The following is a 55958-nucleotide window of genomic DNA, read 5'->3' as shown; positions in this document are numbered from 1 at the left end:
GGGCCACCCTGGACGAGGCGTACGACCGCACCGCCCAGCTGGAGTGGCTCTGCCGGCTCTGGCTCGCCGCGAGCTCCGTGCCCGGCCGCACCCCGAGCCTGCTCTCCCCGGCCCAGCTGAGCGACGTCCAGGAGGCGCTCAAGGGATACGGACAGCCGGGCTGACCCGCCGGGCCCGGCCCGCCCGCCGTACCCGCCGGGCCCGTATCCGTTGGTCCGTCCGGCCCCGGAATCCGTTGCTCCGTCCGGACCCGGACGGCCCTGCCCGCTGGCACGGTGCCGCGCCCCCCACGACACTGAAGCGGTGCGCCCGGCAACAGTTACGGCAGCAGCCGTCACCACCCTCCTCGGCATCGGTGCGGCAGCGGTCGCGGCCGGCCGGTACGCCAGCGACGCCGCCCTCAAGGCGCCGCCCGGACGGCCACTGCCCGCCGACCGCAGACTCACCGTGCACGCCACGGCGGCCGGACAGGTCACCCTGACCCGTTCCTTCGCCGCGCTGCGCCCCGGCACGTACGGCCTGGCGGGCAAGGACGTCCACGCCGTCGTCGGCCCGGTGATCGAGAACGCCCACCACGCCCCCGACACCGTCGTCCGCAGACTGGAACGCGTCGGCCGGGGCAGCCTGGAACCCGGCGCCAAGGTCCGGATCACCCCGCAGCTGCACAGCGGCGACCCCCGCTCCGCCCTCGGCCTCGGCCACGAGGAGGTCGAGATCCCCGGCGAACTCGGCGCCCTGCCCGCCTGGTTCCTGCCCGGCCCCCGCGACACCTGGGTCATCACCGTGCACGGCCTCGGCACCACCAGGGAACACCCCATGAACCTCATGAGGTTCCTGCACGGCCTGCGCCTGCCCGTCCTCGACCTGGCCTACCGGGGCGACGCCGGAGCCCCGCGGTCTCCCGACGGCCTCGCCCATCTCGGCGAATCCGAGTGGCGCGACCTGGACGCCGCGATCCGCTTCGCCGTGCGGTACGGAGCCGAGAAGGTCGTCCTGCACGGCTGGTCCACCGGCGCCTCCATGGCGCTGCACGCGGCCGTCAACTCCGCGCTCCGCGACCGGATCTGCGGCCTCGTCCTCGACTCCCCGGTCCTGGACTGGGCCACCACGCTGCGCGCCCTCGCCGTCGCCCGCGGGATCCCCGCCGCGCTGCTGCCGCTCGCCGTCCGCGCCGCCCAGGGGCAGACCGGACTGCACGGCGCCCGGCTCCTCGACGGCTCCCTCGCCGAGGCCCTGCGCGCCCCGACCGTGATCTTCCACGGACCGGACGACCGGCTGGCCCCCTGGCAGCCGTCCCGCGACCTCGCCGCCCGCCGCCCGGACCTGATCTCCCTGCACACCGTGGAGCAGGCTCCGCACGCGGCGATGTGGAACGCCGGCCCGGCCCGCTACGAGGAGACGCTGCGCCGTTTCCTGACGCCCCTGATGTGACCCGATGGGAGGGAACGGGTGTTTGGTTCCCGATCCGGCCCGTCACCTCTCCACCGGTAATCCGGACTCCGTTTGGGCTTTCGGGCGGTCAGGAGCAAGACTGCTCCCCGTGACGTCCCGTACCCCGCGCGACTCCAGGCTGCGACTTGTCCGCCCGCGACCCCTTGCCACCGCTCGCAAGGCCGTGACCACCCGGCGCACCAGGCCGGCCCCCCGACCACCGGAGGGCACCCCGCCCCGGTCCGAACTGGCCCACCAGGCCAGGACGGTTCTCGCCGATGCCGTACGGATCGCCCGCTGGGCGGCCGACGGCGCGATTCCCGGCGCGCCCCCGCTCGCCGCCCAGGCTCTCGAACGGGCCGCCACGGCCCTGGAGTTGTCCCCGGCCCAGATCCGCTCCGGCTGGGACCGGGCCAGGCTCGCCGGTCTCGTCGAACTGCACGGCGACACCGCGCGCCCCGGCTGGCGGCTGCGCGCCTGGGACCGCGACGACTCCGCGGTCCTGCGCGGCTGGGTGGCGCTCTTCGACGCCTGGTCGCTCGTCCACCCGGCGCCCCAGGACATCGAGTCCACCGCCGTCGCCGAGGCCGTCGAGGCCGTGCCGCAGGTGCTCTCCCTCCTCCAGCTCTCGGCGGGCCCGGTCACCGTGCCCGCCCTGCTGGACCTGCTCGGCCAGCGCGTCGCGGAACTCCGCGAGGAACGCTGCGAGGTGCCGTACGGGCCGCAGCCGCTGCCCGCGCCGGCCGAGTCCGCCCCTCCTGCCGACCCCGCCGCCCTGCTGGACTGGGCCCTGGAGGGACTGGCCGCCGTCGGCGCCCTCACCCTCGGCGCCGGGCACGCCACCCTCACCCCGCTCGGCAACTGGGCGGTCTGGGTCAAGCTGGAGCAGATCTGCGTCGCGGCCCAGAGCCCGGCCGGGAACATCGAGCAGTCCGCCGCCGACATGCTGCTCGGCTGCGCCCGGCTCACCCCGGGCCCGGCCCGCGACGAGTACCGGGCCTGGCTGGCGGCCCGCCCCGTCGGCAGCGCCGTCGCCGAACTCCTCGCCGTCGCCCGCGGCGAGGACGCGCTGCTGCGGGGACTCGCCTTCGAGGCGCTCCGGGTCGTCGGCGCCCCCGCCGAGCCCGAGGTGCGCGCCGTCGCGGACGACCCCTCGCTGCGCCCCTACGCGCTGCTCTGGCTGGCCGAGTACGACGGGGCCGACCCCGAGGACGCCCAGGACGTCCTCAGCCGGGAGGAGGCCACCTGGCTCTGGGTCGACACCGCGGCCGCCGTCGCCGACCACGGCGAGACCGGGCTGCTGGTCCGGCACCTCGACTCGGCCGTCCAGGGCACGGTCCCGGCCCTGCTGGACGAGGTACGGGCCGTCGGCCACCCGCGCACCGTGCAGGTGCTGGTGGCGCTGGCCGCCGCGCACCCGGACCCCGCACTGGCCAAGGCGGTGCGCCGGGCCGCGTTCCAGGTGCACACCGGGGGCGCGTGACCCCGGCGCGTGCCGCGCCCGGCCCGTGCTCCACGGGCCGGGCCGGGCAGCGGCCCCGCCCCGGACGCCCGTCCGGCGCTCAGTCCGCCGACCCCGGCGCGTACGTCCCGAAGGTCCACACGTTGCCCTCGGCGTCCCGCGCCGTGTAGTCGCGCGAGCCGTAGTCCTGGTCGGTGGGCGGCATCAGGATCTCCACCCCGTGCTCCACGGCCCGCGCGTGGTGCGCGTCGACCTCGTCCACCACGACGTAGACCCCGACCGGGCCCGAATCCCGCATCGCCTCGGCGAAGACGCCCGCCCGGCCCTTGGACCCCAGCATCACCCTGCCGTTCCCGCAGGACAGCTCCGCGTGCAGGACCTGACCGCCCGCGCCCTCGTACACCGCCTCCTCGGTGAATCCGAGCCCCTCCGTCAGCGTTCTGATCGCGGCTCTCGCGTCGTCGTACAGAATCGCCGGATAGATCGTCGGAACGCCGGCCGGTGCGCCTGCCATGACGTTCACCCCTTTCCGTGCCACCTGCCCCGATTCATGTGATCTGCGTCTCAGTCTTCCATCGGTCACCGACAACGGCCCGGCCACCGACAACGGCCCGGCCACCGGCGACGGCCCGGCCGGGGCTCAGCGGAAGGTGTTGCAGTCGGCCATGTCGCCGCTGCGGAAACCGGTGGTGAACCACTGCTGCCGCTGCGCCGCCGAGCCGTGCGTCCAGGACTCCGGCGTGACCCGGCCCTGGAACTTCTCCTGGATCCGGTCGTCGCCGACCGCGGCCGCCGCATCCAGCCCGTCCCGGATGTCCGTCTGCGTCAGCGAGGTGATCAGCGGCCGCCCGGTCGCCCCGTCCGGGGTGGTCGTCGCGTGGTGCGCCCAGACCCCGGCGTAGCAGTCCGCCTGCAGCTCGACCCTGACCGCGTTGCTGTCCGCGCCGGTCCGCCCGTCCTGCGACCGCTCCAGCGTCCCCATCAGGTCCTGCACGTGGTGCCCGTACTCGTGGGCCACGACGTACGCCTGGGCGAACGGTCCGCCGCCGGCGCCGAACTTCGTCCGCAGCTCGTCGAAGAACCCCAGGTCCAGGTAGACCTTCCGGTCGCCGGGGCAGTAGAACGGCCCGACCGCCGAGGTCGCGGAGCCGCAGGCGGTGCCGATCCGGTCGGAGAACAGGATCGTCCGCGAGGGCGTGTACGTTCCCTGCCGCCGCCGGAACTCCTGCTCCCAGTAGTCCTGCACGCTGTTGACCACGGCGACCGTCCGGCAGTCGTCCCGGTTGTTCGCGTCCTGCCCGGTCCGGCAGTCCTGTTCCACCTGTGCGGCCGACGAGGCGGTCGGCGTCGCGTCCGGGTCGCCGGACGACAGGCCGAGCTGCTCGGGGCCCACGCCGAAGAACAGCCCCAGGATCAGCGCGATGATGCCGACGATGCCGCCGCCCACGGTGGCCCGGCCGCCCGGGATGCGGCTGCCGCGCACGTCCTGGACCTCGGACGTGTCCAGATCGGCGTCGTCGTCGAACTGCATGGGCACCACCCTCCGCTCCGGCCGCGACCGCCTCGCCGCCTCCGTCGAGTATCGGGCGGTTCATTCGGTGATGCCCTTTTTTGTCGCGCGGTGGAGCGGTGCGGTGACGCCGCGCGAGATGCGGGGGAGGGGGACGGGTGCGGGCGGAAAAGCAGTTGCACGCCCCCAGTAGAATGGCCCCCATGGCAATTCTCCTTGTGCATTGAGCGGCGTCGAGACACCTCCGCCCTCGTCCCGTCCGCCGTCCAACCGCCCTGGAGTTTTACCGTGATCACCGCTTCCGGCATCGAGCTGCGCGCCGGCGCCCGAGTCCTCATCGAGTCCGCCTCCTTCCGCATCGCCAAGGGCGACCGCATCGGCCTCGTCGGCCGCAACGGAGCGGGCAAGACCACGCTCACCAAGTGCCTCGCGGGCGAGGGGAACCCGGCCGGCGGCACCATCACCCGCTCCGGCGAGGTGGGCTACCTCCCGCAGGACCCCCGCACCGGCGACCTCGACGTGCTCGCCCGCGACCGCATCCTCTCCGCCCGCGGCCTCGACGAGATCCTGCGCAAGATGCGGGAGAACGAGGACCGGATGGCGAACGGCAAGGGCGCCACCCGCGAGAAGGCGATGAAGAAGTACGAGCGCCTGGAGACGGAGTTCCTCACCAAGGGCGGATACGCCGCCGAGGCCGAGGCCGCCACCATCGCCGCCGCGCTCAGCCTGCCCGACCGGGTGCTCGGACAGCCGCTCCACACGCTCTCCGGCGGTCAGCGCCGCCGCGTCGAGCTGGCCCGCATCCTGTTCTCGGACGCCGACATCCTGCTGCTCGACGAGCCGACGAACCACCTCGACGCCGACTCGATCGTCTGGCTGCGCGAGTACCTCAAGACCTACCGCGGCGGCTTCATCGTGATCTCCCACGACGTCGAGCTGGTCGAGACGGTCGTCAACAAGGTCTTCTACCTCGACGCCAACCGCTCGCAGATCGACGTCTACAACATGGGCTGGAAGCTCTACCAGCAGCAGCGCGAGGCCGACGAGAAGCGCCGCAAGCGCGAGCGGCAGAACGCCGAGAAGAAGGCCGCGGCCCTCAACTCGCAGGCCGACAAGATGCGCGCCAAGGCCACCAAGACCGTCGCCGCGCAGAACATGGCCAAGCGCGCCGACCGGCTGCTGGCCGGGCTGGAGGCCGTCCGGGTCTCCGACAAGGTCGCCAAGCTGCGCTTCCCCGAGCCCGCACCGTGCGGGAAGACCCCCCTGATGGCGGAGGGCCTGTCCAAGTCCTACGGCTCGCTGGAGATCTTCACCGACGTCGACCTCGCCATCGACAAGGGCTCCCGGGTCGTCATCCTCGGCCTCAACGGCGCGGGCAAGACCACCCTGCTCCGGCTCCTCGGCGGCGCGGAGAAGCCCGACACCGGCCAGGTGATCGAGGGTCACGGACTCAAGCTCGGCTACTACGCCCAGGAGCACGAGACCCTGGACCCGGACCGCACGGTCCTGGAGAACATGCGCTCCGCGGCGCCCGACCTCGACCTCGTCGAGGTCCGCAAGACCCTGGGCTCCTTCCTCTTCTCCGGCGACGACGTCGACAAGCCCGCCGGGGTCCTCTCCGGCGGCGAGAAGACCCGTCTCGCGCTGGCCACCCTGGTGGTCTCCTCCGCCAACGTGCTGCTCCTGGACGAGCCGACGAACAACCTCGACCCGGCCAGCCGCGAGGAGATCCTCGGCGCGCTGCGCACGTACAAGGGCGCCGTCGTCCTCGTGACGCACGACGAGGGAGCGGTCGAGGCGCTCCAGCCGGAGCGCATCATCCTGCTGCCGGACGGCGTCGAGGACCTGTGGGGCGCGGACTACCAGGACCTGGTCGCGCTGGCCTGAACCGGCCCGGCGCAGGTTTGATCCACTCCGTCTGGATCATTCGGCCCATGCGTGATCCGTCATCTGTGTGATGACGTCTCGTACCCCGGTGCGGTGCCCGGCAGATGCCTGCCGGGCACACCCATTCGGACCCGGGAAAACCCGTGCGGCCCTGACCTGCTGATTCGCCCCGCACCTCGCCCCACCCGCCCCCGCAGCCCCACGGAACAAAGGATTCCGGTCGCCCGATCCCGTTTCCCGGACGGCAATCCGGTTGCACGGACCTTGCCGAATGGGTGGCCAGGAAGCTGCCGAGGGGTGATCATGAGAGTCCAGAGCGCACTTCCCATGAGGAGGCACGGGTGGCCGAGACTCTGAAGAAGGGCAGCCGGGTGACCGGCGCCGCGCGCGACAAGCTCGCGGCAGACCTGAAGAAGAAGTACGACTCCGGTGCGAGCATCCGGGCGCTGGCCGAGGAAACCGGCCGCTCCTACGGATTCGTCCACCGGATGCTCAGTGAGTCCGGAGTCACGCTGCGGGGACGCGGCGGAGCGACGCGGGGCAAGAAGGCCGCCACGGCCTGACGGCCACCGGCGGTCGGGACGGGTCGTGCGGCCGTCCCGGAGTTCACCGTTCCTGACGGTGGCCACCCGGTCGATCGTACGGTCGACCGGGTGGTTACTGTTCAGTCACTTAGCTTCGTGTGCTGACTGAACGGATCCGGAGGCGCCCCATGACCTCGCTCGACCCCGTGCTCGACAAGGACGGCGTACGACTCACCGTCGACGACGCGGTCGCCACGGTGACCCTCACCAACCCGGCCAGGCGCAACGCCCAGTCTCCCGCTCTGTGGCGGGCGTTGACGGAAGCCGGGCGGGCGCTGCCCGGCAGCGTGCGGGTCGTCGTGCTCCGCGGCGAGGGCAAGTCGTTCTCCGCCGGGCTCGACCGGCAGGCGTTCACCCCCGAGGGATTCGACGGCGAGCCGTCCTTCCTCGACATGGCGCGCGGTTCGCAGGACGAGCTCGACGCGACCATCGCCGAGTACCAGGAGGCGTTCACCTGGTGGCGTCGCAACGACATCGTGTCGATCGCGGCCGTCCAGGGACACGCGATCGGTGCCGGTTTCCAGCTGGCCCTCGCCTGCGATCTTCGGATCGTGGCCGAGGACGTGCAGTTCGCCATGCGGGAGACCAGTCTCGGACTGGTTCCCGACCTCACCGGCACGCACCCCCTGGTGCACCTGGTGGGGTACGCCCGCGCGCTCGAAATCTGCGCCACGGGCCGCTTCGTCCACGCCGAGGAGGCCGAACGCACCGGTCTGGCCAACCTCGTGGTCCCCGCCGACGAGCTGGACGGCGCGGCCCGTGACCTGGCCGGCGCGCTGCTGGCCGCCCCGCGCGACGCGGTCGTGGAGACCAAGGCGCTGCTGGGCGGTGCGGTCTCGCGCGGCTACGAGGAACAGCGCGTCGCCGAACGTGCCGCGCAGGGCCGCCGACTGCGCGACCTGGCGGGCATCACCGACTGACCCCGCGGGCCCGTGGACCCGCAGACCCGTGGGCGGAGCCGGCCGGACCGGTTCCGCCCACGGGTTCCGTGCGCCCGGGCGGCCGTCGGCGAGGGGTGCGCCGGCTCCGCCCGTTTACCGCTCAGTCGAGTCCCGTCACCCGGTCGCGTTCCACCACCGCGGTGACCAGTACCGCGACCGAGGGACGCCCCTCCACCGCGGCCGCCACCGCGCCCCGCACGGCGCGTGCCACGTCGAGCGCCCGGTGCGCGGGGTCCGTCGCCAGTTCGACCCGCACCCGCCCCGGGTCCGTGTGCACCGGGTGTCCCAGTGTCCGGGTCAGCGTCACCACTCCCGGAACCCCGGCGGCGGCCCGCCCCGCGTCCTCCGTCGCCCGTGCCCCGCGCACTTCGACCGGTGTGGGGGACGTCCGTTCGGGCGGTGTGTCCAGCAGCTCCGTCACCCGTACGTCCACCTCCGCCACCACCAGGCCCAGCCGGTCCCGGGCCGCCGTGAACAGGGCCGAACGCAGTGCGTCGGCGGCGGCCGGAAGCGGCCGGCCGGGCAGGGCCGACATGGTCGCCCCGATCCGCAACGGCCCCGGCGGCAGGGCGCTCGGCGGTGGTTCCACCTCCGGCTCCGGGGCCTGATCAGGGGCGGCCACCGCGATCCTGAGCCGCCCGAGCACCCCGTCCCGCTCCTGCTCCGCCATCGCGCCGCGCAGCACCGCGACCGCCGCCCGCTCGGCGATCCAGGCCCCGTCGGCCGGACCACCCAGCGGGAGCAGCCGTCCGAGGCCGAGCCGCTGCCCGACCGCCGCCGCCCATCCGCCCGCCCGCTGCGGGCCCTCACCCGTCGTCATGCCCCCAGCCTGCCGCATCCATGGCGCAAGACGTCGCAACCCCACCTAATGTGGGCAAAGAGGGGCTAATCATCCCGAAGGGAAGAGTGGCGATGACCGACACCACACAGCGCAACCGGTCCGATGGCCCGGACCGGGAATCGAGTCCGCTCGTCAAGCGTGGCGGGGGAGCCCCCGCCACCCGCGGCCGGACCACCATCGCCGACGGCGTGGTCGAGAAGATCGCGGGAATGGCGGCCCGTGACGTGGTCGGCGTCCACGCGATGGGCAGCGGCCTGTCGCGCACGTTCGGCGCGGTGCGCGACCGGGTGCCCGGCGGGGGCGGCGGCAAGGCCGTCACCCGCGGGGTGAAGGCGGAGGTCGGCGAGTCCCAGACCGCCCTCGACCTGGAGATCGTCGTCGACTACGGCGTCTCGATCTCCGACGTCGCCCGTGACGTGCGGGAGAACGTGGTCGCGGCGGTGGAGCGGATGACCGGTCTGGAGGTCGTCGAGGTCAACATCGCGGTGAGCGACGTGAAACTGCCCGACGAGGACGAGGACGAACAGCCCGAGCCGCGACTTCAGTAGGTCCCGGGCACGAGGCAGTCGAGGAGCGCACGATGAGCATGGCTGTGGTCGGCATGGTGGCGGGCATGGCGCTCGGATTCGCCGGGTATTTCGGCGGGTTCGGGGCCTTCCTGCTGGTGGCCGCATTGGGGGCGGTCGGTTTCGTGGTCGGCCGCTTCGTGGAGGGCGACCTGGAACCCGGCGACTTCTTCCGGAGTCGCGAGCGCGGCGACCGGCGCCGGTGACGGCGGTGCCGGGGGTGAGCCGCAAGATTGCCGCAGGTGAACGCGGGGAGACCCGGATCGCCGACCGGGTGGTCGCGAAGATCGCCGCACAGGCGGCGAAGGAGGCGATCGAGGAACCGCCGCAGCGGGGCGCCGCACCGCGCGCCACGGTCACGGTGCACCGGGACACCGCCCGGGTGCGGGTCAGCCTGGAACTCCGCTACCCCTCCGACATCGGCCGCCAGTGCGGCGGGGTGCGCCGCCGGGTCGCCGAGCGGGTCGGGGAACTGGCGGGAATGGACGTGCCCGAGGTGGCCGTACAGGTCGAGCGGCTGCATCCGGTGGGAGCGGGCGCCGGGGCACCGGGGAGGGTCCGATGAGCGAGCCCCTGGAACCGGAGCACGAGGCGCGGCCACTGCCCGCCACCGGCCCCACCGGGGACGTGCTCGCACCCGACCGGTCCTCGTCGTCCGCCGCGCCCGCCCCCGTGCCCGCACGGCGGAACGGCCGCGCGGGCCGCTTCTGGTCCGCGCGCCGCGTCCCCGCGGCGGTCCTCGCCCTGCTGGTCCTCGGCGGCACCGCCCTGCTGCTCTACGACGTGGCGGCGGTACGGGCCGACCGCCCGGCGATGCGGTGGCGCCGGGTGCTGGCCGATGAACTGGCCGAACGCCCGCTGGAGAACACCTGGGTCCTCGCCGCCGCGGCCCTCGCCGTGCTGATCGGGCTCTGGCTGCTCGTGCTGGCCCTCACCCCCGGACTGCGCGCCCTGCTGCCGATGCGCCGCGACCGCCCCGGCGTCCGGGCCGCCCTCGACCGGTCCGCGGCCGCCCTGGTCCTGCGCGACCGCGCCGTCGAGGTGGCCGGTGTGCAGTCGGTACGGGTCCGGGCGGGCCGCGGCCGGGCGGTGGTGCGCGCCGTGTCGCACTTCCGGGAACTCGACGACGTACGGGCCGACCTGGACACCGTGCTCGGGGCCGCCGTGGGGGAGCTGGGACTGGCCCGGCCGCCGAGGCTGTCCGTGCACGTCCGCCGACCCGCGAAGAAGGGGTGAGTCCGTTGCTCGGTACCGTCAACCGGCTGCTGCTCGGCCTGGCCGGACTGGTGCTGCTCTGCGGTGGCGGCGCGGTGCTCGCCGCCGGGCTCGGCCTCGCCGTGCCGTCCTGGTGGCCCTGGCACGGCAGGACCGACGTGCTGCTCGACGCGGCCGACCGGCACCGCTGGCGCGACCAGGGCTGGTGGTGGCCGACGGTCATCGCGGCCCTGGCCGTCGTGGTCGTCCTGGCCCTGTGGTGGTTCCTGGCCCAGCTGCGCCGTGCCCGGCTCGCCGAGGTGCTGGTGGACAGCGGCGACGGCGAGGGGGCCCGGCTGCGGGGCCGGGCCCTGGAGGAAGTGCTCGCCGACGAGGCGGGGAACCTGGACGGGGTGGCCCGCGCCCGGGTCGCGCTGACCGGCCGGCGCTCCGCGCCGCGCGTCCGGATCCGGCTGCGGATGGAGCCGCACGCGGCACCCGACGAGACGCTCGGCCGCCTCACCGACGAGGCGCTGGCCCACGCCCGGGAATCGGCGGGCCTGGCCGAACTGCCGGCCGAGGTACGGCTGCGGGAGGTCGGGCACCGGGCGGAACGGGTGAGCTGACGGCCCCGGCCCGGGAACCCCCGCCGGACGCCCGGCAACGGCACGGTTCCCGGGCCCGGGAACCGCTCAGAAACCGTGCCGGGAGCCGCCGTCGACCGGCACCATGATGCCCGTCAGGTACGACGCCGCAGGCGACAGCAGGAACGCCGCGGTCCGCCCGAACTCCTCCGGCGTGCCGTAGCGCCGCAGCGGGATGCGCGCCTCGTTGGCGGCGCGGGCGGCCTCCGCGTCGCCCGAGAGCGCGTCCAGCTCGCGGACCCGGTCCGTGTCGATCCGGGCCGGCAGCACCCCCACCACCCGGATGCCCCGGGGCCCCAGCTCGTCGGCCAGGGACTTGGCGAAGCCCGCCAGACCGGGGCGCAGCCCGTTGGAGATGGTCAGCCCGGCGATCGGCTCGTGCACGGAACCGGAGAGCACGAAGCCGATGACCCCGCCCTCGCCGAGCGCGGCCGCCGCGGTCCTGGCCAGCCGCACCGCGCCCAGGAACACCGACTCGAAGGCCGACTGCCACTGCTCGTCGGTGTTGTCGGCGACGAAACCGGGCGCGGGCCCGCCGACGCTGATGAGGATGCCGTCGAGCCGCCCGAACCGCTCGTGCGCCGCGTCCACCAGACGCCGGGCGGAGGCGGGGTCGGCGTTGTCGGCGACGAGGCCGACCGCGTCCGGGCCCAGTTCGGCGGCGGCCTTCCCGACGCCCCGCTCGTCCCGCCCGGTGATGATCACCCGTGCGCCGTCGGCGGCCAGTGCCGCGGCGGTGGCGTTGCCCAGCCCGCGGGTCGCCCCGGTGACGATGTACACACGGTCCTTCAGTCCAAGATCCATGGCCCTATCCTGCCGTGTCGGTCTCCAGGGTGTCCTGCCCGGCCAGTGCCATGGCGGTGCCCACCAGGCCGATGTGGCTGAACGCCTGCGGGAAGTTGCCGAGTTGCCGCCGTTTGCCGGTGTCGTACTCCTCGGCGAGCAGCCCCACGTCGTTGCGCAGCTCCAGCAGCTGCCGGAACAGTTCCTCCGCCTCCTTGGCGCGCCCGGTCAGGCGCAGGGCGTCGGCCATCCAGAACGAGCAGGCCAGGAAGGCCCCTTCGGTGCCGGGCAGCCCGTCGACCGAGACGCCGTCCGTGCTGTAGCGGCGGACCAGGCAGCCGCTGCCCAGCTCGGCCCGGACCGCGTCGACCGTCCCGATCACCCGGGGATCGTCCGGCGGCAGGAACCCGGTGCGGGCGATCAGCAGCGTCGCGGCGTCCAGCTCCTGGGAGCCGTAGGACTGGGTGAAGGTGTTCCGCACCGGGTCGAACCCCTTCTCGCACACCTCCCGGTGCACGGCGTCCCGCATGGCCCGCCACCGGTCGGCGTCCCCGGCCAGCGAGGGGTTCTGCTCCAGGGTGAGCACGGCCCGGTCCGCGGCGACCCAGGCCATGACCTTGGAGTGCACGAAGTGGCGGCGCCGGCCGCGGATCTCCCAGAGCCCCTCGTCCGGCTCGCGCCAGGTGGACTCCAGGAAGCCGAGCAGGCTCAACTGGAGGTTCCAGGCGTGCGGCTTGTCGTCCAGGCCCGCCTCGCGCGCGAGCCGCAGGGAGTCGATGACCTCGCCGTAGACGTCGAGCTGGCGCTGGCGGACCGCCGCGTTGCCGATCCGGACCGGGGTGGAGTTCTCGTACCCGCGCAGCCACGACAGCTCCGCCTCGGGCAGCCGCCGCTCGCCCGCGAGGCCGTACATGATCTGGAGGTCGGCGGGGTCGCCGGCGACCGCCCGCAGCAGCCAGTCCCGCCAGGCCGCGGCCTCCTCCAGGTAACCGGCCGAGACCAGGGCGTCCAGGGTCAGCGTGGAGTCCCGCAGCCAGCAGAAGCGGTAGTCCCAGTTCCGTACGCCGCCGATCTCCTCCGGCAGCGAGGTGGTGGGGGCCGCGACGATGCCGCCGGTCGGCGCGAAGGTGAGCGCCTTCAGCGTGATCAGCGAACGGATCACCGCCTCCCGGTACGGGCCCCGGTACCTGCACCGCGAGGACCACTCGGCCCAGTCGGCCAGGGTGGTCTCCAGGGCCACGTGCGGGTCGACGAGGTCGGGGCGGGGCGAGTGCGAGGGGTGCCAGGTCAGGACGAACGCCACCTTCTCGCCCGCCGCGACGGTGAACGACGAGCAGGTGGAGAACTGCTGCCCCCAGGTTTTGACCGGCGGTTCGCTGCGCAGCCAGGCCGAGTCCGGCCCCGCGACCGCCACCCGGTGCCCCTGCGAGCGGCGCACCCACGGCACGACGGAGCCGAAGTCGAAGCGCAGCCGGAGCACCGAACTCATGTCGACGTTGCCGCTGACGCCCTCGACGATCCGCATGACATCGGGTTCCCGGTCGCGCTGCGGCATGAAGTCGATGACCTTGACCGTGCCGGTACGGGTCTCCCAGACCGTCTCCAGGACGAGGGAGTCGCCCACGTAGCCGCGCCGGGTGCAGTTCTCCGCACCCTTCGGGGCGATCCGCCAGTGGCCGTTCTCCTCGTCGCCGAGCAGGGCGGCGAAGCAGGCACCCGAGTCGAAGCGGGGCAGACAGAGCCAGTCGACGGAACCGTTCCTGCCGACCAGGGCGGCCGTCTGGAGATCGCCGATGAGGGCGTAGTCCTCGATGAGTGGGGTCACGTTCTGGCGTGTTCCCGGACCGGGGCCCCATTAAGCAACACAGACACCCGGGTCGCCCGGTAGCAGTCCGTACCCGCCCCGCCCCCGCCCGCGGACACGGCGTCAGGCCGTCGCGGGCTCCGGCTTCCCGGGCCTGCCGGGCTCCTCCGGGTCGGAATCGGACGCCTCCGCCGCCGCCCGGGCCCGGTCGCGCTTCTCCCGGCGGGCGAGCACCACGTAGCCGACCGGTACACCGGCGGCGAACAGCCACCACTGCACGGCGTACGCCATGTGCGGGCCGATCGAACCGGAGTCGGGGGACTCGATCAGCTCCGGGGAGCCGTCGACCGGCTCGGGCGCGGTCTGCTCGATGTAGCCGCCGAGCACCGGACGGGAGAGCCGCTCGGCCTCCTGGGCGCTGCTGATCAGCATCACCTGGCGGTCCGGCAGGTCCGAGATGTTCTTGATGCCGCTGGCGTCCGTCGTCTCGTCGGCCTTGAGCCGCCCGGTGACGGTCACCTCGCCCCGGGGCACGGGCGGCACCTCGGGGAAGTCGCGCTGGCTCGCGGCGGGGGGCACCCAGCCGCGGTTGACCAGGACCGTGCCGCCGCCCTTGAGGTCGAGCGGGATCAGCACGTGGAAGCCGACCCGGTCGTCGGAGGAGGTCCTGCGGCGCACGACCACCTGGTGCGCGGGGTCGTACGTGCCGGTGGCCGTCACCGTACGCCAGTAGTCGGCCCGCGGGACCGTGTGACCCGGGGAGGTGAGCGAGGCGACCGGGACCGGCTTCGCCTTGAGGTTGCGGGAGATCAGGGCGTTCTGCGCGACCTTGTGCTCATGCCGGTGGAACTGCCAGAAACCCAGCTCGACCATCGTGGGAATCAGGACGAGGGCGAGGAGGGCGAGGAGAAGCCACTGCCGGGTCAACAGGAAGCGGTACACCCCACGACGGTACAACCGGGGTCGTGGGGTGCATCGCGCAGGGGTGGGGGAAGGAAGCGGGGCGGCCGGTGGTCAGACCTTGTCGATGATGCCCACCTTCCCCTCGGCGCGGGCGCAGTGCCCGCCGCAGAACCAGTGCCCCTCGACCTCGACGCCCTGGCCGATGATCTGGACCCGGCAGTGCTCGCAGATGGGTGCCATGCGGTGGATGGCGCAGGAGAAACAGTCGAAGACGTGCACCGCGCCCTGCGCGTGCACCTCGAAGGACATGCCGTAGTCGTTTCCGCAAACCTCGCAACGTGCCATGCGCCACAGGGTCGGACGCGAGGGCGGCGGCGGGCGAGCGGTGGGCGGGCGAGTCGCCGCCGGTTCACTCCGATGACGGCGTGGCAGGCCGCGCCGTCGAGGGTGCCACGTCGCGCAGCAGATGAGTGAACGCGCTCTCGTCCAGGATCGGGGTGCCGAACGACTTGGCCTTCACCGTCTTCGACGTCGCCGAGTCCGGGTCGTTGGTCACCAGCAGGCTGGTGAGCCGGGACACACTGGTCGCCACGTGCAGCCCGGCCTCCACCGCCCGGTCCTCCAGCAACTCGCGGTCGATGGAGGTGTCACCGGAGAACGCCACCCGCATCCCCTGCTTGAGCGGCTTGTCCTTCTCGTACCGCCCGGGGTTCGGATACGGGCACGCCGGGCGCTTGCGCGGGGCGCGCCAGGAGCTCTGACCGTACGAGGACCGGGAGCCGGTCCGCGGGGTGACCGGGGAGTCCGACCACTCGGTCAGCGGCCGGCACTCCAGCAGCGGCAGCCGCACCCCGTCCCGCGCCGCCGCGTGCAGGCTCGGCCGGAACGCCTCGGCCAGCACCCGGGCGTCGTCCAGCGCGTGGTGGGCGCGCTGCTGCACGACCCCGAAGTGCGCGGCCAGCGACTCCAGCTTGTGGTTGGGCAGCGGGAGCCGCAGCTCCTTGGAGAGCGCGATGGTGCACAGCCGCTGCTGTACGGGGGCGAGGACGGAGGCCCGCGCGTACTCCCGGGCCAGCATCGACCAGTCGAAGGCCGCGTTGTGCGCGACCAGGACCCGGCCCGTGAGCCGCTCGGACAGCTGGGCGGCGATCTCCGGGAAGAGCGGAGCGCCTTCGAGCACGTCGCTGGTCAGGCCGTGGATCCAGACCGGACCGGGATCACGCTCCGGGTTGACGAGGGTGTACCAGTGGTCCTCGACGTCGCCCCGGGCGTCCAGACGGTAGACGGCGGCGGACACTATCCGGTCGTCCCGGGCGAGCCCGGTGGTCTCCACGTCGACGACCGCGTACCCCTGCGGGTAGGAGGTCGGCCATGGTCCTGCGGTCTGGCGGTCGTCGAGCATGGTCACAGAGAATACGGGCCGCGACTGACAGTCTCCTATTCCGGCCGCTCCCGGCTTCCCCCGTTCCGGCCGCCCCCGGTTTCCCGTACACGCCGGTGTCTCCGCGGGTCCGCGAGGGGGTGGGGTGAGACCATCCCCGGGTGACGGATTCCCGGACGCATCACGAACCGCACGGCAACGGGCTCGGCACCCGGCTCAACTGGCTGCGTGCCGCCGTCCTCGGCGCCAACGACGGGGTGGTCTCCACCGCGGGCCTGGTCGTCGGCGTGGCCGGTGCCACCGCGGACCGCGGCACCCTGCTCACGGCCGGCCTGGCGGGGCTGCTGGCCGGGTCCATGTCGATGGCGGCGGGCGAGTACGTGTCGGTCTCCACCCAGCGCGATTCGGAGATGGCCGCGCTGGCGACGGAGAAGCAGGAACTGATGGAGGCCCCGGAGGCGGAGCTGGAGGAGCTGACCGGCCTGCTGGAGGGCAAGGGGCTGAGCCGCGAGGTCGCCCGCGAGGCCGCCGTCCAGCTCACCGAACGCGACGCTCTGCGCGCCCACGCGGCGGTCGAACTGGGCATCGATCCGGACGAGCTGACGAACCCGTGGCACGCGGCGGGCGCCAGCTTCCTGGCGTTCACGGTCGGCGCGCTGCTGCCGCTGCTGGCGATCGTGCTCCCGCCGTCCGACGTGCGGCTCCCGGTGACCGTGCTGTCGGTGCTCGCCGCCCTCGCCCTGACGGGCTGGTGGAGCGCTCGCCTGGGCGAGGCGGCGGCGGGGCCCGCGGTGCTGCGGAACATGGGCGGCGGAGCGCTGGCGATGGCGGTCACGTACGGGGCGGGGGAGTTGCTGGGGGCGGTGGGGGTGTGAGGGGGCAGGTCTCTCAGGCGGGCCGTACGAGGCGCTCGGGAGGAAAGAGTTCGGTGCCGGTGGCCACCGTCTCGCTGCCGAGGTGGATCGTGAGGTCGTCGAGACCGGCCAGGGGGGTCAGGTCGACCGGCCCGTCGTCCCACGTGTTGTACACGTACAGCCGGGTCAGCGCGGGCAGCTCCCGGAGGGACCCCAGGCCCTCGGTGAACAGGCAGTGGGAGAGGGTGAGCGTCCGCAGGGAACCGAGGCAGGTGAGTACGCCCAGGTCGGGAAGGGCCAGTCGGCTGAGGTCGAGCCGGGTGAGGCGCCGGAGGGACGGGATGCTGCCCAGGAGCCGGACGTGCCGCAGATCCCACAGCCCGAGCTCCTCCAGCTCGGTGCACCGTTCGATGCCTTCCAGGCTCATGTTCCCGACCTGGGGGCCGAAGGACAGCGACCTGAGACGGGGACTCAGCGCCAGCCCGGAGAGGCCGTCGACGGGGAAACGATGGTTCAGGAAGAGCCCGCGGATCTCCGTGAGCGGCTCCAGATGCTCCTTGGGCAGGCCGGGATCCAGTTGGCTCAGGGAGAGCCAGGTCAGCGGAAGGCCCGCCAGCGGGCGGAGATCACGGACCCGGGGGCACAGGCTGAGCCCCACCCCGGTGAGCGAGGCCATCCGGGCCAGGGGGCCGACATCGCTCAGCGCCGCGTTGTCGTAGACGAAGATTCGCTCCAGCTCGCGCCGGGGGATCAGACAGGTGAGGTCCTCGTGGTCGCCCTCCAGGCGGACTCGCCGTGCCACCGGGATGTGCCGGAGCGCGGCCAGTTGCCGGACGTCCGTCACGGACAGGCTGACCTTGTCCCACGTCTGCGCCGCGAGTATTTCCCGGGCGTAGACCTCGGTGTCGAACTTGTCCCAGGCATAGGTCAGCTGGGCGGCCGACCACTCCCGCTCGTCCTCCCGGTAGCGGTTGACCACCTCGTACGCCGCCTCGCCGCCGACGAGGGCCGCCGTCAGCACCACGTACCCCGCCGCGTACTCGCCCTCCACCTCCTCCGGCCCCGGCAGCAGTTCCAGCACCAGTTCGCCGACCTCGGCCAGCGCCTCCGCCTCCGCCTGGGTGCGCGGCGGCAGCAGCTCCGCCGTCCGCTCCTGGACCTCGGTGCGCACCGCCGGGTCCAGTTCCGGTGCGTGTTCCAGGCTTGCCGCCGCGAGCAGGACGAGCCGATGCCGGTGCTTCTGGGTCTGGTCCGCGCGCTTGAGCAACCGCCGCAGCAGCCGGGCCCGTTCGTCGGGGCGGGCGTGGCCCACCGCCATCTGGACCACGTCGTGCCACTGGTCGTCGTGCGCGTGCTTGACCAGGACGCCGAAGTCGCGGGCCTCCACCGCCGCTTTGGCGCCCAGGTAGTCCTGGAACGTCCGGTGCACGAACCCCACCGCGCCCGGGGCGGGTTCGCGGAGCAGGCCGCTGCGGATCAGCAGGTGCGCGAACACCTGCTCCGGCGTCCCCCGCACCTGGGGCATCGCCGTCAGCCACTCGGCGACCATCGCCCCGGCCTCGTCGCGGTCCGCCTCCACCTGGCCGTTGCGGATCAGCCAGTACGCCAGCCGCTGGAGCAGCGCCGTCTGCTCCTCGCGGGTCAGGTCCACGCCCTCGACCCCGGTGATCTCCCGCTCGGTGTCCCGGCGCACCAGCAGCATGTCCAGCGCCGCGTCGTACAACTCCTTGCGGGCGCGCGGGAGTTGCATTCTGCGGTCCCGGTTCAGTGCGCACAGCAGGGCGCACATCAGCGGGTTTGTCGCGAGCCGCGCCAGGTCGCGGCGCATGCCCACCGCGCGCCGCAACGAGGTCTCGTACACGTCCAGTCGATCGCGTTCCTCGGGGCCGTCGCACTCGGAGCGGGCCGCCGCGTGCCAGTGGTCGACGAACGAGCGGATGTCCTTCTGGTTCATCGGCAGCAGGGAGTGCGCCTCGAATCCGGAGCCGGACAGCCAGCTCTCCGGCACCGCGGACGGCCGGGTCGTGACGACGTACCGGGCCCGCGGGTAGGCCGTGATCAAGTCCTTGAGCCAGCGCTCGGTCCGGCTGCGCAGCCGCGTCGGGACCTCGTCCACCCCGTCGACCAGGACCAGCGCCCGGCCCTCGGTCAGCAGCCGGTCCGCCCAGCCGGCGGGCGCCGCGCCGTGCAGCGGCACCCCGGCCGCGCGCAGGAACTCCTCGGGCGTGGGCAGGGTTCCGTGCACGGTGAACGCGCGCAGCCGCAGGACGAAGGGCACACAGCGGTTCCAGTCCGCCAGGGCGGGGCCGAACGTGCGGCGGGCGGCGTTCACCGCGAGCCACTGCACCAGCGTGCTCTTGCCCGAACCGGCCGGGCCCCGCAGCAGCAGCCGGTCCGTCCCGGACAGCGCCTGCTCGACGGAGACCGTCACCGAGGCCGGGTGGTCCAGCATGCTCTGCCGGGCACCGTTGCCGCTCACGGACAGGCTGATGTAGGCCGTCTCCAGCGGCCACTCGGCCGCCGACCGCCCGAGCGTCAGCCCGAACAGGCCCATCCGGCTGTGTGCCGCGGCCATGAAATCCGCGTACCGGTGCTCGAAGTCCAGGGCGGCGGCATCCGGGCGCGGGCCGACCCGTTCGCGGACGTCCGCCACCAGCTCCCGCGTCCGCTCCGTCGCGCGGGCCTGCTCCACGGCCGCCCGCGCCATGAACGACGGCTGGGCGGACAGCTGCTCCATGGCGTGCGCGCAGCACCGGCCGAGCAGCTCCTCGTACAGCTCGACCGCCCGCCCCGAGAGGCCCGCGGCGGGCGCCGACAGCTCGGCGCGCAGCCGCTCGGGCTCCAGGCCGACGGCGAACAGCCGGTCCGCCGTCAGCTCGCCCGCCGCCGCGAAGGTGTCCCGCACCGCCTCCACGGCGGCCAGCCGCTCGTGCTCGGCCAGCCCGGCGTACGACTGCGTCAGCCGTTCGCCGAGCACCCCCGCCAGCCGGTCCGGTTTCGCCGGGCGGGGGAGCGGGCGCACCGGATCCGGGACCAGGCCCGCCCCCGGCCGCGGCGCGACCAGTGACCTGGTCACCGTGCCGATGACCGTCGTCGCCAGCCGGACCAGCGCAACTTCCAGACCCTGCACGGCATTTCCTCCCCGGGGCGGCTCAGGTCACAGGGATCGTACGACGGGCGCGTTGGCAGAAGTCACCAAAGGCTGTTGACAACGCGTCTCGCATACTTGTTGGTAACAACGTCTGGTCCTTGGCCCACCTGCGGCTCTACGGTGCTGGCATGCCGACGAACCTGCCCGATGTAGTGCTCTGGTCCATACCGGCCTTCGTCCTGCTCACCGTCCTGGAAATGGCCCTCCACCACTTCCACCCCGACGAGGAGGCCGCCGGGTACGAGACGAAGGACACCGTCACCAGCATCAGCATGGGGCTGGGCAGCCTGGCCTTCGACCTGTTGTGGAAAGTGCCCGTCGTCGCGATCTACACCGCCGTCCACGAACTGACCCCGCTGCGCGTCCCCGTGCTGTGGTGGACCGTTCTGCTGATGCTGCTCGCGCAGGACTTCTTCTACTACTGGTCGCACCGCGGCCACCACGTCATCCGGATCCTCTGGGCCTGCCACGTGGTCCACCACTCCAGCCGGAAGTTCAACCTCTCCACCGCGCTGCGCCAGCCCTGGACCTCGCTGACCGTCTGGCCGTTCTACCTGCCGATGATCGCCTGCGGGGTCCACCCGGCCGCGCTCGCCTTCTGCTCCTCGGCCAACCTCGTCTACCAGTTCTGGGTGCACACCGAACGTGTCGACAAGCTGCCCAGGCCCTTCGAGTACGTGCTGAACACGCCCTCCCACCACCGGGTGCACCACGCGTCGCAGGGCGGCTACCTGGACCGGAACTTCGGCGGCATCCTGATCGTCTGGGACCGGCTCTTCGGGTCCTTCACGGCCGAGACGGAGCGTCCCGTGTTCGGCCTCACCAAGAACATCGACACGTTCAACCCGCTGCGGGTCGCCACCCACGAGTACGCCGCCATCGCCCGCGACGTACGGGCGGCGGGCAGCTGGAGCGAGCGCGCCGGGCGGATCTTCCGCGGACCGGGCTGGCAGCCGGCGGCGGCCTCCGCGACCACGACCATCACCCTTCCCACCGAGGAGCGCGCCGGATGAGCGCCGAAGCCGACCGGCACCGCCGGACGAACACCGGTACCGACACCGACCGGGGCCCCCGCGGCGCTGACCGGACAGGAGCCGGCGCCGGCCCGGGCCGCCGGGACCGCCTCGTGCGCCCGCTGCTCGTCGCGTTCCTCGTGGCCTGCGCCGTCGACCTCGTCGGCGTGCTCGCCGGGATCGAGCTCGCCCACCAGATCGCGAAACCCCTGCTGATGCCGCTGCTGGCGGGGTACGCCCTCGCCCGGCGCGGCCCCCGGCTGCTCGTCGCGGCGCTGCTGTTCGGCTGGGGCGGCGACACCTTCCTGCTGCTCGGCTCCGACCCGGCCTTCCTGGTCGGGATGGGCTCCTTCGCCGTCGGCCACGTCTGCTACCTGTGGCTCTTCGGACGGGCCCACAGCTCACCGGCGGCCGCGCTCGGGTACGCGGTGGCCCTGACCGTCTTCGTCGCGCTGCTCTGGAACGGGCTGCCCGCGGACCTGCGGGTGCCGATGGCCGGCTACAGCCTGCTGCTCACGGCGATGGCGTGCCGGGCCGGTGTCCTCGGCGTGCGCGCGGCCGTCGGCGGAGGGCTGTTCCTGCTCTCCGACGGGCTGATCGCCACCGGGATCGCCGACTGGCCGCAACTGCCCGCCCCCGACTTCTGGGTCATGCTCACCTACCTCGCGGCGCAGTACCTGCTGACCACCGGGGCGCTCGACCCCGCCCCGGCGCGGGCGGGGCGCACCGCGACGGACGGGCCCCGGGACTGAGGACGTTCACCGGGCCGCGAGCCAGCCGGGCCGGTCCGCCCCCAGCGGGCCGGGCGGGCGCGGCCAGTTCGCGGGGGAGCCGTCGAAGGCGACCGCCGGCAGCGCGTGCCGCAGCCGGCCCAGCGGGCTGTCCGTCTCCGTGAGCCACTTCTCCGGGTCGTACGACGCGTACGCCCCGTCGGCGCCGGGGCCGTCCGGGGCCGGGGCGGGCAGCTCGTCCAGCAGCCAGGCGGCGGTACGGGCCAGCGAGAGCGTGACCAGCCGGGAGCCGCCCCCGTCGTGCTGCTCGGTCAGGGCCCGCAGCACGGCGGCGGCCAGCAGATAGCCGGTGCCGTGGTCCAGCGCCTGCGCGGGCAGCGCACCCGGCGGGCCCCCGGGCCCGGCCTGGACCGAGGCGATGCCCGTGGCCACCTGCACCAGACTGTCGAAGCCGCGCCGCTCCGCCCACGGGCCCGAGAGCCCCCAGGCCGACAACCGCCCGACGACCAGCCCCGGCCTGCGCGCGGCCAGGGCCCGGGGCGTCAGCCCGAACCGGTCCAGCGCCCCCGGCCGGTACCCGACGACGACCACGTCCACGTCGTCCAGCAACGCGTCGAGAGCGGCCCTGCCGGAAGGGCGGTCGAGATCCAGGTCCGCCGACCGCTTCCCGAAACCGGTGTCGGCGTGCGCGTCCGGGCTCTCCGGCAGCCGCGGCGAGTCGATCCGCAGCACGTCCGCGCCGAGCAGCGCCAGGGCCCGGGTGGCGACGGGCCCGGCGATCACCCGGGTGAGGTCCAGCACGCGCAGCCCGGCGGCGGGCAGCCCGGGCTCACCACCGGACGTCGCCGCCCGGCGCACCGGCGCGTCGTCGAGCCGTTCCCCGGCCACCAGCGGCGTGCCCGCCAGGGCGGCGCCCCGCGGATCGGCCGCCCACTGCGCCGGGGTGCGGGCGGCCACGGCCAGGCCGCCCGCCGCGTACACCGTCCGCTCGATCTCCTCGCCCCGGCGCCCGGCGAACGAGGCGGCCACCGCCGCCACCGCGACCTCGTCCGGGGTGTCCGCGGGCAGCCCAAGCACGGCGAGCAACCGGGCCCGGTGGTGCGGGTAGTTGGCGTGCGTACGGACCCAGCCGTCCGCCGAGCGCCAGAACCTGGACAACGGGGCGAAGGTGGCCGCCGCCCGCCCGTCGATCCGCAGATGGCGCTCGCCGGTGAACGCCGTCGCCACCGCGCCGTCGTCGATCCGCACCCGTGGCACCGGGCCGCCGGTCCGGCGGGCGGCCAGCTCGGCGGCGGCCAGCGAGCAGACCGCCACGGTGGACCGGGCCAGCTCCATGACGGGCAGCCGCGCGGGGAGCGCCCCGCCGCGGCCGGCCGTCCCGATGCGGGCGAGCAGCGCGGGATCGCCGCCCAGCGCCGCCCACGCCTGTTCGATGCCGGATGCACGTACCTGGTTCATCCTCGCACTATGGCACCGGGTGCCACCCCGGAGGAAGAGCCCCCGAGCCCCCGGGCCCCCGGGCCCCCGGGCCCCCGGAGCCTCGGAGTCACGGAGCCCCGGAGTCACGGCGCCCCGGTGAACGGCGGGAGGGCCCGGTCGAAGACCCCGGACCCTCCCTTCGTGCCGCTTCCCGATCCGCTACCAGCGGACCGCGTTCAGCGCGTTCACCACACCGGCGCCGTAGAAGCCGTTGCGGTTCTTGCCGCCCTCGCAGACGGCGTCGATCGTGCCGTCGCCGTCGATGTCGTACGGCGCGCCGCACTCGGTGGCGTCGGCCTCCGCGAGCAGCAGCGCCTTCACCGCGGCCGCGGACGCGTACGGGTGCTTCGACTTGATCAGGGCCGCGACACCCGCGACGTGCGGGGAGGCCATCGACGTACCGGCCTTGTAGCCGTACTTGCCGTCCGGCAGCGTGGACAGGATCAGGCCGCTCGTGGCCGGCGGGGCGGGCGTCTGGTAGACCGTGGAGTCACCGCCCGGGGCCGCCACGTCGATGACGCCGTTCCCGTAGTTCGAGTACGAGGCCTTCAGGCCCTTGGCACCGGTCGCGGAGACCGTCACCACGCCCGGCAGCTGCGCGGGGATGTCCAGGCACTGGGACGGGTCGATGGTCCGGGAGCCGGGCGTGGTGTCGTTCGGGCTGGTGGTGTCCTCGATCGCGCCGGAGGCCAGGTCGAAGTCGCTGTTGCCGGCCGAGGCGACGTTGACCGCACCCTTGCGCTCCGCGTACCGCGTGGCACGGGCGACGGCCTCGACCAGGGCGCCCTGGTCCTCGTCCTCCTTGCAGTTGAACATCCACGGGTCGGTGTAATAGCTGTTGTTGGTGACGTCGACCCCGTGCTCGGCGGCCCAGACGAAGCTGCAGACGATCGACTCGGTGTAGAAGAAGCCGTCCGGGTTCGCCACCTTGATACCGGCGACCTTCACGCCCGGCGCGACGCCCGTTATGCCGATGCCGTTCTTCGCGGCGGCGATGGTGCCCGCCACGTGCGTGCCGTGGTTGCTCTCGCCGGCCTTCGGGCGCCAGGCGCCGTCGGTCGTGTCCGGCGCCCCGGAGACACAGCTCGCCGAGGACCCGCGGTCGAAGTTCGGCGCCAGGTCCGGGTGGGTGTCGTCGACGCCCGTGTCGATGACCGCGACCGTGACCTTGCTGCTGCCCAGCGTCTTCTTGTGCGCCTGGTCCGCCTTGATGGCGGGCAGGTCCCACTGCAGGGGCTCCATCGGGTCCTGGTCCGCCGTCGCCCGCGCCGCCGCGCTCTTCGTCTGGGCGGCGGTGAGCGGCTGCTCGTCCCCGGTGTCCGTGGTGGCCTGCGGGACGATGGGGTTGGTACGGGTGGCCCCTGCCGAATCCACGCCCTTGACCCGGCGGATCGTCTTCGCGAAGTCCGGGTTCTGCGAGTGGGCGACGATGACGCCGATCTGCTCGTAGGCGACCACCACCGTGCCACCGGCCGCGGCGATCGCCTTCTTCACCTGCTTGACCGTGCCGTGGTTTCCGCGCGTGTTGACCACGTAGGAGAGCTTCGGGCCGTCCGTCGACACCGTCGCCGCGGGCTGCGCGTCCACCGGTGCGGCGGAGGCGGCACCCGCGGGGAGGAAGCCGAGCGAGGCGGTGAGGGCCAGCCCGACGGGCAATGTCAGTGCGCGCGTCCGTCTGGATCCCAGCTGAGCCATGGGGTCTCCACATCATCCGTGCCGAGCGACCGGCACGGATGTGGCCGGTCGCGTACATGACGTGTGAAGTTATCGCTGATCATCCCCGATCATCAATGAGTTCGTGGTAACGGATTCGACCGGACAGCGGCGGGAGACGGCCGGAGAAGTACGTATCCGCGGTGAACCGCCCCGCGGAACCCTCCGTGCCCATGACGGGGAGAGCGCTCCCCGCCCCCGCCGGGAAGGGGTTTCGCACCCGGCCTTCCCGATGAGACCGACCGTCCCCCACCACCGCACCCGCGTCGCGAGGAGATTCCGTGGCTACCGATGCACCGCCGCCGCCCGAGGGCAGTACGGACACCCGCCCCACCCGGCCCACGACCGAGGCGTTCCTCGACGTGCAGGAGAGCAAGGAGTTCGGCGAACTGCGCCGCGCGCACCGTTCGTTCGCCTTCCCGCTGACCATTGCCTTCGTCCTCTGGTACCTGCTGTACGTGCTGCTGTCCAACTACGCGGGCGGCTTCATGGGCACCAAGGTGTACGGCAACATCAACGTGGCCTTCGTGTTCGGTCTCGCCCAGTTCGCCACCACCTTCCTCATCGCCTGGTTCTACTCGCGCCACGCCGCGGCGAAGCTCGACCCGAAGGCCGAGGCGATCAAGTCCCGCATGGAGGCCGACGCATGAGCACCGCGTACCACTCCCACACCGCCGTGACGCTGGCCGCCTCGTCCACCGGCGAACACCGGCCGCTGATCATCACCCTGTTCGCGGTCTTCGTCGCCGCCACCCTCGGCATCACCGTCTGGGCCGGCCGCCAGACCAAGAGCGCCGCCGACTTCTACGCGGGCGGCCGCCAGTTCACCGCCTTCCAGAACGGACTCGCGGTCTCCGGCGACTACATGTCCGCCGCCTCCTTCCTCGGCATCGCCGGCGCCATCGCCCTCTTCGGCTACGACGGCTTCCTGTACTCCATCGGCTTCCTCGTCGCCTGGCTGGTGGCCCTGCTCCTGGTCGCCGAACCGCTGCGCAACTCCGGCCGCTACACGATGGGCGACGTCCTCGCCTACCGGATGCGCCAGCGCCCGGTCCGCACCGCCGCCGGCGTCTCCACCATCGTCGTCTCGATCTTCTACCTGCTGGCGCAGATGGCGGGCGCGGGCGTCCTGGTCGCCCTCCTCCTCGGCATCACCAGCGACGCCGGCAAGATCCTCATCGTCTCCCTCGTCGGCGTCCTGATGATCGTGTACGTCACCATCGGCGGCATGAAGGGCACCACCTGGGTGCAGATGGTCAAGGCCGTCCTGCTGATCGCGGGCGCCCTGCTGATGACCTTCCTGGTGCTGCTGAAGTTCGACTTCAACATCTCCGACCTGCTGGGCACGGCCGCCACGAAGAGCGGCCACGGAGCGGCGTTCCTGGAACCCGGCCTCAAGTACGGCGTCACCGGCACCTCGAAGCTGGACTTCCTCTCCCTCGGCATCGCCCTCGTCCTCGGCACCGCCGGCCTGCCGCACATCCTGATCCGCTTCTACACGGTGCCGACCGCCAAGGCCGCCCGGAAGTCCGTCAACTGGGCCATCGGCATCATCGGCGCGTTCTACCTGATGACGATCGCGCTCGGCTTCGGCGCCGCGGCCCTGATCGGCCCGGCCGAGATCAAGGCCAAGAACCCGGCCGGGAACGCCGCCGCCCCGCAACTCGCCGAATACCTCGGCGGAGTCGGCTCCACCGGCGGCGCCGTGCTGCTCGCGGTGATCTCCGCCGTCGCCTTCGCCACCATCCTCGCCGTCGTCGCGGGGCTCACCCTCGCCTCCTCGTCCTCCTTCGCGCACGACATCTACGCCAACGTCATCCGCAGGGGCAAGGCCACCGAGAAGGAGGAGATGCGGGCGGCGCGCTGGGCCACCGTTCTCATCGGCGCGGTCGCGATCGTCCTGGGCGCCTTCGCCCGCGACATGAACGTCGCCGGGCTCGTGGCACTCGCCTTCGCCGTCGCCGCGTCCGCCAATCTGCCGACCATCCTCTACAGCCTCTTCTGGAAGCGGTTCACCACCCAGGGCGCGCTGTGGTCGATCTACGGCGGCCTGGCCAGCTCGGTGATCCTGGTGCTGTTCTCGCCGGTCGTCTCCGGCAACCCGAAGACGTCGATGTTCAAGGGCGTCGACTTCGCCTGGTTCCCGCTGGAGAACCCCGGCCTGATCTCCATCCCGCTGGGCTTCCTGCTCGGCTGGATCGGCTCCCTCCTCTCGAAGGAGGAGCCGGACAAGGGCAAGTACGCCGAGCTGGAGGTCAAGTCCCTCACCGGCGTCGGAGCGCACTGAACGAACACCGCACACGGCCGTGTCGTAGGACCCTACGACACGGCCGTGCCGCTCCTCGTGGCTTACGGGCCCCCCGCGATGTCACCGCTCTCGCGTAGTCTCGAAGGAGCCAGCCGGAACCGCCGCCCGGACACTCGGGGCCGGCACCGGAAAGCCACCGGGGGAGGGGGCCACATGCTCATCGACACCTACGGCAGGGTCGCCACCGACCTGCGCGTCTCACTGACCGACCGGTGCAACCTCCGGTGCACGTACTGCATGCCCGAGGAGGGCCTGCAGTGGCTGGCCAAGCCCGACCTGCTCAGCGACGACGAGATCGTCCGGCTGATCCGCATCGCCGTCACCCGGCTGGGCATCACCGAGGTCCGGTTCACCGGCGGCGAGCCGCTGCTGCGCCCCGGCCTGGTCTCCGTCGTCGAGCGGTGCGCGGCCCTGGACCCGCGCCCCAGGATGTCGCTCACCACCAACGGCATCGGACTGAAGCGCACCGCCGCCGCGCTCAGGGCGGCGGGGCTCGACCGGGTCAACGTCTCGCTGGACACCCTGCGCCCCGAGACCTTCAAGGCACTCACCCGCCGCGACCGCCTCCACGACGTGCTGGCCGGCCTCGAAGCCGCCCGCGACGCCGGACTCACCCCGGTCAAGGTCAACACCGTCCTCATGCCGGGACTCAACGACGACGAGGCCCCCGAACTGCTCGCCTGGGCCGTCGAGCACGACTACGAGCTCCGCTTCATCGAGCAGATGCCGCTCGACGCCCAGCACGGCTGGAAGCGCGACGGCATGATCACGGCGGGCGACATCCTCCAGTCGCTGCGCACCCGCTTCACCCTCACCGAGGAGGGCGAGACGGAACGCGGCTCCGCCCCCGCGGAGCGCTGGATCGTCGACGGCGGACCGCACCGGGTCGGGGTCATCGCCTCGGTCACCCGCCCCTTCTGCCGGGCCTGCGACCGGACCAGACTCACCGCCGACGGCCAGGTCCGCACCTGCCTCTTCGCCCGCGAGGAGACGGACCTGCGCGCCGCCCTGCGCTCGGACGCGCCCGACGAGGAGATCGCCCGGATCTGGACGGAGGCGATGTGGGGCAAGAAGGCCGGATCGGGACTGGACGACCCCTCCTTCCTCCAGCCGGACCGGCCCATGTCGGCGATCGGCGGCTAGGGTCTTTCGTTCGGATCGGGCCGGATCAGTGAGCGGGGTCCGGTCCGGCGGACTCCCACTCCGCCAGCGTCACCACATCCTTGAGGAAGCCGCGGACGCCGAGGAACGAGGAGAGGTGTTCCCGGTGCTCCTCGCAGGCCAGCCAGGTCTTGCGGCGCTCCGGGGTGTGCAGCTTCGGATTGTTCCAGGCGAGCACCCACACGGCGTCGGCCCGGCAGCCCTTGGCGGAACAGATGGGCGCGGCGGCGTCATCGGCCGCGGTATCAGGGGAGTTCACGGACTCAACCCTAGGCGGTGCCGCCGAGCCGGGGTTCCCCGGCCGTCCACGTCACCCCGTGCCGGAGAAAAGCGACGCCGAGCAGCCACGGGGGGAGCTGCCCGGCGTCGGTCTGTCGCTCCGACGGGGGATGCGGAGCGCCTACGCAGTATGTCACGCACACCGGGGTGCGGTGCACCGGAACTTCATGATTGATCTGAGGTTCTCTTGAGGATTCGGTGAGGGTCGCCCCCGGCCGGGCTCACGCCGACCCGGCACCCCGGGGTGTTTCGCCATTTTTCGGGCCGGGGTCCGTGCCGCCGGACACCGGCGCCGCGTCGAGGACCGGCCGCATCGGCGCCGGTACGAAGGTCGAGGGGAGCGAAGGGGTGTTCTCCCGGCCCGCGTTGGCGATGACCACCGCCACGTAGGGGAGCAGGACCCCGAGCACCAGGGCCACGATCGCGACGTACCGCTCCACGTTCCACAGCACGGCGGCCAGGATCACCGAAACCGTCCGCACGGACATCGAGATCACATAGCGCCGCTGTCTGCCGCGCACATCGTCCGCGAGTCCCTGCCGGGCCCCCGTGATCCGGAAGACCTCGTCGCCGCTCCGCTTCAGCATCACGTCTCCACCCTTCCCCCGACACCGGCGGACCGGGGCACCGCACTTCCCGCGCCGGACGCTCCCGGACCGGACCGCATCCACGGTACGCCCGGCCCGCGACGGCTACGAGACCGGGGCACGCCCGGTTCGTACACACCGGTACCCGTGTCGCACGTCCGGGCTCCCCCGACGTGCGGGCCGCGCCCCGTGGGCCGACACTGGGCGGGACATACGCGACATCGCGTCGCACGAGGAGGCGACATGGGCTGGCTGTGGGCAATCATCGTGGGGCTGGTGCTCGGCCTGATCGCGAAGGCGATCCTGCCGGGCAAACAGAACATCCCCCTCTGGCTGACAACCGTCTTCGGCATCATCGGCAGCGTCCTCGGCAACGCGGTCGCCACCTGGATCGGGGTGAACGACACCAAGGGCATCGACTGGACGCGCCATCTGCTCCAGCTGATCGGCGCGGTGGCCGTCGTCGGGGTCGGCGACATGCTGTGGGCCTCGATCCGCGGCACCAGACAGAGGACCTGAACCACCGGTACGACGCACTGCGGCCGGACACGCTCGTACGAGCGTGTCCGGCCGCAGTGCTGATCGGCTCCAGGGTCAGCCGGTGACCTCGATGGCGGCGAGGTTCTTCTTGCCCCGGCGCAGCACCAGCCAGCGCCCGTGCAGCAGTTCCTCCCGGGCCGGCGCGCTCTCGCCGTCGGTGACCTTGACGTTGTTCACGTACGCGCCGCCCTCCTTCACCGTGCGACGGGCACCCGACTTGCTCGGCGCCAGACCGACCTCCACCAGCAGGTCCACCAGCGGGCCGAGCTCGGTGACCCGGGCGTGCGGCACCTCGGACAGCGCGGCGGCCAGCGTCGCCGCGTCCAGTTCGCCGAGCTCGCCCTGGCCGAACAGCGCCTTCGACGCCGCGATGACCGCGGCGCACTGGTCGGCGCCGTGCACCAGCGTCGTCAGCTCCTCGGCCAGCGCGCGCTGCGCCGTCCGGGCCTGCGGACGCTCCTCGGTGACCTTCTCCAGCTCCTCCAGCTCGGCGGGGCTGCGGAAGCTGAGGATGCGCATGTACCGCGAGACGTCCCGGTCGTCCACGTTCAGCCAGAACTGGTAGAACGCGTACGGCGTCGTCATCGTCGGGTCGAGCCAGACGGCCCCGCCCTCGGACTTGCCGAACTTCGTCCCGTCCGCCTTCGTCATCAGCGGGGTCGCCAGCGCGTGCACCTCGGCGCCCGGCTCCAGGCGGTGGATCAGGTCGAGACCCGCGGTGAGGTTGCCCCACTGGTCGCTGCCGCCCTGCTGGAGGGTGCAGCCGTAGCGCCGGTACAGCTCCAGGAAGTCCATGCTCTGGAGCAGCTGGTAGCTGAACTCGGTGTAGCTGATGCCCTCGTCGGACTCCAGCCGCCGGGCGATGGAGTCCTTGGTCAGCATCTTGTTGACGCGGAAGTGCTTGCCGATGTCCCGGAGGAACTCGATCGCGGACATGCCCGAGGTCCAGTCCAGGTTGTTCACCATGACCGCGGCGTTCTCGCCCTCGAAGGACAGGAACGGCTCGATCTGGGCCCGCAGCCGCGACACCCAGCCGGCGACCGTCTCCGGGTCGTTCAGCGTGCGCTCCGCGGTCGGCCGCGGGTCACCGATCTGACCGGTGGCCCCGCCCACCAGGGCGAGCGGACGCAGACCGGCCCGCTGGAGCCGGCGCATGGTGAGCACCTGCACCAGATGGCCGACGTGCAGGCTCGCCGCGGTGGGGTCGTAGCCGCAATAGAAGGTGACGGGACCGTCCGCGAGAGCCTTGCGCAGTGCGTCCTCATCGGTGGACTGGGCGAACAGCCCGCGCCACTTCAGCTCGTCGACGATGTCCGTCACGGTTGTGTGTCTCCTCGTTCACGGCGTTGGATTGCAACATTGGGTTGCAACGTCTCAGTCTAGGTGGTCATACACCCGGGCTCACCGAGCTCATGTTGAAGTCGGGGATGCGCAGCGCGGGCATCGCGGCCCGGGTGAACCAGTCGCCCCACTCGCGCGGCAGCGTCTTCTCGGTACGGCCCGCCTCGGTGGCCCGGGACAGCAGATCCACCGGTGACTCGTTGAACCGGAAGTTGTTCACCTCGCCGACGACCTCGCCGTCCTCGACGAGGTACACCCCGTCCCGGGTCAGCCCGGTCAGCAGCAGCGTCGCCGGATCGACCTCCCGGATGTACCAGAGGCAGGTCAGCAGCAGCCCGCGCCCGGTCGTCGAGGCCACCATCTCCTCCAGGGACCGCTCGCCGCCGCCGTCCAGCACCAGGTTGTCGATCGCCGGTGAGACCGGCAGCCCGGTCAGCCCCGCCGTGTGCCGGGTGGTCGTCAGGTGCGCCAGCTCGCCGCCCCGGATCCAGTCGGTCGGCGCCAGCGGCAGACCGTTGTCGAAGACGGAGGCGCTGTCCCCGGAGGAATGGGCGATCACGAACGGCGCCGATTCGAGCCCCGGCGCGTGCGGGTCGCTGCGCAGCGTCAGCGGCAGCTCGGACAGCTTCTCGCCGAGCCGGGTCCCGCCGCCCGGCCGGGAGAACACCGTCCGGCCCTCCGCGGCGTCCCGCGCCGTCGACGACCACAGCTGGTAGATCAGCAGATCGGCCACCGCGGTCGGCGGCAGCAGCGTCTCGTACCGTCCGGCGGGCAGCTCGATCCGGCGCTCCGCCCAGCGCAGCCGCCGTGCCAGCTCCGTGTCGAGCTCGGCCGGGTCGACGTCCTTGAAGTCGCGCGTGGAACGGCCCGCCCAGGTCGAGCGGGTCCGGTCGGGCGACTTCGCGTTGAGCTCCAGCGTCCCGTTCGGCTGGTCGTGGCGCAGCCGCAGCCCCGTCGACGTGCCGAGGTAGGTGGAGGTCATCTCGTGATTGGCGAAGCCGTACAGTTCACGGCCGCCGGAACGGGCCCGGGCGAAGGCGTCGCCGAGCGCCGGGGCGAACTCCGCGAAGACGTCCGAGCCCGTCTCGGCCGGCGCGTCCGTGAAGTCGGGCGACACGGGCACCCCGCCGACCAGCGGCTGGGCGTCCTCCGCGGGACCGGCCCCGCGCGCGGCGGCCTCGGCGGCCCGCACCAGTGGCTCCAGGTCGTCCGCGGTGACGGCCGACCGCGACACCACCCCGGAGGCGGTGCCCTGCGCACCGTCCACGGTCGCGATGACGGTCAGGGTCCGCCCCCGCGTCACCCCGTTCGTGGTGAGGGCGTTGCCGGCCCAGCGCAGGTTCGCCGACGACTCCTCGTCGGCGATGACCACGCACCCGTCCGCGGTGGACAGTTCGAGCGCCCGCTCGACGATCTCGTGCGGCTTGCTGACGCGGCTCATCGTCCGGCCTCCTGCGTCGTGTCGAGACTGTGCCGTCCCGGGGGACGACCCCCGGACCCCCGGCCGGTTTTGTGGTGACCGCTCATCGTCCGGCCTCCTGCGTCGTGTTGAGGATGTTCACGCCCCGGAAGAGGGCGGAGGGGCAGCCGTGCGAGACGGCCGCGACCTGGCCGGGCTGGGCCTTGCCGCAGTTGAAGGCACCGCCCAGGACGTACGTCTGCGGGCCCCCGACCTTCTCCATCGAGCCCCAGAAGTCCGTCGTCGTCGCCTGGTAGGCGACATCGCGCAGCTGACCGGCCAGCCGGCCGTTCTCGATCCGGAAGAACCGCTGACCGGTGAATTGAAAGTTGTACCTTTGCATGTCGATCGACCAGGACCGGTCGCCGACCACGTAGATCCCGCGCTCCACCCCGCCGATCAGGTCCTCCGTGGACAGCCCGCCCGGCTCCGGCCGCAGCGACACGTTCGCCATCCGCTGGACGGGGACGTGCCCCGGAGAGTCCGCGTAGGCGCAGCCGTTGGACCGGCCCAGCCCCGTCAGCTTCGCGATCCGCCGGTCCAGCTGGTACCCGACCAGCGTCCCGTTTCTGACCAGGTCCCAGGACTGCGCCTCGACGCCCTCGTCGTCGTACCCGATGGTCGCGAGCCCGTGCTCGGCGGTGCGGTCACCGGTCACGTTCATCACGGAGGAGCCGTATGCCAGCTTCCCCAGCCGGTCGAAGGTGGCGAACGAGGTCCCGGCGTACGCCGCCTCGTAGCCCAGCGCCCTGTCCAGCTCCGTGGCGTGGCCGATCGACTCGTGGATGGTCAGCCAGAGGTTGGACGGGTCGACGACCAGGTCGTACGTCCCCGCCTCGACGCTCGGCGCCCGCATCTTCTCGGCCAGCAGGCCGGGGATCCGCGCCAGCTCGTCGTCCCAGTCCCAGCCGGTCCCGGTCATGTACTCCCAGCCGCGGCCCACCGGCGGGGCGATCGTCCGCATCGAGTCGAACTCGCCGGTCGTCCCGTCCACGGCCACCGCGGTGAACTCCGGGTGCAGCCGGACCCGCTGCTGGGTGGTCACGGTGCCCGCCGTGTCCGCGTAGAACTTGTTCTCGTGCACGGCCGTCAGCGAGGCGTCCACGTGCGCGACGCCCTCGGCGCCCAGGAGCCGGGAGCTCCATTCGGCGAGCAGCGCCCCCTTCTCCTCGTCCGGCACGTCGAAGGGATCGACCTCGTACGCCGAGACCCAGGTCCGCTCGCCGTGCGACGGCTCGTCCGCCAGCTCGACCCGCTCGTCCGAGCCGGCCGCCGCGATCACCTTCGCCGACAGCTTCGCCATGGCCACGGCCTGCGAGGCCACCTTCGCCGCCGCGTCCATCGTCAGGTCCACCCCGGAGGCGAACCCCCACGCGCCGCCGTGCACCACCCGCACCGCGTACCCGAGATCGGTGGTGTCCGAGGAGCCCGCGGGCCGGGCGTCCCGCAGCCGCCAGGACGCGCTGCGCACCCGCTCGAAGCGGAAGTCGGCATGCACGGCGCCCAGCGCCCGCGCGCGGGCGAGCGCCGCGTCGGCGAGGGCGCGCAGGGGCAGGGCCAGAAAAGACTGATCTACCTCATGGGGCACGGGGAATTCCCTTCTCGATACACCACGGCAGTGAATCACGCCGCACAGTGACCGCACCCGGGGATATCCGGCGCCGTCCGCCGGGGCCCGCCGGGATGCACCCCATGGGGCGATCATCTGTAGGAACCCCACAGCACCCGGCCAAAGGCGCTGTCAGGGGCCGAGTCCTCGCCGGGCGGGCGGTACCGATAGGTTTTCGATGTACCAGACCGCTATCGAAAGGGTGATCCGTTGAGCCGCTCGGTTCTCGTCACCGGAGGAAACCGGGGCATCGGCCTCGCCATCGCCCGAGCTTTCGCCGACAACGGCGACAAGGTCGCGTTCACCTACCGCTCCGGCGAGCCGCCCCAAGTCCTCACCGAAGCGGGCTGCCTGGCGGTCCGTTGCGACATCACGGACGCCGAACAGGTGGAGCAGGCCTACAAGGAGATCGAGGAGAAGCACGGTCCCGTCGAGGTGCTGGTCGCCAACGCCGGTGTCACCAAGGACCAGTTGCTGATGCGGATGTCGGAGGAGGACTTCACGTCCGTGCTCGACACCAACCTCACCGGCACCTTCCGGGTCGTCAAGCGCGCCAACCGCGGCATGCTGCGCGCCAAGAAGGGCCGGGTCGTCCTCATCTCCTCCGTCGTCGGGCTCCTCGGTTCCGCCGGGCAGGCGAACTACGCCGCCTCGAAGGCGGGTCTGGTCGGTTTCGCCCGGTCCCTGGCCCGGGAACTCGGTTCGCGGAACATCACCTTCAACGTCGTCGCGCCCGGCTTCGTGGACACCGACATGACGCAGGTGCTCACCGAGGAGCAGCGCAAGGGCATCGTGTCCCAGGTGCCGCTCGGCCGCTACGCGCAGCCCGAGGAGATCGCCGCCGCGGTGCGCTTCCTCGCCTCCGACGACGCGTCGTACATCACTGGAGCCGTCATCCCCGTTGACGGCGGATTGGGCATGGGTCACTGATCACCATGAGCGGAATCCTCGACGGCAAGCGCATCCTCGTCACCGGTGTGCTGATGGAGTCGTCCATCGCCTTCCACACCGCCAAGGTGGCGCAGGAGCAGGGCGCCGAGATCATCCTGACCGCCTTCCCCCGGCCCACCCTGACCGAGCGCATCGCGAAGAAGCTGCCGAAGCCGGCCAAGGTCATCGAGCTGGACGTGACCAACACCGAGCACCTGGACCGCCTCGCCGGCCTGGTCCGCGACGAGCTCGGCTCGCTCGACGGCGTCGTCCACTCCATCGGCTTCGCGCCGCAGGACGCGCTCGGCGGCAACTTCCTGAACACCCCGTTCGAGTCCGTCGCCACGGCGATGCACGTCTCGGCGTTCTCGCTGAAGGCGCTCGCCATGGCCTGCAAGCCGCTGATGACCGACGGCGGCTCGATCGTCGGCCTCACCTTCGACGCGCAGTACGCCTGGCCGCAGTACGACTGGATGGGCCCGGCCAAGGCCGCGCTGGAGGCCACCTCCCGCTACCTCGCCCGCGACCTGGGCAAGGACGACATCCGCTGCAACCTGATCTCCGCCGGGCCGATCGGCTCCATGGCCGCGAAGTCCATCCCGGGCTTCATCGAGCTCGCGGACGTGTGGAACACCCGCTCCCCGCTGGCCTGGAACATGGCGGACCCGGAGCCGGCCGGACGCGGTGTCGTCGCCCTGCTCTCGGACTTCTTCCCGAAGACCACGGGCGAGATCATCCACGTCGACGGTGGCGTGCACATGATGGGTGCCTGATCCCGCACCCCGGGCTGTGACACGGCCGCGTACCGCCCCGGACCGGGCGGTACGCGGCCGTCGTGCGTCCTCGCCCGCCCCGCGCCGGTCGAGGCCGGCCCCCGAGCCGGTCGGGTCCGCCCCCGGACCGCTCAAGTCGAAAAGAAGGTCGATCCACCGCAGAATGTGGTGAACCGGACTTCCGGTCGGGCTGCGGGGGAGGGAGGACGCCATGCGCTCCACGCGTCGCCGGACCTGGGCCCTGCTGACGGCCTCCATAGCCGTCGCCGCACTGGCCGCCCCGATGGGGATATCCATGGCGGGCCGGGCCGGGGCCCCGGCCCCCGCTCCCGCCGCCACCGGCCCGGAACCCGCCGGAGCCGAATGCCGTACCTCCGTACTGGGCTCCCGGGTCGTGGCCTACTGCCACAATCCGTACCCCTCCACCGACCGCGTGCAGCTGCACACCGAGTGCCGCCGCTGGTGGGACATCGACGCCGACGCCGCCCCGGTCGACGTGGCCCCGGGGCGGACCGTACGGCTGGACGACCGCTGCTGGAAGGAAGTCGGCGCCGCCTGGATCACGCACGGGGTGCGGGACGCGCTCTGAGCACCGCCCCTGAACGCGGCTCTGCGGACGCCGGTCCACAGGACAACCCCATCGGACCCGGTCCCATCCGACCCGGTTTCCTCAGACCCGGTCCACCTGGCAGCTCAGCGCATGACTCGCGGCCTCGGCGGCCGCCGTCTCCGCGTCCCCCGACCGGATCGCCTCGACCAGCCTGCTGTGGTCCATGTGGTTCTCCGGCCGCAGCTCGTGACCGATGTCGTCCCTGAGATAGTGGCGCAGCAGATCACCCAGGTCGGCGTAGAGGCCGGTCAGCACGTCGTTGTGCGAGGCGGCGACCACGGCCAGGTGCAGCGTCGCGTCGGCCTCGACGAACGCCTCGGCGTCACCCGCGGCCCAGGCCCCCTCCCGCCGCTCCATGAGCGCGTCCAGCTGCTTCAGATCCCGCTCGGTGCGCCGCACGGCGGCCAGCCGGGCCGCCGACGACTCCAGGGTGGAGCGCAGTTCGGCGACGTGGCGGGGATCGGCGGAGGCGAAGCGGCGGTGCATCACCCCGGCCAGCTCGCTGGTGGCGACGACATAGGTGCCCGAACCCTGCCGGATGTCGAGCAGACCGTTGTGCGCGAGGGCGCGCACCGCCTCCCGGACCGTGTTGCGGGCCACCCCCAGCTGCTCCACCAGCTCGGGCTCGGTGGGAATCCGGGAACCCACGGGCCATTCGCCGGAGGTGATCTGATTCCTCAGCTGGGCAATCACCTGGTCGGCGAGTGCCGAACGCCGCGGGGACGTCAGCGTCATGGTGCTCCTTGGTCGGGTTGCCGGGGGGCGGTTCGAGGTGCTCGGGCTGCCCCACTCGTTCAACGCGCGTGGGCCGCCCGAGGTGTCCGGGGGAGCGGGGACGATTCACGCCGCCCCGCGAACATCTCACGGTTCCCCGGGGGCCCTCGAATGTTCTCGGAGGATTGGACAACCAATCATCCCATGATTCTATGATGGAGTCATGTCCGACGAGAACCAGCCCCAGCCCCGGGCCCTCAGCCCCGCCGCCACGGCGGAAGCCCCCATGGATTCCCCGGCCCCGCGCGCCCCGCAGGGCCCGGGGGCGGCCCGGCCCGCTTCGGGGCCCGCGCCCTGGCTGCTCCGGCTGGTCGCCGTCGGGCTGGTCCTCACCGCCCTCAACCTCCGTCCCGCCATCACCAGCCTCGGCGCCCTCCTCGAAGAGGTGCGGGACGGCCTGCACATGAGCGGCAGCGTGGCCGGTGTCCTCACCTCCGTGCCGCCGCTCTGCTTCGCGGTCTTCGGCATCATGGCGCCCCGCCTCGCCCGCCGCTTCGGGCCCGGCGCCGTCGTCTGCGCCGGCATGGTCGCCATCACCGCCGGCCTGGTGATCCGCCCCCTCGTCGGCGGCACCGCGGGCTTCCTCGCCGCGAGTGCCCTGGCCCTCATGGGCATCGCCGTCAGCAACGTCCTGATGCCGGTGATCGTCAAGCACTGGTTCCCGGACCGCGTCGGCTCCATGACCGGGCTCTACTCGATGGCCCTGGCTCTCGGCACCTCGCTCGCCGCCGCCGTGACCGTGCCCATGACCAGCGCGCTGGGCGGCAGCTGGCGGCTCGGCCTCGGCGTCTGGGCCGCGCTCGCCGCCGCCGCGATCCTGCCCTGGCTCCCGGTGGTACGGGACCGGCGCGGGCCCTCGGCCCGGCCGGGCGGCCACGGCCAGGACGCCCCGGCCCTCCGGATCACCCGCAGCCGCACCGCCTGGGCGCTCGCCTGCTTCTTCGGCCTGCAGGCCACCGCCGCGTACATCACCATGGGATGGATGCCGCAGATCTTCCGCGACGCGGGGGTCTCGGCCGGTACCGCGGGCGTGCTGCTCGCCGTGACCATGGCGATGGGGGTGCCCCTCGCGTTCGTCATCCCGAGGGTCGCCTCCCGGATGCGGAACCAGGGCCCGATCGTCCTGTTCCTCGGCGGCTGCGGCCTCGTCGGATACGCCGGCCTCTACCTCGCACCGGCCGGCGGGGCCTGGGCCTGGGCGCTGCTCCTGGGGATCTCGAACTGCTCCTTCCCGCTGGCCCTGACGATGATCGGCATGCGCTCGCGCACCGGTGCCGGAGTCGTACGGCTGTCCGCCTTCGCCCAGTCCGTCGGCTACCTGATCTCGATCCCCGGACCGCTGCTGATCGGCGTGCTCTACCAGCACACCGGCGGCTGGGAGGTGCCGATCGCCCTGATGGCGGGCCTCATGGTGCCCCAGATGGCGGCCGGGGTCCTGGCGGGGCGGGCCCGGACGATCGAGGACGAATGCTGAGGTGGGAGACTGTGCCCATGTCTCCTGTGCTCGACCCGAATCCCCAGAACGGCCAGAAGAAGCTCCTCCTCGTGCTCGGAGCGATGCTGCTGATCACCGTGGTGGTCGCGGTGATCGCCTCGGTCGCCTCCCCCTGACCCGGCCCGGAGCCGCGGCCGGGGGTGGGGCTGTCCCCACCATCCCCTAGGGGGCTGGGGTCAGGGTGAAGTGGGTGGGTCACCGGATGGGTACGGCGCCCGCGGATCCGTAGGTTTCTCGGTATCGGAACCGGCAACCCCCGGATTCGGCACCGAAGCCCCACGGAGGCGGACATGGCGGCCCCTGCACACCACCACCCCCGGACCACCCACCCGGCCACGGGCGGCATCGAGGTCCGGCTGCCGTGGTGGGCCGTGGTGCTGCCGACGGTCGCGTTCACCGCGCTGATGCTGCTGATCATCGGCACCGGTGACGCGCAGGCCGCGACCACCGATCCCGCGATCGGCCGACTCCTCGCACGTGTCATGGCCCTGGTGAGCCCCTGAGGCCCTCCGCCCCCGCCCCGGCGGCCGGCCCGAGCCGCCCGCGTCCGACCGCACGAGCACGTCAACACCCTGCGCCGGGCGGGCCATTTCGTGCGAAGCTGAGGTGTATGAGCGTCGATACACCTCGCAGGATCGTCCTTCTCAGGCATGCAAAGGCGGAATGGTCGCAGGACTCCGACCACGAGCGGCCCCTCGCGGAGCGCGGCCGCAAGGATGCCCCCGTCGCAGGCCGCAAACTCGTCGACTCCGGGATCGTCCTCGATCTGGCTCTCTGCTCCACCGCCGCCAGGACCCGCGAGACGTGGAAGCTGGCGGTGCACGAGATGCCGCACCGACCGAGGACCGTGTACGAGGAGCGCCTGTACGAGGCGTCCCCCGGCGAGCTCATCGCCCTGATCAACGAGACCCCCGACGACGTGCGCGACCTTCTCCTCATCGGCCACAACCCCGGCATGCACGCGGTCGCCGACGCCCTCTCCGGCTCGGCCGAGGGCGACGCCCTGGCCCGGATGTCCCGCGGTGGCTTCCCGACCGCCGCGTTCGCCGTCGTCGAGTTCAACGGCTCCTGGAAGGGCGTGGAACACGGAGTGGGCAAGCTGGTCGAGTACTGGACGCCCAACGACTGATCCCGCCGCACCCGCCCGAACGCCCGGCTGCCGCGCCCGTACGCTCGCCGCGGGGCGGTCGGTACGCGCACAGCACGCACGGGCGGAACAGGACGGACGCGTGAAAGGCCCCGGTGCGAGCGCACCGGGGCCTTTCACGTCCCGGGGGGCCGCCCCGCACGAGGCCGTCCGTACCGGACCGCCTCACGGGACCGCCACCGCAGGAACGTTCCTACAGAAGCGCCGTACGGGAACGCGTCAGTCGACGAGGCCGTCGGCGGCCTCGACCTCCTCACGGGTGATGCCGAGCAGATACAGCACGGTGTCCAGGAACGGCACGTTCACCGCGGTGTGCGCGGCCTCGCGGACCACCGGCTTGGCGTTGAACGCCACCCCGAGGCCGGCCGTGTTCAGCATGTCCAGGTCGTTCGCACCGTCACCGATCGCCACGGTCTGCGCCAGCGGCACCCCGGCCTGCTTGGCGAAACTGCGCAGCAGCCGGGCCTTGCCGGCCCGGTCGACGACGTCGCCGACGACCCGCCCGGTGAACTTCCCGTCGACCATCTCCAGCGTGTTGGCGGAGGCGAAGTCGAGCCCGAGCCGCTCCTTCAGGTCGTCGGTGACCTGGGTGAACCCGCCCGAGACCACGCCCACTTGATAGCCGAGCCGCTTCAGCGTACGGATCAGCGTGCGCGCGCCCGGCGTCAGCCGCACCTCGGCGCGCACCTTGTCCACCACCGACGCGTCGAGCCCCGCCAGCAGCGCGACCCGCGCGTGCAGCGACTGCTCGAAGTCGAGTTCGCCGCGCATCGCCTGGGCGGTGACCTCGGCCACCTTGTCCTCGCAGCCCGCGTGGGCGGCGAAGAGCTCGATGACCTCGTCCTGGATCAGCGTCGAGTCGACGTCCATGACGACCAGTCGCTGCGCCCGGCGGCTCAGCCCGGCGGACACCACCGCCACGTCGACGCCGATCCCGGCCGCCTCCGTGGCCAGGGCCGTGCGAAGCTCCGCGGTGCCGGTGCCCGACACCGCGAACTCGACCGCCGTGACCGGGTACTTGGCCAGCCGGAAGATGCGGTCGATGTTGCCGCCGGTGGAGGTGATCGTGGCCGCTATGGCGGCGGTCGACTCCGCGGTCAGCGGGTGCCCGAGCACCGTCACGTGGGAACGCCCGTAGCCGCGCGGCCGGTTGTCGCCCGTGCCGGAGATGATCTCGGCCTGGAGCTTCAGGGACTCGGCCCAGCTGTGCACGGTCGCCCGCAGGTCGCCCTCGGTGGTGCCGCCCGCGGTCGGGGCGGTGACCAGCGCGCACAGGACGATGCGGCCACGGGTGACGACCTGCTCGATGTCGACGACGTCGACCGAGTAGGCGGCGAGGGTGTCGAAGAGCCCGGCGGTGATGCCGGGACGGTCCTTCCCGAAGATCTTCACGAGAAGGGTGGGTGTGTCCGCGCCCAGGAGGGGCTCGGAGGGCTCAGGAGACCGGGAGGACTGAGGGGGCTGCGATGCGCTCATGGTGCTTCCACCGTATCGGTCCCTCCCGCGGCACCGAAGGTCCGTCCCGAGTGCCGGACAGCGCGTCGCCCCCGTTCCCCGCCCGCACGGGGCACCGGGCGCGGGCCGCGGACGGCCGGGGGCGCCGCGTCCCCGGAACGCCGGATGACGACCGGGTGGACCCTCGGTGGCCGGGCCGCGCATCCGGACGGTGACGGAACGTGTATGCCCCGGATCGTCCCGCGATCGGGAGTGAATGCCATGGTTCGGCCAGCTTGTCGATGGTCTGCTGGCATTCGTCGGAACTTGCGGCTCCTGTCCGCAGTTTTTCGTGCCGACACCGTAACGATGCAGGTCTCGGCAGGGTCTTCACCCCGTCCGACTTTCGTATCCGGGACCGCTCCTGGAATAGTTCCCCACGATGTTCAGCATCCCTAGGCTCCCTGTGATGGGGGTAACTCGGGGGACAACTAGTGGGGCGCGGAGTGCCGGAACTCGTACTGGAATTGAATGGAAGGACCTGGACGCTCGATCCGTCCAGGTCGTACACCCTCGGGCGCGATCCGCAGGGCGACCTGACGATCGACGACGCAAGGGTCTCGTGGCGGCATGCCACGATCAGCTGGAACGGCCGTAGCTGGTTCATCGAGGACCACGGCAGCACCAACGGCACCTATGTGCAGGGAAGCCGGATCCAGCAGCTGGAGATCGGTCCCGGCTCCGCCGTGCATCTCGGCAACGCCACCGACGGACCGCTGCTGAGCCTGGGTGCCCCGGCGGGCGCCGCGTACGGCGGCCAGGGCGCGGGGGCCCCGCAGGCCCCCGCACAGCAGCCGCAGCAGGGCGGTGCCGGCTGGCCCGCCCCGCAGAACCCCGCTCCGCAGCAGCAGGGCTGGCAGCAGGCTCCCCAGGGGCAGCCCCAGCAGCCCGTGCAGCCGCAGCCCCAGGTCCCGCACCAGCAGGGCATGCCGAACACCCCCGGCGCGGGCGGTGCCGCGGGGGCCCCGCCGGTGTACGGCGACCGCAGCCCCACCACGTTCCACCAGCTGGCCCTCGGCCGCGTCATGCGCATCGGCCGTGCGCTGGAGAACGAGCTGGTGGTCTCCGACCTCCAGGTCTCGCGCCACCACGCCGAATTCCACGCGACCCCCGACGGCCGCTTCGAGATCCGCGACCTCGGATCCCACAACGGCACGTACGTCAACGGCCAGCCGCTCTCCAAGTCCGGCTCCGCGCTCATCGGCCCCAACGACATCGTCGGCGTCGGTCACTCGACCTTCCGCCTGGTCGGCGACCGGCTGGAAGAGTTCGTCGACACCGGTGAGGTCTCCTTCTCCGCCCGCCACCTCACGGTGACGGTCGACGGCGGCAAGCAGATCCTCAAGGACGTCTCCTTCGGCGTCCCGGAGAAGTCGCTCATCGCGGTCATCGGCCCGTCCGGCTCCGGAAAGTCCACCCTGCTCAAGGCGCTCACCGGTTACCGGCCCGCCAACCAGGGCGACGTCCTCTACGACAACCGGAACCTCTACAAGCAGTTCGCCGAGCTGCGCCAGCGCATCGGTCTGGTCCCGCAGGACGACATCCTGCACAAGGAACTCACCGTCATCAAGGCGCTCAAGTACGCGGCCAAGCTCCGCTTCCCCGCGGACACCACCGAGGCCGAACGCCAGGCCCGGATCCTCGAGGTCCTCGCCGAGCTCAAGCTCGACATCCACAAGGACAAGAAGGTCACCTCGCTCTCCGGCGGTCAGCGCAAGCGCGTCTCCGTCGCGCTGGAGCTGCTCACCAAGCCGTCGCTGATCTTCCTCGACGAGCCGACCTCCGGCCTCGACCCGGGCATGGACCGCGACGTCATGCAGCTGCTGCGTGGCCTGGCCGACGACGGCCGCACGGTCCTCGTCGTCACGCACTCCGTGGCCGAGCTGGCCATCTGCGACAAGCTGCTGGTCATGGCGCCGGGCGGTTCCGTCGCCTACTTCGGCCCGCCGGAGGAAGCGCTCAACTTCTTCGGCTACACCACCTGGGCCGACGTCTTCTCCGCGTTCGAGAACTACCGCGACTACGACTGGGCGGGCCGCTGGCGCGGTTCGCAGCACTACCAGATGTACGCCGCGGACATCGACGCCGTCGCCGCGCAGTCCGTGCACATGCCGCCCCCGCAGCAGATGCGCCCGCCGAAGCCGCAGAGCTGGTCCGCCCAGCTGTGGACGCTGATGCGCCGCTACGTCTCGGTGATCGCGTCCGACAAGGGCTTCATGGGCCTGATGGTGATCCTGCCCGCCGTGCTCGGCGTCGTCAGCGTGGTCATCCCGGCCGACTTCGGCCTGGCCCCGCCGAAGCCGCCGTCCCGGTTCAACGGCGACGCCGGAACGATCATGCTGATCCTGGTGATCGGCATGACCTTCTCCGCCGCGGCCAACTCCGTACGAGAACTGATCAAGGAACGGGTGATCTACGAACGGGAACGGGCCACCGGCCTCTCCCGCTCGGCCTACCTGATGTCCAAGGTGATCGTGCTCGGCGTGATCACGGCCATCCAGGGCGTCATCATCTGCGGCATCGGCTTCGCCACCCGCGACCTGCCCGAAGAGGGCCTGATCATGCCGCCGGCCGTCGAGCTCTGCGTGACGATCATCGCGCTCGGCTTCACCTCGATGATGTTCGGCCTGGTCATCTCCTCGCTGGTGAAGACCGCCGAGAAGACCATGCCGCTGCTGGTCATGTTCGCGATCGTCCAGGTCGTCTTCACCGGCATCCTCTTCCAGGTGTACGGCTCGCCCGGCCTGGAGCAGTTCGCCTGGCTGATGCCGTCCCGCTGGGCCATCGCGGGCGCGGGCACCACGCTCGACCTGGCACACCTGATGCCGCCGTGGGACCCGAAGAACCCGACCGACCTGGACCCGCTGTGGGAGCACTCGGTCGGTCAGTGGGGCATCAACATCACGGTGCTCCTGGCCCTGGGCGTCATCTGCGGCTTCGCGGTCGCGCGACTGCTGCGCCGTCACGAGCCGGAGGTCATGCGCAAGTGATCACGGGTACCGGGGCGGACGCGCCGGTACCGGACGCCGAAGGGCGGCACCCCGCGGGGTGCCGCCCTTCGGCATGTGCGTGCGGCGTCCGGGCGCCGGCTCAGTACGCGCTGTTGACGTTGTCGATCGAGCCGTACCGGTCGGCCGCGTAGTTGGCGGCGGCCGTGATGTTGGCGACCGGGTCGTAGATGTTCGACGAGGTGCCGGGCACGTGGTACGCGTTGAACGTCGGCTGGATGACCTGGAGCAGGCCGCAGGACGGGGTGCCGTTCTGGGCGTTGACGTCCCAGCCGTTGACCGCGTTCGGGTTGCCGGTCGACTCGCGCATGATGTTGCGGTGCAGCCCGTCGTACGAGCCGGGGATGCCGTTGGCGCGCATGACGTCCAGGGCCTGCCGGATCCAGCCGTCCAGGTTGTTGGCGTACACCGGGGTACGGGCCTGGGAACGGCTGGCGGCACGCGTCTCGGTGCGCTCGGCGACGGCCTTCGCCTTCGCACGGGCGGCGGCCTTCGCCCTGGCCTCGGCCTTCGCCCTGGCCTCGGCCTTCGCCCTGGCCTCGGCCTTCGCCCTGGCCTCGGCCTTCGCCCTGGCCTCGGCCTTCGCCGCGGCCCTGGCCTCGGCGGCCGCCTTCTTCTTGGCGGCGGCGGCCTTCTCGGCGGCGGCCTTCTTGGCCTTGGCGAGGTCGGCGGCCTTCATCAGCTTCTCGGCGGTGGAGTGCTGCTCGATGATGCTTGCCTGCACCGTCCTGGCCTGCGGGGCACCGGCGGCCGACGCGAGGACCACGGGGGCGGCGGAGACGGGAGCCTCGGCCTCGGTCTTGGGCTCGGCGTTGGCGGGGACGAGCGAGAACGAGAGCGCGGCGACCGCGGCGGCGGAAACACCCGCGACGGAGAACTTCTGGGCCTTGTTCAGGCGACGGCGACGGCCGGTGATGCTGGACGCGGACATGCAGACGTACCTCTTCGAATCGCGGAAGCCCTCACGGAGGACGAAGACGGGAAGCGCGTTTCGCATCTCCGTCGGGGACGGGAGCAATTCTTAGCGGCGGCAAAATCGGGTGGCAAAGGTGTGACGTACGACCCCGGGTAGTGGATCAGCGGCCCGCTCGGCCGTGCGGGACCGCGCTCATGCCCACTGATGCGGTACTTATGCCTCCACTAGTCGGCTTCGTAAGTGATGTGGGTCCTATGCGCGGCCTCACATCGGGCGCGCAACAGTTTCACCAACCGTTGCTTCCGCAATCCGGAGTGTCATGATCCGGTCCTGCGGGGTGTGCCGGCCGTCCGCGGCCGCCCCGCGCGGGGCATGCGGGCCCGGCATGGTCCGAACGAGAGGCCCTAGTCCCACGGTCCTGGTACGAGGCCGTCCACAGGCCGATACGGCGTGCGCACCCCGCCGGTACGGTGAGGCCCATGAGCCACCGCACGCCATCGGGCCTGGCCGCCGTGAGCGCCGCGCTGCTCGCCATGAGCCGGCACCTCGAAGTGCGTGACGTCCTGAAGACGATCGTCGCCTCGGCCCGCGAGCTGCTGGACGCCGAGTACGCCGCGCTGGGCGTCCCCGACGACCACGGCGGCTTCGCCCAGTTCGTCGTCGACGGCGTCAGCGACGAGCAGTGGAAGGCCATCGGCCCCCTGCCCAGACAGCACGGCATCCTCGCCGCGATGCTCCGCGAGGCGAAGTGCGAGCGCCTCGCCGACGTCCGCAAGGATCCCCGCTTCGAGGGCTGGCCCGAGGCCCACCCCGACATGTCCGACTTCCTCGGCCTGCCCATCAGGGACGGCGACGAGGTCATGGGCGCGCTCTTCCTCGCCAACAAGCGCTGCCCCAAGCCCGAGGGCAGCTGCGGTTTCACCGCCGAGGACGAGGACCTGCTGGCCATCCTCGCCCAGCACGCCGCGATCGCCCTCACCAATGCCCGGCTGTACGAACGCAGCCGCGAGCTGACCATCGCCGAGGAACGCTCCCGGCTCGCCCACGAGCTGCACGACGCGGTCAGCCAGAAGCTCTTCTCCCTGCGGCTGACGGCCCAGGCCGCCACCGCCCTGGTCGACCGCGACCCGGCCCGCGCCAAGGGCGAGCTGCAACAGGTCGCCGTGCTCGCCGCCGAAGCCGTGGACGAGCTGCGGGCCGCCGTCGTCGAGCTGCGCCCCGCCGCGCTCGACGAGGACGGCCTCGTCGCCACGCTCCGTACCCAGGTCCAGGTCCTGGACCGGGCCCACACGGCCCGGGTGACCTTCGAGAGCCTGGGCGTACGGGCCCTGCCGGCCGCCCAGGAGGAAGCGCTGCTCCGGGTCGCCCAGGAGGCCCTGCACAACGCGCTGCGCCACTCCGGCGCGGAACGCGTCGCGGTCACCCTGGCCCGGCGCGACGGCGGCACGCTGCTGCGGATCGCCGACGACGGCAGCGGCTTCGAGCCCGCGGCGACCCGGCGGGCGGGCCGGCACCTGGGCCTGGTGTCGATGCGCGACCGGGCCGGCGGCGTCGGCGGCAGGCTCACCGTTGAATCGGCGCCCGGCGAGGGCACCACGATCGAGATGGAGGTACCCGGTGGCTGACAAGATCATCAGGGTGCTGCTGGTCGACGACCACCAGGTGGTCCGCCGCGGTCTGCGCACGTTCCTGGAGATCCAGGACGACATAGAGGTGGTCGGCGAGGCGGCCGACGGCGCCGAGGGCGTGGCCAGGACCGAGGAGCTCCGCCCCGATGTCGTCCTGATGGACATCAAGATGCCCGGTACCGACGGCATCGAGGCGCTGCGCATGCTGCGCGAACTCCAGAACCCGGCCAGGGTCCTCATAGTCACCAGCTTCACCGAGCAGCGCACCGTGGTCCCCGCCCTGCGCGCCGGGGCTTCCGGCTACGTGTACAAGGACGTCGACCCGGACGCCCTGGCCGGTGCGATCCGTTCCGTGCACGCGGGACACGTCCTGCTCCAGCCGGAGGTCGCGGAGGCCCTGCTCGCCCAGGAGGAACCGGGCGGGGGGACGGGCCGGGGCAACACCCTCACCGAACGGGAGCGGGAGGTGCTGGGCCTGATCGCCGACGGCCGCTCCAACCGCGAGATCGCGCGGGCGCTGGTCCTCTCGGAGAAGACCGTCAAGACGCACGTCTCGAACATACTGATGAAGCTGGACCTCTCGGACCGGACCCAGGCGGCCCTGTGGGCCGTCCGGCACGGAGCGGCGAGCTGACCACCGGCGCGGCCGGCCCCCGAGGGAGCCGGCCGTCGGCGGAGCGGACCGCCGCCCTCCGGGCCGAGATTCATACTGTCGGGTGTATGTCACCCGGACGGCGCAACCCGTCCCGGGGCGAGGCGTTCTCCAGGGAGCTGCGGCGGTCGGCCGCAGCCACACCAGGAGGACGCTGAAGTGAAGAACCTGAAGAAGGCCGCCGCCGTCGCCGTGATCGCCGGTGGAATCATCGCCGCTGGTGCGGTCGCGGCCTCCGCCACCGGTCACGGCGCGGGCGCCGACGGCACCGCCGCCCACTCCCCGGGCGTGGTCAGCGGCAACACCATCCAGGCCCCGGTGCACGTCCCGGTCAACGTGGTGGGCAACACGGTCGATGTGATCGGCCTGCTCAACCCGGCCTTCGGCAACCTCGGCCTGAACGGCTGATCCGGCCGGCCGCCCGGCCGGACGAACCGACCGGCCCCGCGGTCGTACGCCGTGGGGCGGGAGGGACACGACACTCCCGCCCCGCCCCACGGCACCGCACACCAAGAAGGCCGCGCCGGCCCCCGAACCCCGGACCGGACTACCGCCCCCGCTCCCGCTCCTCCACATACGCGTTGTACGCGGCGACCTGCGCCCGCCGGGCCACCCGCTCCACCGGCCGCAGCGCCTCGCCCCGGGCCGCGATCTCCGAAGCGCTCACCGCCCCGCCGTGCCCGTTCCCGTACGCCACCGAGATCAGCAGCCCCACCCGCTGGGCCAGCTCCAGCACCCGCACCGCCCGTGGCGGGTACCCCGGCGCCAGCACCTCGCGCCCCCGTTCCGTCCGCGCCCGGTACGCGTCCACGGCGGCCTCGGCCACCGGCCCCGAACCGGCCACGTCCAGCCGCGACAGCACCGCCGTCGCGTCCCGCAGCGCCTCGGCCAGCTCCCGCTCCGCCTCGCCCAGCGACGGCACGTCGGCCGGCGGGGCCTCCCGCACCGCCAGACACCGCCACACCACCTCGACGTGCAGGTCCCCCGCCGGACCCGCCTCGTGCACCTCGGGAACCAGCCCGTACGGCGCACCGAAGGCCACCACCGCCTCCTCGGCCTCCAGCGCCCGCGCGTTGAAGTCCGGCGGCCCGCTCAGCCCCAGCGGATGGCCGGGCGCCGGAAGCGCCACCCGGAACCCCGTCACCCCCAGCCCCCGCAACCGCCCGAGCGCCAGCGTGAGCCCGACCGGCCCCGCCTCGCCCGGCAGTCCCTCGACACGGTGCACCGCGTCCTCCCCGACAATGGCGAGCACCGCGTCGTCCGGCGACACGAGTCCCGCCAGAAGCGCGTTTCCCCAAGCGGCCAACAGCCCTGAGCGTGGTTCCGAAAGCATGGCGACAGCCTAGGGAACCGGCCGGGGCCCCGTGGTCACACGGGCCCAGCGCCGGAAGCACTCGCGCGGTGGCGTAGATTTCCCTGGGAGCTGTGCCCACAGGCACGCGACGATCTCGACACTGCATGGGGAGACAACGCGCCATGAGCGATGTACTGGAGCTGGTGGACGTATCCGTGGTCCGCGACGGACGCGCTCTGGTGGACGACGTCTCCTGGTCGGTCAAGGAGGGGGAGCGCTGGGTCATCCTCGGCCCGAACGGCGCCGGCAAGACCACCCTCCTCAACATCGCGTCCAGCTACCTCTTCCCGAGCACCGGCACCGCCAAGGTCCTCGGCGAGCAGCTCGGCGGCGTCGGCACCGACGTCTTCGAACTCCGCCCCCGCATCGGCATCGCGGGCGTCGCCATGGCCGAGAAGCTGCCCCGGCGCCAGACCGTCCTGCAGACCGTGCTCACCGCCGCGTACGGCATGACCGCCACCTGGCACGAGGACTACGAGGCCGTCGACGAGGAGCGCGCCCGCGCCTTCCTCGACCGGCTCGGCATGACCGAGTACCTCGACCGCAAGTTCGGCACCCTGTCCGAGGGCGAGCGCAAGCGCACCCTGATCGCCCGCGCCATGATGACCGACCCCGAGCTGCTGCTCCTCGACGAGCCGGCGGCGGGACTCGACCTCGGGGGCCGCGAGGACCTGGTCCGCCGCCTGGGCCGACTGGCCCGCGACCCGTACGCCCCCTCGATGATCATGGTCACCCACCACGTCGAGGAGATCGCCCCCGGCTTCACGCACGTCCTGATGATCCGCCAGGGCAAGGTGCTCGCCGCCGGCCCCATGGAGACCGAGCTGACCTCCCGCAACCTCTCCCTCTGCTTCGGCCTGCCGCTCGTCGTGGAGCACACCGGCGACCGGTACACCGCCCACGGCCTGCCGCTCTCCTGAGGACCCCCGCCCCCGCGACACCCGCGGGCCGGCCACGGAGCCGGAGCGGACGCCGGGCACGGACGAATACGGCGACGGGCACGGACGAGCACGGTGATCCCGGCGCGCGCCGCGGACCCGGCCGGTGCGACGGCCAGGGCTGCCCGATTGTGCCCTGTCGGTGAGGGCCTTCGCGGTCCTACCATGACCACGTGGACATCGACGCGTGGGTGTGGTGGCTGATCGGCGCGGTGGGACTGGGCATCCCGCTCGTCCTGACCGCGATGCCCGAGTTCGGCATGTTCGCCGTCGGAGCGGTCGCCGCGGCGGTCGTCGCGGCACTCGGCGGCGGCATCGTGGCCCAGGTGCTGGTGTTCGTGGTGGTCTCCGTGGCGCTCATCGCCGTGGTCCGCCCGATCGCCGCCAGACACCGCAGCGACCGGCCCCAACTCTCCACCGGCATCGACGCGCTGAAAGGTCGTCAGGCCGTCGTCCTGGAACGGGTCGACGGCAGCGGCGGCCGGATCAAGCTGGCCGGGGAGATCTGGTCCGCCCGTTCCTACGACGGGGACCAGAGCTTCGATCCGGGACAACAGGTCGATGTCGTCGACATCGACGGAGCAACGGCAGTCGTCATGTGACCGAACCGCCCACAAGGCAGGGCCTGTTCTGCCAGACTCGATGTAGATCATCATTGAGACCGGGGCCGTCACGACAGCCGGCCCCTCCCGCGATCTCGACCTCGATCATCGCGATCCGTCGGCAACCGAAGGGCAACGAGGAACGATGCAACCGATCATCATCGTCCTGATCATTCTGGTGGTGCTCGTCTTCATCGCCCTGATCAAGACGATCCAGGTCATCCCGCAGGCCAGCGCCGCCATCGTGGAGCGCTTCGGCCGCTACACCCGTACGCTCAACGCCGGCCTGAACATCGTCGTTCCGTTCATCGACTCGATCCGCAACCGCATCGACCTCCGCGAACAGGTCGTGCCGTTCCCGCCGCAGCCGGTGATCACCCAGGACAACCTGGTCGTCAACATCGACACCGTCATCTACTACCAGGTGACCGACGCGCGGGCCGCGACCTACGAGGTCGCCAGCTACATCCAGGCGATCGAGCAGCTCACCGTCACCACCCTCCGCAACATCATCGGTGGCATGGACCTGGAGCGGACCCTGACCTCCCGCGAGGAGATCAACGCGGCCCTCCGCGGTGTCCTCGACGAGGCGACCGGCAAGTGGGGCATCCGCGTCAACCGCGTCGAGCTCAAGGCGATCGAGCCGCCCACCTCCATCCAGGACTCGATGGAGAAGCAGATGCGCGCCGACCGTGACAAGCGCGCCGCGATCCTCCAGGCCGAAGGCACGCGCCAGTCCGCGATCCTCACCGCGGAGGGCGAGAAGCAGTCCGCGATCCTGCGCGCCGAGGGCGAGGCCAAGGCGTCGGCCCTGCGCGCCGAGGGCGAGGCCCAGGCCATCCGTACGGTCTTCGAGTCCATCCACGCCGGGGACCCGGACCAGAAGCTCCTCTCGTACCAGTACCTCCAGATGCTCCCGAAGATCGCCGAGGGCGACGCCAACAAGCTCTGGATCGTGCCCAGCGAGATCGGCGACGCGCTCAAGGGCCTCAGCGGTGCCTTCGGCAACCTCGGCAACGGCGCCCCGGGGTTCGACACCGGCGCGAGCAAGGAGCGCCGCGAGGAGCCCCCGGTCGACTGACGACCGGTACCGCACCCCAGTCGACTGACGTGTACACACCCTCGTGCATGATCAGTGCATCAGGCACCGATCCCGCACGGGGGGACACGCAATGAACATCTGGGAGATGCTCGCCGTCTTCGTCGCGGGCATCAGCGCCGGAACGATCAACACGATCGTCGGCTCGGGAACGCTGATCACCTTCCCCGTACTGCTCGCCACCGGACTGCCACCGGTCACCGCCACCGTCTCCAACGCCCTCGGTCTGATCCCCGGCTCCATCAGCGGCGCCATCGGCTACCGCGCGGAACTCACCGGGCAGCGCAGCCGCGTGCTCAGACTCTCCGTCGCCGCCCTCATCGGCGGTTTCACCGGCGCCGTCCTGCTGCTGGCCCTGCCCTCCACGGCCTTCGAGACGATCGTCCCGATCCTGGTGGCACTGGCCCTCGTCCTGGTCATCCTGCAACCCCGCATCAGCAAAGCCGTCCAGCGCCGGCGCGACCGCGAGGGCACCCCCGCCCGCCCCGACGGCGGCCCGCTCCTCTTCGTCGGGCTGATGCTCGCCAGCGTCTACGGCGGCTACTTCACCGCCGCCCAGGGGATCATCTACCTCTCCCTCATGGGCATGCTGCTCGACGACACCATGCAGCGCCTCAACGCGGTCAAGAACGTACTGGCCGCCATCGTCAACAGCATCGCCGCGCTCTTCTTCCTCTTCGTCGCGGACTTCGACTGGACGGCCGTCGTGCTGATCGCCGTCGGCTCCGCGATCGGCGGCCAGATCGGCGCGAAGATAGGCCGCCGCCTCAGCCCCACCGTCCTGCGCGTCCTCATCGTCGCGGTCGGCACGGTCGCCATCGTCCAGCTGCTGCTCCGCTGAACCGGCCGACGCGCGGAAGCCCGCCCCCGGAGGGACGGGCTTCCGTCACGACGGGGCGCGTACGCCGGTCACGCCGCGGCACTGTCCAGCCAGTCCGGCAGCTCCGACCCCGCGTCGGCCCCCAGCGCCAGCAGCATCGCCTGCGCGGGGGAGGGGACGAACGGCTGCCGCAGCAGCGGCATCCCCGCCTGTTCGGGCGTCCGGGCCGCCTTGCGGTGGTTGTCCTCGGCACAGGAGGCAACCGTGTTGAGCCAGGTGTCCTGACCGCCCTGGGCCCGCGGGACGACGTGGTCCACGGTGCTCGCCCGCCGCCCGCAGTACGCGCACCGGTGCTGGTCCCGCACCAGCACGCCCCTCCTGGACCACGGCGCGTGTCTTCGGAACGGCACCCGTACGTACCGGCAGAGCCTGATCACCCGGGGCACCGGAATGTCCACGGCGGCGCCACGCATGCGGAGGTCGGGGTGCGACTGTTCGACGACGGCCTTGTCCTGCAGGATCAGCACCACCGCACGGTTCAGCGTCACCGTCGACAGCGGCTCGAAGCTCGCGTTCAGTACCAGCGTGTCCCGCATCTCGCCCACCTCCCGTGTGCCGCCCGCCCCCTGGCAGGCCCGGATCAACTCTGGCGGGGCGGGCCGGGATGGACAACGCAATAAAAAATGCCCTGCCCCGGTCTCTTCGGGACCAGGGCAGGGCGAACAGCGGGGAAACTCTCGGCTCACGCCTCCTGGGCGGGGGACGCGTACTCGCCGATCAGCTGGGCGCGGCCCAGCGTGTGGAAGCGCAGGTTGAATCCGACGACCGCGGGCGACGCGTCGCTGTCGACACCCAGCTTCTCGGTGTCCACCGCGTACACGGTGAAGACATAGCGGTGGTTCTCCCCGGCCGACGGCGCGGCGCCACCGAAGTCCTTCGAGCCGTAGTCGTTGCGGACCTGCACGGCACCGGCGGGCAGCCCTTCGAACTTCCCGCTTCCCGCACCGGCCGGAAGCTCGGTGACCGACGCCGGGATGTCGAAGACCACCCAGTGCCAGAACCCGCTGCCGGTCGGGGCGTCGGGGTCGAAACAGGTCACGGCGAAGCTCTTGGCCTCCGCCGGGAAGCCCTCCCACCGCAGCTGCGGCGAGATGTTCCCGCCCGCGAACACCTGGGCGTCCGCCAGCACGGCACCGGGGGCGAGGTCCTCGCTCACCACCGTGAACGACGGCACCTCGGGGTGGAAGTCGTGCGGCAGCGGAGCCCTCTTCGACTCGGTCACGTCAGCACCTCTCCTGATCGCTCTGTTACTGCTGTCAGCCGGTCCCCACCGACCCTAGAGCCAGTTGCGCCGACCGCCGACCTGGGCGAGCCACTGGTTGAGGTACGCCGCCCAGTCGGTCCCCTGGTAGTCGTTCAGCCCGACCTTGAAGGAGCGGTACGAGTCGCTGCCCTCGCTGAAGAGCCCCGGCTTCTTGTCCATCTCCAGGACGACGTCCATCTCGCGGTCGTCCGCGACGAAGGACAGCTCGACCTGGTTCAGCCCGCGGTACTGCTGCGGCGGGAAGAACTCGATCTCCTGGTAGAACGGCAGCCGCTGGCGCGTGCCGCGGATGTGGCCGCGCTCCATGTCGGCGCTGCGGAAACCGAAACCGAGCTGCCCGAAGGCGTCGAGGATGGCCTGCTGGGCCGGCAGCGGGTGCACGTTGATCGGGTCCAGGTCGCCCGAGTCCAGCGCCCGCGCGATCTCCAGCTCAGTGGTCACACCGATGTTCATGCCGTGCAGGTGCTGCCCGGCGAACATCGTGATCGGCGTCTCCCAGGGGATCTCGAGCCCGAACGGCACGACGTGCACGGCACCGGCCTGCACCTCGAACGCCCCACCGAGCCGAAGCTTGGTGAACTCGATGTCCTGCTTGGTCTCGGTGTCCTGGCCCTCCACCTCTACCCGGGCCTGCAGGCCGACGGAGAGCCCCTCGATCTGCTGGGCCACGGATCCGCCCTGGACCCGCACCTCGCCCTGGACGACCCCACCCGGTACGACGTTGAGTTCGGTCAGCTCGGTCTCCACCGAAGCACCACCGGCACCCAGACTCGCGAGCAGCCGCTTGAAGCCCATGTTTACTCCTCCTTGGTCCTGACCCCTACATACGCGTCACGACCGTAGTCGGTTCCCGGTACCCTCGACCGCCATGATCGAGGGCATGGACCGTACGCCACTGACACGCGACTTCTTCGACCGCCCCGTGCTGGAGGTGGCCCCCGATCTCCTGGGCCGCACCCTGGTGCGCGCCACCCCCGAGGGCCCGATCGAACTCCGTCTCACCGAGGTGGAGGCGTACGCGGGGGAGATCGACCCCGGCTCGCACGCCTTCAGGGGCCGCACCGCGCGCAACAGCGTCATGTTCGGACCGCCGGGACACGCGTACGTCTACTTCACCTACGGCATGTGGCACTGCCTCAACCTGGTGTGCGGCCCGGAGGGCAGGGCGAGCGGGGTCCTGCTCCGCGCCGGCGACATCCAGGTCGGTGCCGAGCTCACCCGCGAACGTCGGAACTCGGCCCGCAACGACAAGGAACTGGCCAAAGGCCCCGCCCGCCTGGCGACCGCCCTCGGCATCGACCGCGCACTGAACGGCACCGATGCCATCGCCCACCCCGGAGCCCAGCTCTCCGTGCTGCACGGCACCCCACCACCGGACGACCAGGTGCGCAACGGTCCGCGCACCGGGGTGGGCGGCGACGGGGCCACACATCCCTGGCGCTTCTGGATCGACGGAGACCCCACGGTGAGCCCCTACCGGGCCCATGTGCCACGCCGCCGCGCAACTTGACTCACCCTTGAGGGACACCTAATGTTGTCCGAGCCGCTTGAACGGGTACTGCTGTCGATTCAGTCCATTCGGACCGAGTCCGAGCACCCGGCAGCGGCCAACCACTACCTACGACTCACCCGGACGGGTGCGAATTCGGCATGCCGTAATTCGTTCCCACGGCTCGATTATGAGCCACCAGGGAAATCGGTTAACGTAGCGGACGCCGAAAGGCAAAAGACCACTTCGACGGTCACCGAGAATTCGGAATCCGGTCCGGAAACGGAACGGGAAAAGGTTCTGGTAGAGTCGGAAGGGCCGGAAAGGGAAAACGCGGAAGCGGAGGACCTGGAAGGCGAATCCCGCTGACCGGGAATCGGGTCCGGAAGGATCTGATAGAGTCGGAAACGCAAGACCGGAGGGAAAAGCCCGGAGGAAAGCCCGCGAGGGTGAGTACGAAGGAAGCGTCCGTTCCTTGAGAACTCAACAGCGTGCCAAAAGTCAACGCCAGATATGTTGATACCCCGGCCTGCCACGGCAGGTTGGAGGTTCCTTTGAAAGTCCTGCGGGATCACTGATCCGGCAGGCAATTTACACAGCGAGGACGCTGTGGGCGACCGGTCCTATTCCGACCGGTTGTCCCGCTCTCGTGTCGTGTTGTCCCGATCACGGGAAAACATTCACGGAGAGTTTGATCCTGGCTCAGGACGAACGCTGGCGGCGTGCTTAACACATGCAAGTCGAACGAT

At 71.9% G+C, this 55958-nt stretch carries 57 protein-coding genes and 1 rRNA gene (1 of these 58 running past the window's edge); 35 read left to right on the top strand and 23 right to left on the bottom strand.

Translation table 11 applies throughout. The annotated features are described in order from the left end of the window. The 3 genes from ACFYW1_RS05090 to ACFYW1_RS05080 all read left to right on the top strand — a co-directional run. On the top strand, nt 1-164 hold the 3' portion of the coding sequence (locus ACFYW1_RS05090) for a class II aldolase/adducin family protein (RefSeq protein WP_388987178.1). Its footprint begins 496 nt before the window's first position; 164 of the gene's 660 nt are visible here — the last part of the coding sequence; its start codon lies beyond the left edge, outside the window; its stop codon occupies nt 162-164. A gap of 139 nt (nt 165-303) precedes the next feature. Further along, on the top strand, nt 304-1431 hold the full coding sequence (locus ACFYW1_RS05085; protein ID WP_388987175.1) for an alpha/beta hydrolase: 1128 nt from the start codon (nt 304-306) through the stop codon (nt 1429-1431). 184 nt (nt 1432-1615) lie between these two features. Next, nucleotides 1616-2914, top strand: coding sequence for a hypothetical protein (locus tag ACFYW1_RS05080; protein WP_388988135.1), 1299 nt, complete (start codon nt 1616-1618; stop codon nt 2912-2914). 79 nt (nt 2915-2993) lie between these two features. Here the strand turns inward: ACFYW1_RS05080 and ACFYW1_RS05075 are convergent, their stop codons facing one another. Further along, a complete protein-coding gene (locus tag ACFYW1_RS05075; RefSeq protein ID WP_148834025.1) occupies nt 2994-3407 on the bottom strand; it encodes a VOC family protein in 414 nt (137 codons plus the stop codon). A gap of 126 nt (nt 3408-3533) precedes the next feature. Then, complete coding sequence (locus ACFYW1_RS05070) at nt 3534-4424, bottom strand: neutral zinc metallopeptidase (protein WP_388987171.1); 891 nt, start codon at nt 4422-4424, stop codon at nt 3534-3536. A 267-nt stretch (nt 4425-4691) separates the two neighbouring features. Between ACFYW1_RS05070 and ACFYW1_RS05065 the strand changes: the two genes are divergently transcribed. From ACFYW1_RS05065 to ACFYW1_RS05055, 3 genes are all read left to right on the top strand, one after another. Continuing rightward, nucleotides 4692-6290: an ABC-F family ATP-binding cassette domain-containing protein gene (locus tag ACFYW1_RS05065; RefSeq protein ID WP_385597738.1), complete on the top strand. Its 1599-nt coding sequence runs from the start codon at nt 4692-4694 to the stop codon at nt 6288-6290. A 341-nt stretch (nt 6291-6631) separates the two neighbouring features. After that, nucleotides 6632-6853 (top strand): helix-turn-helix domain-containing protein, encoded by a 222-nt coding sequence (locus ACFYW1_RS05060; RefSeq protein ID WP_018518904.1) that lies wholly within the window; start codon nt 6632-6634, stop codon nt 6851-6853. Nucleotides 6854-7002: 149 nt separating this feature from the next. After that, nucleotides 7003-7794, top strand: coding sequence for an enoyl-CoA hydratase/isomerase family protein (locus ACFYW1_RS05055; protein ID WP_388987167.1), 792 nt, complete (start codon nt 7003-7005; stop codon nt 7792-7794). A gap of 121 nt (nt 7795-7915) precedes the next feature. Here ACFYW1_RS05055 and ACFYW1_RS05050 read toward each other — a convergent pair whose 3' ends face one another. After that, nucleotides 7916-8635: a hypothetical protein gene (locus ACFYW1_RS05050; RefSeq protein WP_388987164.1), complete on the bottom strand. Its 720-nt coding sequence runs from the start codon at nt 8633-8635 to the stop codon at nt 7916-7918. A 92-nt stretch (nt 8636-8727) separates the two neighbouring features. Between ACFYW1_RS05050 and ACFYW1_RS05045 the strand changes: the two genes are divergently transcribed. Genes ACFYW1_RS05045 through amaP form a run of 5 tightly spaced genes read left to right on the top strand, consistent with a single transcriptional unit; the run spans nt 8728 to nt 11042 of the window. Next, complete coding sequence (locus tag ACFYW1_RS05045; RefSeq protein ID WP_388987161.1) at nt 8728-9204, top strand: Asp23/Gls24 family envelope stress response protein; 477 nt, start codon at nt 8728-8730, stop codon at nt 9202-9204. A 32-nt stretch (nt 9205-9236) separates the two neighbouring features. Further along, nucleotides 9237-9428 carry a hypothetical protein gene (locus ACFYW1_RS05040; protein ID WP_356934498.1) on the top strand — a complete coding sequence of 64 codons (192 nt, stop codon included), beginning with the start codon at nt 9237-9239 and terminating at the stop codon, nt 9426-9428. Next, the gene (locus tag ACFYW1_RS05035) at nt 9425-9787 is read left to right on the top strand and encodes a hypothetical protein (RefSeq protein WP_388987157.1); all 363 of its coding nucleotides are present in this window, start codon (nt 9425-9427) and stop codon (nt 9785-9787) included. Before ACFYW1_RS05040 ends, ACFYW1_RS05035 begins: the two co-directional genes overlap by 4 nt. Beyond that, complete coding sequence (locus ACFYW1_RS05030) at nt 9784-10458, top strand: DUF6286 domain-containing protein (protein WP_388987154.1); 675 nt, start codon at nt 9784-9786, stop codon at nt 10456-10458. The genes ACFYW1_RS05035 and ACFYW1_RS05030 overlap by 4 nt, the downstream gene beginning before the upstream one ends. 5 nt (nt 10459-10463) lie before the next feature. Then, on the top strand, nt 10464-11042 hold the full coding sequence (amaP, locus tag ACFYW1_RS05025) for an alkaline shock response membrane anchor protein AmaP (protein WP_388987151.1): 579 nt from the start codon (nt 10464-10466) through the stop codon (nt 11040-11042). A gap of 66 nt (nt 11043-11108) precedes the next feature. Here amaP and ACFYW1_RS05020 read toward each other — a convergent pair whose 3' ends face one another. The 5 genes from ACFYW1_RS05020 to ACFYW1_RS05000 form a co-directional block, all read right to left on the bottom strand. Further along, the gene (locus ACFYW1_RS05020; RefSeq protein ID WP_388987148.1) at nt 11109-11864 is read right to left on the bottom strand and encodes an SDR family oxidoreductase; all 756 of its coding nucleotides are present in this window, start codon (nt 11862-11864) and stop codon (nt 11109-11111) included. Nucleotides 11865-11868: 4 nt separating this feature from the next. After that, nucleotides 11869-13668 (bottom strand): glycoside hydrolase family 15 protein, encoded by a 1800-nt coding sequence (locus ACFYW1_RS05015; protein WP_388987145.1) that lies wholly within the window; start codon nt 13666-13668, stop codon nt 11869-11871. A gap of 102 nt (nt 13669-13770) precedes the next feature. After that, the gene (locus tag ACFYW1_RS05010) at nt 13771-14589 is read right to left on the bottom strand and encodes an SURF1 family protein (RefSeq protein WP_388987142.1); all 819 of its coding nucleotides are present in this window, start codon (nt 14587-14589) and stop codon (nt 13771-13773) included. 72 nt (nt 14590-14661) lie between these two features. Then, nucleotides 14662-14895: a hypothetical protein gene (locus tag ACFYW1_RS05005; RefSeq protein ID WP_078532401.1), complete on the bottom strand. Its 234-nt coding sequence runs from the start codon at nt 14893-14895 to the stop codon at nt 14662-14664. A 64-nt stretch (nt 14896-14959) separates the two neighbouring features. After that, nucleotides 14960-15958 (bottom strand): DEDDh family exonuclease, encoded by a 999-nt coding sequence (locus tag ACFYW1_RS05000; protein ID WP_388987138.1) that lies wholly within the window; start codon nt 15956-15958, stop codon nt 14960-14962. Nucleotides 15959-16092: 134 nt separating this feature from the next. Between ACFYW1_RS05000 and ACFYW1_RS04995 the strand changes: the two genes are divergently transcribed. Further along, the gene (locus tag ACFYW1_RS04995; RefSeq protein ID WP_388987135.1) at nt 16093-16806 is read left to right on the top strand and encodes a VIT family protein; all 714 of its coding nucleotides are present in this window, start codon (nt 16093-16095) and stop codon (nt 16804-16806) included. Nucleotides 16807-16819: 13 nt separating this feature from the next. Here ACFYW1_RS04995 and ACFYW1_RS04990 read toward each other — a convergent pair whose 3' ends face one another. Further along, the gene (locus ACFYW1_RS04990) at nt 16820-19915 is read right to left on the bottom strand and encodes an NACHT domain-containing protein (RefSeq protein WP_388987132.1); all 3096 of its coding nucleotides are present in this window, start codon (nt 19913-19915) and stop codon (nt 16820-16822) included. A gap of 149 nt (nt 19916-20064) precedes the next feature. On the opposite strand from ACFYW1_RS04990, the gene ACFYW1_RS04985 reads away from it, so the two are divergent. Both ACFYW1_RS04985 and ACFYW1_RS04980 read left to right on the top strand, forming a co-directional pair. Beyond that, nucleotides 20065-20949 carry a sterol desaturase family protein gene (locus ACFYW1_RS04985; protein WP_388987129.1) on the top strand — a complete coding sequence of 295 codons (885 nt, stop codon included), beginning with the start codon at nt 20065-20067 and terminating at the stop codon, nt 20947-20949. Next, entirely contained in the window at nt 20946-21701 is a 756-nt protein-coding gene (locus ACFYW1_RS04980; RefSeq protein ID WP_388987127.1) for a lysoplasmalogenase, read from the top strand. Before ACFYW1_RS04985 ends, ACFYW1_RS04980 begins: the two co-directional genes overlap by 4 nt. 6 nt (nt 21702-21707) lie before the next feature. Here the strand turns inward: ACFYW1_RS04980 and ACFYW1_RS04975 are convergent, their stop codons facing one another. Both ACFYW1_RS04975 and ACFYW1_RS04970 read right to left on the bottom strand, forming a co-directional pair. Beyond that, nucleotides 21708-23138, bottom strand: coding sequence for a CoA transferase (locus ACFYW1_RS04975; protein ID WP_388987124.1), 1431 nt, complete (start codon nt 23136-23138; stop codon nt 21708-21710). Nucleotides 23139-23318: 180 nt separating this feature from the next. After that, nucleotides 23319-24854 (bottom strand): S8 family serine peptidase, encoded by a 1536-nt coding sequence (locus tag ACFYW1_RS04970; protein ID WP_388987121.1) that lies wholly within the window; start codon nt 24852-24854, stop codon nt 23319-23321. Nucleotides 24855-25153: 299 nt separating this feature from the next. On the opposite strand from ACFYW1_RS04970, the gene ACFYW1_RS04965 reads away from it, so the two are divergent. The 3 genes from ACFYW1_RS04965 (at nt 25154) to moaA (ending at nt 28323) form a co-directional block, all read left to right on the top strand. Next, nucleotides 25154-25522, top strand: coding sequence for a DUF485 domain-containing protein (locus ACFYW1_RS04965; protein WP_388987118.1), 369 nt, complete (start codon nt 25154-25156; stop codon nt 25520-25522). Continuing rightward, nucleotides 25519-27159, top strand: a complete 1641-nt coding sequence (locus tag ACFYW1_RS04960; protein WP_388987116.1) for a cation acetate symporter — start codon at nt 25519-25521, stop codon at nt 27157-27159. The genes ACFYW1_RS04965 and ACFYW1_RS04960 overlap by 4 nt, the downstream gene beginning before the upstream one ends. Before the next feature lie 174 nt (nt 27160-27333). Next, entirely contained in the window at nt 27334-28323 is a 990-nt protein-coding gene (moaA, locus tag ACFYW1_RS04955) for a GTP 3',8-cyclase MoaA (protein WP_388987113.1), read from the top strand. Between the two features lie 25 nt (nt 28324-28348). Here the strand turns inward: moaA and ACFYW1_RS04950 are convergent, their stop codons facing one another. Next, the gene (locus tag ACFYW1_RS04950; protein ID WP_388987110.1) at nt 28349-28600 is read right to left on the bottom strand and encodes a hypothetical protein; all 252 of its coding nucleotides are present in this window, start codon (nt 28598-28600) and stop codon (nt 28349-28351) included. A gap of 241 nt (nt 28601-28841) precedes the next feature. Further along, nucleotides 28842-29207 (bottom strand): DUF3099 domain-containing protein, encoded by a 366-nt coding sequence (locus ACFYW1_RS04945; RefSeq protein ID WP_388987108.1) that lies wholly within the window; start codon nt 29205-29207, stop codon nt 28842-28844. 243 nt (nt 29208-29450) lie between these two features. Here ACFYW1_RS04945 and ACFYW1_RS04940 point away from each other — a divergent pair, with 243 nt between their 5' ends. Continuing rightward, nucleotides 29451-29726, top strand: a complete 276-nt coding sequence (locus tag ACFYW1_RS04940; protein WP_388987106.1) for a GlsB/YeaQ/YmgE family stress response membrane protein — start codon at nt 29451-29453, stop codon at nt 29724-29726. 75 nt (nt 29727-29801) lie between these two features. Here ACFYW1_RS04940 and tyrS read toward each other — a convergent pair whose 3' ends face one another. The 3 genes from tyrS to ACFYW1_RS04925 all read right to left on the bottom strand — a co-directional run bounded on the left by tyrS (nt 29802) and on the right by ACFYW1_RS04925 (nt 34135). Beyond that, entirely contained in the window at nt 29802-31067 is a 1266-nt protein-coding gene (gene tyrS / locus ACFYW1_RS04935; RefSeq protein ID WP_388987103.1) for a tyrosine--tRNA ligase, read from the bottom strand. A gap of 67 nt (nt 31068-31134) precedes the next feature. Next, on the bottom strand, nt 31135-32529 hold the full coding sequence (locus ACFYW1_RS04930; protein ID WP_388987100.1) for a metallopeptidase TldD-related protein: 1395 nt from the start codon (nt 32527-32529) through the stop codon (nt 31135-31137). 82 nt (nt 32530-32611) lie between these two features. Further along, nucleotides 32612-34135 (bottom strand): TldD/PmbA family protein, encoded by a 1524-nt coding sequence (locus ACFYW1_RS04925; protein ID WP_388987097.1) that lies wholly within the window; start codon nt 34133-34135, stop codon nt 32612-32614. Nucleotides 34136-34366: 231 nt separating this feature from the next. Here ACFYW1_RS04925 and fabG point away from each other — a divergent pair, with 231 nt between their 5' ends. From fabG to ACFYW1_RS04910, 3 genes are all read left to right on the top strand, one after another. Beyond that, nucleotides 34367-35086, top strand: a complete 720-nt coding sequence (gene fabG, locus ACFYW1_RS04920; protein ID WP_388987094.1) for a 3-oxoacyl-[acyl-carrier-protein] reductase — start codon at nt 34367-34369, stop codon at nt 35084-35086. A gap of 5 nt (nt 35087-35091) precedes the next feature. Further along, nucleotides 35092-35859, top strand: coding sequence for an enoyl-ACP reductase FabI (fabI, locus tag ACFYW1_RS04915; RefSeq protein ID WP_388987092.1), 768 nt, complete (start codon nt 35092-35094; stop codon nt 35857-35859). A 211-nt stretch (nt 35860-36070) separates the two neighbouring features. Beyond that, nucleotides 36071-36448, top strand: coding sequence for a hypothetical protein (locus tag ACFYW1_RS04910; RefSeq protein ID WP_388987090.1), 378 nt, complete (start codon nt 36071-36073; stop codon nt 36446-36448). A gap of 81 nt (nt 36449-36529) precedes the next feature. On the opposite strand, the gene ACFYW1_RS04905 is transcribed toward ACFYW1_RS04910, so the two are convergent. Next, nucleotides 36530-37204, bottom strand: a complete 675-nt coding sequence (locus tag ACFYW1_RS04905) for a FadR/GntR family transcriptional regulator (RefSeq protein WP_388987087.1) — start codon at nt 37202-37204, stop codon at nt 36530-36532. A gap of 265 nt (nt 37205-37469) precedes the next feature. Between ACFYW1_RS04905 and ACFYW1_RS04900 the strand changes: the two genes are divergently transcribed. The 4 genes from ACFYW1_RS04900 to ACFYW1_RS04885 all read left to right on the top strand — a co-directional run bounded on the left by ACFYW1_RS04900 (nt 37470) and on the right by ACFYW1_RS04885 (nt 39867). Then, nucleotides 37470-38717: a CynX/NimT family MFS transporter gene (locus ACFYW1_RS04900; RefSeq protein ID WP_388988132.1), complete on the top strand. Its 1248-nt coding sequence runs from the start codon at nt 37470-37472 to the stop codon at nt 38715-38717. Between the two features lie 26 nt (nt 38718-38743). Beyond that, entirely contained in the window at nt 38744-38854 is a 111-nt protein-coding gene (locus ACFYW1_RS04895) for an SGM_5486 family transporter-associated protein (protein ID WP_262375349.1), read from the top strand. A 174-nt stretch (nt 38855-39028) separates the two neighbouring features. Beyond that, nucleotides 39029-39241 (top strand): hypothetical protein, encoded by a 213-nt coding sequence (locus tag ACFYW1_RS04890; protein WP_388987085.1) that lies wholly within the window; start codon nt 39029-39031, stop codon nt 39239-39241. Between the two features lie 107 nt (nt 39242-39348). Next, nucleotides 39349-39867 (top strand): SixA phosphatase family protein, encoded by a 519-nt coding sequence (locus tag ACFYW1_RS04885; protein ID WP_388987082.1) that lies wholly within the window; start codon nt 39349-39351, stop codon nt 39865-39867. 237 nt (nt 39868-40104) lie between these two features. On the opposite strand, the gene serB is transcribed toward ACFYW1_RS04885, so the two are convergent. Further along, the gene (serB, locus tag ACFYW1_RS04880; protein ID WP_388987079.1) at nt 40105-41361 is read right to left on the bottom strand and encodes a phosphoserine phosphatase SerB; all 1257 of its coding nucleotides are present in this window, start codon (nt 41359-41361) and stop codon (nt 40105-40107) included. A 452-nt stretch (nt 41362-41813) separates the two neighbouring features. On the opposite strand from serB, the gene ACFYW1_RS04875 reads away from it, so the two are divergent. Continuing rightward, nucleotides 41814-44369, top strand: a complete 2556-nt coding sequence (locus tag ACFYW1_RS04875; RefSeq protein WP_388987076.1) for an FHA domain-containing protein — start codon at nt 41814-41816, stop codon at nt 44367-44369. Nucleotides 44370-44469: 100 nt separating this feature from the next. Here ACFYW1_RS04875 and ACFYW1_RS04870 read toward each other — a convergent pair whose 3' ends face one another. Further along, the gene (locus ACFYW1_RS04870) at nt 44470-45318 is read right to left on the bottom strand and encodes a transglycosylase SLT domain-containing protein (RefSeq protein WP_388987074.1); all 849 of its coding nucleotides are present in this window, start codon (nt 45316-45318) and stop codon (nt 44470-44472) included. 464 nt (nt 45319-45782) lie between these two features. Here ACFYW1_RS04870 and ACFYW1_RS04865 point away from each other — a divergent pair, with 464 nt between their 5' ends. The 3 genes from ACFYW1_RS04865 to ACFYW1_RS04855 all read left to right on the top strand — a co-directional run bounded on the left by ACFYW1_RS04865 (nt 45783) and on the right by ACFYW1_RS04855 (nt 47991). Then, a complete protein-coding gene (locus tag ACFYW1_RS04865) occupies nt 45783-46928 on the top strand; it encodes a GAF domain-containing sensor histidine kinase (protein WP_388987072.1) in 1146 nt (381 codons plus the stop codon). Then, entirely contained in the window at nt 46921-47565 is a 645-nt protein-coding gene (locus ACFYW1_RS04860; protein ID WP_388987069.1) for a response regulator, read from the top strand. Before ACFYW1_RS04865 ends, ACFYW1_RS04860 begins: the two co-directional genes overlap by 8 nt. Nucleotides 47566-47742: 177 nt before the next feature. Beyond that, on the top strand, nt 47743-47991 hold the full coding sequence (locus ACFYW1_RS04855; RefSeq protein ID WP_388987066.1) for a chaplin: 249 nt from the start codon (nt 47743-47745) through the stop codon (nt 47989-47991). A 139-nt stretch (nt 47992-48130) separates the two neighbouring features. On the opposite strand, the gene ACFYW1_RS04850 is transcribed toward ACFYW1_RS04855, so the two are convergent. Then, nucleotides 48131-48916, bottom strand: coding sequence for a hypothetical protein (locus ACFYW1_RS04850; protein ID WP_388987063.1), 786 nt, complete (start codon nt 48914-48916; stop codon nt 48131-48133). Nucleotides 48917-49059: 143 nt separating this feature from the next. Between ACFYW1_RS04850 and ACFYW1_RS04845 the strand changes: the two genes are divergently transcribed. The 4 genes from ACFYW1_RS04845 to ACFYW1_RS04830 all read left to right on the top strand — a co-directional run bounded on the left by ACFYW1_RS04845 (nt 49060) and on the right by ACFYW1_RS04830 (nt 52417). Next, on the top strand, nt 49060-49857 hold the full coding sequence (locus ACFYW1_RS04845) for an ABC transporter ATP-binding protein (protein WP_388987060.1): 798 nt from the start codon (nt 49060-49062) through the stop codon (nt 49855-49857). 191 nt (nt 49858-50048) lie between these two features. Beyond that, entirely contained in the window at nt 50049-50477 is a 429-nt protein-coding gene (locus ACFYW1_RS04840) for an NfeD family protein (RefSeq protein WP_388987057.1), read from the top strand. A gap of 145 nt (nt 50478-50622) precedes the next feature. Continuing rightward, nucleotides 50623-51558: an SPFH domain-containing protein gene (locus tag ACFYW1_RS04835; protein WP_148833941.1), complete on the top strand. Its 936-nt coding sequence runs from the start codon at nt 50623-50625 to the stop codon at nt 51556-51558. Between the two features lie 91 nt (nt 51559-51649). Beyond that, on the top strand, nt 51650-52417 hold the full coding sequence (locus ACFYW1_RS04830; RefSeq protein ID WP_388987054.1) for a sulfite exporter TauE/SafE family protein: 768 nt from the start codon (nt 51650-51652) through the stop codon (nt 52415-52417). 68 nt (nt 52418-52485) lie between these two features. Here the strand turns inward: ACFYW1_RS04830 and ACFYW1_RS04825 are convergent, their stop codons facing one another. The 3 genes from ACFYW1_RS04825 to ACFYW1_RS04815 form a co-directional block, all read right to left on the bottom strand. After that, nucleotides 52486-52992 (bottom strand): HNH endonuclease, encoded by a 507-nt coding sequence (locus ACFYW1_RS04825; protein ID WP_356934459.1) that lies wholly within the window; start codon nt 52990-52992, stop codon nt 52486-52488. Nucleotides 52993-53138: 146 nt separating this feature from the next. After that, on the bottom strand, nt 53139-53678 hold the full coding sequence (locus ACFYW1_RS04820; protein WP_388987050.1) for a YbhB/YbcL family Raf kinase inhibitor-like protein: 540 nt from the start codon (nt 53676-53678) through the stop codon (nt 53139-53141). Between the two features lie 54 nt (nt 53679-53732). Next, nucleotides 53733-54515 carry a sporulation protein gene (locus tag ACFYW1_RS04815; RefSeq protein ID WP_148833932.1) on the bottom strand — a complete coding sequence of 261 codons (783 nt, stop codon included), beginning with the start codon at nt 54513-54515 and terminating at the stop codon, nt 53733-53735. Between the two features lie 73 nt (nt 54516-54588). On the opposite strand from ACFYW1_RS04815, the gene ACFYW1_RS04810 reads away from it, so the two are divergent. Together ACFYW1_RS04810 and ACFYW1_RS04805 are read left to right on the top strand one after the other, a co-directional pair. Beyond that, the gene (locus ACFYW1_RS04810; RefSeq protein ID WP_388987045.1) at nt 54589-55230 is read left to right on the top strand and encodes a DNA-3-methyladenine glycosylase; all 642 of its coding nucleotides are present in this window, start codon (nt 54589-54591) and stop codon (nt 55228-55230) included. A 658-nt stretch (nt 55231-55888) separates the two neighbouring features. Further along, nucleotides 55889-55958 (top strand): 16S ribosomal RNA (locus tag ACFYW1_RS04805); the annotation flags it as partial.

Source organism: Streptomyces sp. NPDC002669 (assembly GCF_042889165.1).
Taxonomy (GTDB): Bacteria; Actinomycetota; Actinomycetes; order Streptomycetales; family Streptomycetaceae; genus Streptomyces.
The sequence above is the reverse complement of the archived record's forward strand: the minus strand, read 5'-3'. Positions and strand labels throughout refer to the sequence as shown.

Coding starts and splice junctions, on each gene's coding strand:
- ACFYW1_RS05075 (WP_148834025.1), bottom strand. CDS start 3,407: ATGGCAGGCGCACCGGCCGGCGTTCCGACGATCTATCCGGCGATTCTG.
- ACFYW1_RS05070 (WP_388987171.1), bottom strand. CDS start 4,424: ATGCAGTTCGACGACGACGCCGATCTGGACACGTCCGAGGTCCAGGAC.
- ACFYW1_RS05055 (WP_388987167.1), top strand. CDS start 7,003: ATGACCTCGCTCGACCCCGTGCTCGACAAGGACGGCGTACGACTCACC.
- ACFYW1_RS05050 (WP_388987164.1), bottom strand. CDS start 8,635: ATGACGACGGGTGAGGGCCCGCAGCGGGCGGGCGGATGGGCGGCGGCG.
- ACFYW1_RS05045 (WP_388987161.1), top strand. CDS start 8,728: ATGACCGACACCACACAGCGCAACCGGTCCGATGGCCCGGACCGGGAA.
- ACFYW1_RS05040 (WP_356934498.1), top strand. CDS start 9,237: ATGAGCATGGCTGTGGTCGGCATGGTGGCGGGCATGGCGCTCGGATTC.
- ACFYW1_RS05030 (WP_388987154.1), top strand. CDS start 9,784: ATGAGCGAGCCCCTGGAACCGGAGCACGAGGCGCGGCCACTGCCCGCC.
- ACFYW1_RS05020 (WP_388987148.1), bottom strand. CDS start 11,864: ATGGATCTTGGACTGAAGGACCGTGTGTACATCGTCACCGGGGCGACC.
- ACFYW1_RS05005 (WP_078532401.1), bottom strand. CDS start 14,895: ATGGCACGTTGCGAGGTTTGCGGAAACGACTACGGCATGTCCTTCGAG.
- ACFYW1_RS04985 (WP_388987129.1), top strand. CDS start 20,065: ATGCCGACGAACCTGCCCGATGTAGTGCTCTGGTCCATACCGGCCTTC.
- ACFYW1_RS04980 (WP_388987127.1), top strand. CDS start 20,946: ATGAGCGCCGAAGCCGACCGGCACCGCCGGACGAACACCGGTACCGAC.
- ACFYW1_RS04975 (WP_388987124.1), bottom strand. CDS start 23,138: ATGAACCAGGTACGTGCATCCGGCATCGAACAGGCGTGGGCGGCGCTG.
- ACFYW1_RS04970 (WP_388987121.1), bottom strand. CDS start 24,854: ATGGCTCAGCTGGGATCCAGACGGACGCGCGCACTGACATTGCCCGTC.
- ACFYW1_RS04960 (WP_388987116.1), top strand. CDS start 25,519: ATGAGCACCGCGTACCACTCCCACACCGCCGTGACGCTGGCCGCCTCG.
- moaA (WP_388987113.1), top strand. CDS start 27,334: ATGCTCATCGACACCTACGGCAGGGTCGCCACCGACCTGCGCGTCTCA.
- ACFYW1_RS04945 (WP_388987108.1), bottom strand. CDS start 29,207: ATGCTGAAGCGGAGCGGCGACGAGGTCTTCCGGATCACGGGGGCCCGG.
- ACFYW1_RS04940 (WP_388987106.1), top strand. CDS start 29,451: ATGGGCTGGCTGTGGGCAATCATCGTGGGGCTGGTGCTCGGCCTGATC.
- ACFYW1_RS04930 (WP_388987100.1), bottom strand. CDS start 32,529: ATGAGCCGCGTCAGCAAGCCGCACGAGATCGTCGAGCGGGCGCTCGAA.
- fabI (WP_388987092.1), top strand. CDS start 35,092: ATGAGCGGAATCCTCGACGGCAAGCGCATCCTCGTCACCGGTGTGCTG.
- ACFYW1_RS04910 (WP_388987090.1), top strand. CDS start 36,071: ATGCGCTCCACGCGTCGCCGGACCTGGGCCCTGCTGACGGCCTCCATA.
- ACFYW1_RS04905 (WP_388987087.1), bottom strand. CDS start 37,204: ATGACGCTGACGTCCCCGCGGCGTTCGGCACTCGCCGACCAGGTGATT.
- ACFYW1_RS04900 (WP_388988132.1), top strand. CDS start 37,470: ATGGATTCCCCGGCCCCGCGCGCCCCGCAGGGCCCGGGGGCGGCCCGG.
- ACFYW1_RS04890 (WP_388987085.1), top strand. CDS start 39,029: ATGGCGGCCCCTGCACACCACCACCCCCGGACCACCCACCCGGCCACG.
- ACFYW1_RS04885 (WP_388987082.1), top strand. CDS start 39,349: ATGAGCGTCGATACACCTCGCAGGATCGTCCTTCTCAGGCATGCAAAG.
- serB (WP_388987079.1), bottom strand. CDS start 41,361: ATGAGCGCATCGCAGCCCCCTCAGTCCTCCCGGTCTCCTGAGCCCTCC.
- ACFYW1_RS04870 (WP_388987074.1), bottom strand. CDS start 45,318: ATGTCCGCGTCCAGCATCACCGGCCGTCGCCGTCGCCTGAACAAGGCC.
- ACFYW1_RS04865 (WP_388987072.1), top strand. CDS start 45,783: ATGAGCCACCGCACGCCATCGGGCCTGGCCGCCGTGAGCGCCGCGCTG.
- ACFYW1_RS04850 (WP_388987063.1), bottom strand. CDS start 48,916: ATGCTTTCGGAACCACGCTCAGGGCTGTTGGCCGCTTGGGGAAACGCG.
- ACFYW1_RS04845 (WP_388987060.1), top strand. CDS start 49,060: ATGAGCGATGTACTGGAGCTGGTGGACGTATCCGTGGTCCGCGACGGA.
- ACFYW1_RS04835 (WP_148833941.1), top strand. CDS start 50,623: ATGCAACCGATCATCATCGTCCTGATCATTCTGGTGGTGCTCGTCTTC.
- ACFYW1_RS04830 (WP_388987054.1), top strand. CDS start 51,650: ATGAACATCTGGGAGATGCTCGCCGTCTTCGTCGCGGGCATCAGCGCC.
- ACFYW1_RS04825 (WP_356934459.1), bottom strand. CDS start 52,992: ATGCGGGACACGCTGGTACTGAACGCGAGCTTCGAGCCGCTGTCGACG.
- ACFYW1_RS04815 (WP_148833932.1), bottom strand. CDS start 54,515: ATGGGCTTCAAGCGGCTGCTCGCGAGTCTGGGTGCCGGTGGTGCTTCG.
- ACFYW1_RS04810 (WP_388987045.1), top strand. CDS start 54,589: ATGATCGAGGGCATGGACCGTACGCCACTGACACGCGACTTCTTCGAC.